Here is a 56,324-nt window from a genome sequence, read left to right as displayed (position 1 = left end):
GGCGACATCCCGACCAGTTCGGTGAAGCGCGTGCTGAACGTTCCCAGCGACGAGCAGCCGACGGCGAAGCACACCTCGGTGACGCTCAGATCGCCGCGTCGCAGCAGAGCCATGGCCCGCTCGATGCGCCTCGTCATCAGATACGCATAGGGCGATTCTCCGTAGGCGGCCTTGAAGCGGCGGCTGAGATGGCCGGCCGACATGTTGACGCCTCGGGCGAGGCTTTCGACGTCGAGTGGTTGCGCGTACTCGCGATCCATCCTGTCGCGCACACGTCGGAGCAGCCTCAGCTCGGCGAGATGTCCTGCGTCCGCGGCCTCGGTGCTCACTCTGCCCAGCCTGCCACCGTGTCCCTAGGACGGCATAGCGTCACGAAGCAATTCCAGCACTGCCTGCCACGCTCGTCGCGACTGCACGGCGTGGTAGCCCACCCCGGGAACGGTCGCCATCGGACCGCCGGCGTCACCGTCGGGTGAGGCCTCGACGGCCCAAAAGGCGTGCTGGGCACCGCCGAGGACGGTGACGCGCCAATCCACTCCGGCGCCCTGCAGAGCGGTACCGAAGGTGAGCAGCTGCGCGGGTGTGCACAGGGGATCCTCGGAGCCGGTGCACAACAACACTGCTCCCCCGACTTCTTTCCAGTCCTCGGGGTGAGCAGCCCCCGGCAGACCGGGGTGAATCGCCGCGAGCGCGATGAAAGGCGCTCCGTCACGGGCGAGTTCGAGGACGATCCGGCCACCTGCGCCGAATCCGAGTGCAGCGAGCCGCTTGTGGTCGACGCCGGGTTCCGCCGAGAGCACATCGAGCGCCTTGTTCCCGATCGCGAGCATGCGCGCCGTATCGTCCAACAACGGCATGACTCGGGCCAGCATCGCCTTCGGCCGCCCGAAGTACGTCTGCCCACCGTGATAGTCCATGGCGAAGGCGACGTACCCGTGCTCGGCGAGGACGTCGGCGCGCGAACGCTGATACCCGTCGAGACCGACCCCGTCGTGACCGATCAGCACGGCGGGCCACGGACCCGCGCCATCGGGCCGGGCCAGGTAACCGACCATCGTCATCCCGTCGACCACGTACGTGACATCTCCTGCGGCGGTCATGAACTCACCCTAGGAACCGGCCGCTGCGTCCTGCATCGACTTTCGCCCTGGGCACAAACTGCGGTTCACGACCGGGGTGGCTCTAGCATTCGCATGTGATCGCATCCACGGGTGCTGTCAGCGGGTCTGTGGCACGAACGACGGGCCCGTGGTCGTTCTCGACGGGATAGCCTTCTCGGGCCCAGTACTCGAACCCGCCGATCATCTCTCTGACGTGATATCCCAGCCTCGCGAATTCCAGCGCGGCACGCGTGGCGCCGTTGCAGCCGGGCCCCCAGCAGTACGTCACAACCGGCACCTCCACGGGAATCTCGCGTGGTGCGCGGGCCGCGATCTCTCCTATCGGCATGTGAACAGCCCCGACGGCCCGACCCTGGACCCACGCGCGCTCACCGCGGGAATCCACCAGGACGACACCGACGCAGCGCATCTGGTCGGCGAACACATCCGAGGCATCAGTCTCGAATGCGAGCTTGCCGGCGAAATGAGCGATGCGGAGGTCTGTCGAGGCATCAGTAGTTGTCATGGACCAAAGGCTATTGGCGGCCCCGGGGCTACGAACAGGCCGATTTCACTGCATCTCGGCCGCTTCGGCGCCATTTCTGTGGCAGTCTCGCTGTGTGGCCGCGATTATCCCTTTCGAACCCGACAGGGTCGATACGGCCATTCTGGAAGCGTTGCAGGCCAACGGAAGACAGAGCATCGCGGAGCTGGCCAGGCACATCAACATGAGCCACAGCGCCGCCGCCGAACGCGTCCGCCGACTGGAAGAATCCGGTGTGATCAGCGGATACGGGGCCCACGTCGATCCCGAACGACTCGGATTCACGATCCTGGCCTTTCTTCGACTGCGCTACCCCAGCAGCAGCTACGGGCCGCTGCATCGACTCCTCGCCGACCTGCCCGAGGTCACTGAGGCGCACCACGTCACCGGAGACGACTGCTTCATCATGAAGGTCGTCGCCACCAACATGAAACACCTCGAGCAGATCAGTGGTCGGATCGGCGCCCTCGGCAGCGTCACGACCAGCGTGGTCTATTCCTCGCCACTCCCGCCCAGACCGTTGTTGCCACCGAACTGACCATTCGCCCTTGACCTCAATGGCGGTTGAGTTTCTAGCGTGTGGGCATGAGACCAGAGATGCAGCCCGCCGCGCAACAACCATTGGGATTCTGGACGGTACGCGCAGGAGAGGCCATAGGTGCACGCACTCGCGGGAGATTGGCAGAACTCGGTGTGACTCAACCAGAGTGGTGGGTGTTACATCAGCTGTCGATGCACCCGAGCGGTAGGGAAGAGAACGAGATCATCGCCATCGTCGGCCCGAACGAGTCCGACGAGAGCATCGTCGCCGCGATCAACTCTGGCGTCGACAGAGGGTGGATCGATCGGGCGGGCAGCCGAGTTCGCTTGACGGACGATGGCGCGGACCGCTTTCACGCCGCTGCCGAGGTCCAGCGGCAGCTGAACGACGAACGGCGTCAGGGGATCTCCGACCGCGAGTACGCCACCACGATCGAGGTGTTGCAGCGGACCATCACCAACGTCGGAGGCAACGCGTGGCACTGGTGATGGGTGATCGATGCCGGACTACGCCAGTGGTGTGCCCCCCTTGGCAACGACTGTCGATCGTCAAATCAATCGACCGATGGCAGCCTGCCGTGCTCCCATGACCTGATGGATGAGTCGATTTGGCCGCTTGCCGGGCTGGCAGTGAGGACCCCACGGCTGCGGCTGCGCTATGTGACCGACGAGTTGGCTGCCGGGCTCGCGCAGCTCGCCGCTCGCGGAGTTCATGACCCTGCGACCATGCCCTTCACCACGCCCTGGACCGACGTCGCGTCACCAGAGCTCGAACAGAACACACTGCGATACTTCTGGCGGAATCGGTCGGAGACAAGCGCGGAACACTGGGACCTGAACTTGGCTGCCGATGTCGACGGGACACTCGTGGGAGTCTGCTCGATATCAACCGACGGGTTCGGCCAGCACCGCAGTGCCGAGACCGGGTCATGGATCGGAATCCGTTACCAGCGTTCCGGTCTAGGGCGCGAGATGCGGCACGCAGCTCTGCACCTCATCTTCGACGGGTTCGGCGCCGAGCAGGCCACAACCAAGGCGTGGCACGACAACGCCGCATCGCTCGCGCTCACCCATTCACTTCCCTACGTGCAGAACGGCTCGTCCCAACACACCCGAAGAGACCGCACTGACCTGCTCCTTCATTTCGCGATGAGCCGCCGGCGCTGGCAGGCTGTTCGGCGAGATGACATCAGCCTCCATGGCATTGGGGCGGTCCGGACACTACTTGGTCTGCCCTAGTCCCCGGGATCGCTCACATCAGAGGTAGATGTCGGCCTCGATCTCTCGACGCACGGTGGTCAGTGCACCCGGGAGGGTGTCCAGACTGGTGGAACCCAAGGCCAGGCGCAACGCCTGCGGCGTATCGGTTGTCGTGCTGAAGGGTTCCGCGGTACTGACGGAAATACCGGCGTCTTCCAGGGCGGTGGCGATCCGGTCGGCCCGAGCACCGGGCGGTAGCGGTATCCAGGTGAAATACGATGAGGGATGGGCGATGTGGTGGAGGGGCGCAAGGGCTTTCCTGGCAAGTGACTGTCTGGCGGCAGCGTCGCGTCGCTTCTGCGTTTCGAGCCGCGTGACAGTGCCGTCCCGCAGCCACTGCGAGGCGATCGCGGTGGTGATCGCCGGCGTGTTCCACGTCGTCGCGCGGATGGTCCGTTCGATGGCGGTCATTCGCGAGACAGATGCGACGACGAAGCCGACGCGAATTCCGGTGGCGACGTTCTTGGACAACCCGGAGACGTACACCGTGACGTCTGGGGCAAGGGCTGCCAGCGGTGGCGGCGGGTTCTCGGCGAGGTAGGCATAAGAGGCGTCTTCGATCACCAGCAGCCCATGTCGCCGCGCGATCGCGATCAGGTGACGTCGGGCACGACGGTCCATGACCCAGCCGAGAGGATTGTGCAGTGTCGACATGCAGTAGATCGCGCGCACGGGCCGGCGGCTGCACAGCGTTGCCAGTGCATCGAGATCTGGGCCGGTCGATGTGGTTGGAAGAGGGTGCAATTCGAGGCGCAACGCTTCGGCCAGCACCTTGAAGCCGGGATAGATCAATGCGTCGACGGCGACAACATCCCCTGGTCCTAGCAGCGCCATCGCGGTGACGGTGAGGCCGTGTTGGGCGCCGTTGACCAGTGCCACGCAATCGGGAGTGACGTCGAGACCCCGATCCAACAGATGGGTGGCGACCGCGGCTCTGTCGCGTTCCCGGCCACCATGGGGCTGGTAACGCAAGAGCGAATCCAGATCTCCGGCCCCGGCCAGTTCACGCAACGCGTGGCGCAGCAAGTCGGCCTGCCCCGGCAGTGCCGGGTAGTTGAAGTTGAGGTCGACGGCGTCAGGGGCGACGGCCCGCTGATCGACACCGTGACCGGGAGGAAGGGCGACATCGCGCACGAATGTGCCCCGGCCCCGTTCACTGCTGACCAGACCCATGGCCTCGAGCTCGGCGTACACACGAGAGGCGGTGACCACCGCGATGCCACTGTCGGCTGCGAGCTGGCGGTGGGTGGGCAGTCGTGTTCCCGCGCAGAGCTTTCCGGATCGGATGTCGGCGGCGAAGACGTCGACGACGGACTTGTACCGGGCGGTGGGCACCACGACAGTGTATGCAGGACAATTTCTTGGTCGTCATATACCGCGGTTCTACCTTTACATCACCACACGCGGAAAGGACCCCCGGTATGCACATCGCCATCCTGACGTTCGAGGGCTACAACGAGCTGGACTCACTGATCGCCCTGGGCCTGCTCAACCGGATCGCCGACGACGACTGGCGGGTCACCATCGCCACCCCGACACCGAGGGTGAGGTCGATGAACGGGGTCGTCATCGAACAGATGTCGAGCCTGCACGAGGCAGTCGGGGCCGACGCCGTCATCGTCGGTAGCGGTATCGCGACCCGGGAGGTGGTCGAGGATCCCGCCATCATGGGTGTGCTGAAAGAGCTCGACCCTCAGCGCCAACTCATCGCTGCGCAGTGTTCGGGTGCGCTCGTGCTGGCCAAGCTCGGCCTACTGAGCGACGTGCCGGCATGCACCGATCTGACGACGAAGCCGTGGGTCATCGCAGCGGGCGTCGACGTACTGAATCAGCCGTTCTACGCCAGCGGAAACATCGCCACCGCCGGGGGCTGTCTTGCCTCGCAATATCTCGCGGCCTGGGTCATCGCGAGGCTGCGCGGAAAGGATGCGGCTGTCGCGGCATTGCACTACGTTGCTCCGGTCGGCGAGAAGCAGGAGTACGTCGAGCGGGCGTGGCGCAACATTTCGGCGTACCTCCCCGCTGCGGTGCCGGCGCTCCGCTAGTGACGCGGTCTCCTCCAGAAGACCGCCGGGGGCTGTCTTGCCTCGCAATATCTCGCGGCCTGGGTCATCGCGAGGCTGCGCGGAAAGGATGCGGCTGTCGCGGCATTGCACTACGTTGCTCCGGTCGGCGAGAAGCAGGAGTACGTCGAGCGGGCGTGGCGCAACATTTCGGCGTACCTCCCCGCTGCGGTGCCGGCGCTCCGCTAGTGACGCGGTCTCCTCCAGAAGACCGCCGGCGTCAGGTTCGATCCCATCGTGTCGCGCAGCGTCTCCTGGTCGGTATGAGGAGCACAGTGCTGCGGGGAATTCGGTGATTGCCACAGCCTGTCGCTCGCGAGTGTCTGGTTTACCAGAGGTCGCCGGGTCGCCAGTCGCAGATGAGAGCGGTATCTCCGGTGAGTGGTGGGCCTTGCGTCTCGGCGCTGAGCAGATAAATCCGGTCAGCCTCGTCGTAGGTGTCAATAGTGCCGGTGGGCCCGGCGGCTTGGGTATGCCCGGTCCAACGCTGCCAGCCGCGTGCCTCGTAGAAGGCCGCCGCGGACTCAACCGCGTTAAGGGCTCCAAGCTGATGGCGCGTGCTGACGATGTGTTCGGCGTGGTCCATGACCGCGCGACCCAGTCCGAGTCCCTGTTGGTCGGCTCGAACCGCAACGCCCTCGATGTAGCCGGTGTCGAAGGATACGTCGTTGTGGTGCAGGGTCCTTGATATAACGGCAGCGAACCCGATCAAGGACTGCTCGGAGTCACTGATGACGATGTGCACGCCGTCAACGGCATGCAGCCAATCGTGTGACCGGAACGCGGATCCGAATGCGGAGCGCACCAGCTCCTCCGCGGCGAGAAGCTGCGCTGCACTGAGCTCCCCCGGCTCGGAGATCACTACCTCCACCATGAGGGCAGCGTGGCATGGACGCGTCCGCTTCATCGTGTACGCCACGCCAGTGTCTCGATTCGAGAGGCTGCGGACGGCTCACATCGCGTCTCAGCTATTTGGGGGTGGAGGCTGCTGGTGTGCTGGCTAGCGTGACGGCGGTGGCCGTTGCGCAGAGCAGAGCCCCGATCAGCATCGGTGCCGTGGTCGACACCTTGTCGATCGCGAGCGCACCGGCGAGCGCTCCCGCGGCGATGGACGTGTTGAACGCCAGCACATACAGCGATGTCGCGCTCTCACGTGCTTGCGGCGTGACGCTGTGGAAGACATTTGTTTGCAGGATCACCGGCAGCGCCGAGTATGTCAGCCCCCACAAGGCAATCCACGTCCCCGCGAGCCACGTCTCGAAGCCTTTTGGAAGCGTCAGCGCTACAAGGGCCGTCGTCAGCGCAGCGGTGGCGCCGAGCAGCACTCTGCGCGGAGACTTTGCACGTGAAAGCACCACGCCGGCAACGACGTTGCCCAGGACACCGGCCACACCGTAGATGAGCAGGTAACCACCGATCTCGGCGGTCGCGATCGCGAGGCGGTCGATCAGGAATGGCGCGATGTAGGTGTAGGCGGCGTAGTTGGCGATCACCACGAGTGCAGTGACCGCCAAGGTCGCGCGCAAACTAGGGGTCAGCAGTGCACGCCACCGCTGCTGGTGCGCAGGATTGTGTTGAGGCAGTTCGGGAAGGGCGAGGACAACTGCGATCCAGGCGACCACGGTGAGCGCGGCCAACGTGAGGAAGCTGGCTCGCCACCCCAGCCATGCCCCCAGGTAGGTGCCGGCCGGAACGCCCAGAACGAGCGCCAAGGATATTCCCGAGAACGTCGCTGCCGTGGCTACTGCCGGGGACGTGGGGGCCACCCGGACAGCGACAGAGGCGACGATCGCCCACATCAACCCGTGAGCAAGTCCCATCGCCAACCGGACGGTGAGTAGCTGGGGATAGGTGGCCACCATCGCGGTCGCAAGGTTGCCTGCAACGAACACGGCCAAGATCGAAAGCACCAGGATCCGTCGGTCTATACGGTATGTCCAGGCGGTGAGCTTGGGGGCGGCCAGGCCAGCCAGAAGGCCATACATCGTGACGCTCAACCCGACAGCGCCGTGGGAAACTTTCAGTTCACGCCCGATCGGAATCAGCAGACCGATCGGCATCATCTCCGCCACGGTCACCGTGAACACTGCTAACGCCAAGGCCGCCACGGCACCCCCCGTGCGCCACGACGTCGACACCTCGGCCTGGGGGTCCGGCTGCGCTGGTGAAGCAGGCATCGATCGGGCTCCTGACACGGTTTTGATCTGGACCGCAATCAGGTTGACGGCGTAGGGCACTATTGAGAAGTAGGTACCTTAAAGTGCCCTATTCCGGCGTATTTCATGGAAGCGGACGATGGCTATTCACGACGACGACACACACGCTCGTGCGGCGGCAGACCACGACGCGTTCCTCGTCACCTGCACCAGTCGCCAGCTGCTGTCGCGGTTGGCCAACAAGTGGGTGACCCTCGTGCTGTGCGCACTCATGGAAGGCCCCACACGGCACTCCGCGCTATCGCGGCGGATCACCGGTGTCAGTCAGAAGATGCTCACCCAGACGCTGCGCAACCTCGAACGCGACGGCTTACTCACGCGCACCGTGACCCCGAGCGTCCCGCTGACCGTCACCTATGAGCTGACCGACCTGGGCCGCTCACTGGTCGGAGTGTTCCTGCAACTCAAACACTGGGCCGACCACAACATGGACGAAGTAGCCCGAGCTCGAACCAATTACGACGCACGGTCCGCTTCACGCGAACCCTCAAGACCGCTCGCCAATGCGCAGGGGCCGTCTAAAATCTAGAGAATCTGGACGGCTCGTTTCTCGTCTCGGGTTGGTGGCCTGCATTTTGCTCCCCGGCGGGCCGTTGGGCCCCGCCGGGCCCGGGGCGGGTCAATTGCCGCGGCGGCAGCGACGCAATTTAGCCCTCGTGGACGGTGAGGAGTTGACCATGGACCAGGACTGGCTCGGCAACGGGCGATTTGGCGCTGGGCGGCGTTTGGGGTCTCAGGGCGTTTACATCGTTCCCGTCGACGCTTGGTGCTGGCTGTACGCAACGACTGCGCCGGGGATAGCCGTGGCATTGATGTGGTTGGGCGTCGGCACCACCAAAGGCGGCGGCGATTTTTGCGATCCCGTGTACAGCGGTGTCGCAGAACGGGACGCGGACTATCGCACCGCAAGCCTAATCATCGCGGCCGGCAGCACGCTGATGCTCGCCTGGGGCATCCTGCTGCTGGCCGTCCTGTTACGCCGCAGACAGTCACTGGCGAAGTATCCCCGCGTGCGGCTGACGCTCGCTGTCGTGGTCGTGTGTGTCGCGATAGCCGGCTACGCCCTCATCCTGGTAGTGGGTTCAGACTTCTCCTCGGACTGCGGCGGAACCCGCCTCTGAACCCCCGAAGTCGTCAGATGGGGCTTACACGACCTACCGTGCGTTGGCGCCGACGAGCTATCGGCGACTCTGGCCGACCACGACCCCGACATCGGAGCACTGATCTTCGATGCGATCGAGGGTGAGGGCGAGCCGGTCATTCACTTGACCAAACTTTCGACGCGCTGGCCTCCATCCTCGCCGGCCCCCACGGTGCCCCCTACGACGTCGATGACCCGTTGTCGCGGCCGTGCGCGGGCACCGGGAGATCAGTCCGGATTCGCCGACCTACAACGACGAAGAATGGGTCCAGACAATTGCCCATGCCCTCGCGGTGTTCGACGCTGACCACATCGCAGCACAATTCGATCCTGCGGCCATGAAACAACTCAGTCTCGAGCACCCGTCGCGTCAATCGCGGCGCGGCAGCGATTTTCGCCAGTTTGGCCCTCTGGCTGGCGACCACGTCGTAAACCGTTCAGCCGGTGCGATTTCGGCGATGCCGCTGCCGAACCTGAATGCTAGTGGACGACTATACGTTGACGTTGAAGCCGAGGTCGACGTCGCAGGCTGCCTGCCCGCGACGGACGCCCCAATTCTCGACGGCGCTTTCACGCAAGACGATGGTCACGTGATCGGCTGGGATGCCTAGAGCGCCCAGCCTGTCCACGGTCTCCCGATACAGGTTCCGTTTCGCTTCCACCGAGCGTCCTGCGAAACAGTCGACGGCTACGAACGTGTACAACTCCGGCTGGGCCAATCCCGGAGAGTGTGAGAATCGATGCGGTTCATGGCTGACGAGCCGGACGTGCTTGTCAGCGGCCGGTATCTCGAACGCGGCGACCAGTGCATCGTGAACGGCATCGATGATCGCGATCTCCTCATCAACGCGATAACGCCGACGAACTTCAATGACAGTGCTGGGCATGGCAGCATCTTCACACAATGACCCGTTGACGATCACCCTGATTTCATGCGCCATCTCGGCTGCAGACGCGCACTCGCAATGCGATAGGCGACCCAAATTTGTGGGACTTCAACAAGGCGCCAGTCCGTCTCGCATGTAGAGACGGCTCGCATCCTGTCTCCCGCGACTGGTGTCTTCCGGCGAGATCGGCAGGTAGTGGACGGGCCTTAGTCAGAGTTGGGGGCGGGGCCTTGGTCGCCTGGATGGTGTAGCTCAGAGGAAGCCGATCGGCACACCGGCCGCGTTTGCGGTCAAGAAACGCGGCCGGCCTAACATCCGCCCCGGCACTCCCACCGTCGAGGACCTCTACTCCGCGCTCGACACCGCGAACATTCTCGAATCACTCGACCGCGTCAAGATCCAGCTCTACCGCGATCCAGACGGCGAAAGCCCAATCAGCCCGGACATCCCGCTACGCAAATGGATCGCATTCGAAGCAGACCTTGACGGGCATAAGCATTTCCTGCACGACGGGTTCTGGTACCGAATCGACAACGCTTACGCCGTCCAGCTCAAGCAGCGCCTCCAGGCTATCTTCGACCGACCCTGTGACCTGAAACTTCCGGCCTGGCCCGCAACACCCGACGATAAGCTCATTCCCGAAAAGGATTACAACGAACTCGCTGCGCGCGCATGCGGAGGTATGCTTCTCGACCGAAAGCTCATACATACCAACCAGAACCCGCGCGGCTTTGAGACGTGTGACATCCTTACTGCTGACGGTACTCTCGTCCACGTCAAGAACCTTGGTGCCTCCGCACCAGCGAGCCACCTATTCGCCCAGGGCGCGAACTCAAGTGACACACTCAGCTTCGATGAGGAAGCACGCGAAAAGTTCCGAAGCCGCGTCATCGAAGCCGACGGGGATCCACAACTGGTACAGGACAAGCCCCCAGCCATCGTGTTCGGCATCGCACGCAACTCCGACAAGGCCTTCGCCGCTGAATCCCTCTACAGCTTCAGCCAAGTGACGCTTGTACGCACGTACCTAAATCTGGAAGCCAGGGGAATCCCCGTCCATGTCGTGCCTGTCGGCCGCGCAGTTTGAACCTTTAGCCCCAAGATGCCGATGGACCCAACGTCTGCCCAGAGCCCCTGCCGCGCCAACTGCGACTAACGTGATAACCGAGGCCTCGAGCTTGCCGACTGTCATCTCGACTGTGCCAGTCGCTACCTGTGCGAGACCAAAGGCTATTGCTAGAAACAGGATTGAATCCACTACTGCTGATATTAGGTTGCTGCCGACGACAGCTGAGGTGTATCCGCGCGACCGTAGCCGGCTGTAGACCGCCAAGTCAGCGGTCTCTGCGGCGAGGAACGTGGTAATTGGGGCGACCGCCAATGCCGGGGATGCAACTAAAACGGTCAGCGGGGCGCTGAGTCCGATAACGCCGAGTGTCCTGCTGGTTCCGAGCCGCTCGTGGATGAGGTCGCGCAGGGTGAGTTGGGCGCCGGCGAAGAGCACTCCAGATGGCGCGGCTAGCCCGAATCCAATAGGTATCGTCCGCGGTACGCCAGGTCCGTGGTTCGCGCCGAGGTGCAGGATCGCCCAGTTGGCGCCAACGATGCAGCCGATGAACGCGAATACCCATGCTGCACTGACTATGTGGAGACGCCATGTAAGGGATGCCGTATAGCTGGACGAACTCATTGCAGTCGGCCGGCCTCGTGGAGCGCCTCGATGTGTTTGAGGCAGCCCGGACAGTTGGCGCACGGTAGGTTCGCGCGATGGCATGAGTGGGTCCATCCGAGCACCGCATCGGAAATCCCTGATTCAGCAATTAGTTCGGCTGCGCTCAGGTGAGAGGCGGGGGCGTGCAGACGCATACCGCCTTCCTGCAGCGCCAGGAGCGCATCCATGTGCGCGCGGAACTCGGCGCCGCCGTCGGCGTGGCGGGCGCCGTCGGCGGCGACCGTGCCGATGAGCACCGCGTCGAACCCGCGGCGTAACCCCCAGGCGGCGGCGATCGTGATCAAGAGCTGGTTGCGGTAGGGCCACCATTCCGGTGACACGTCGGGAAGGCTTGTCCCGTCGGCACCCTCGGCCATCAGGCCCGCACCGATCGCGGCGGCCGGTACCACCACCTCATCGAGCGGTAAGCCGAGGTCGATTGCGATCTGTCGGGCGGCGCGCGCTTCGGCGACGGCAGGCCGCTGCCCGTAGTTGATGTGCAGGCACTGCTCGGGCCGTATCCAGGCAGCCAGGGCAGCGCTGTCGATCCCGCCGGACAGCAACAACACTCGCCTCATGAGCTACCGCAGGCGTCGATGGCCGACCAGATACTGTTGTACAGGGCCGTGGACAGGTCGTTGACCACCACCGTGCCGGTGCCGCGGGCCATCGTCCAGGTGTGTTCGTCGGGGTGCTCTGCGAATCCGACGACGGGGATCCCGGCACGAGTGGCCCACCCAACTTCGAACAGTGTGCCGGCGTCAGCGCCGTCGAGCACCGCGAACACGCTGTGGCAGCCGCGCAGCCCTTCCAGGTCCTTCTCGGCGACTTCATCGCCGCCGCAGCCGATTTCGTCTAGCGGTGAGAATACGTCGGCACCAAGGTGTATCAAAGAGCTACGGGCGGTGCGGATGAGTTGGCGTTGCGCCAAGTTGAAGAATGGCCCGGCCAGATAGACCCGTGGCCGCACCCGCTGTGGATAGGGTAGCGGTGATCCGACTTCCTGCAGTAGTTCGGGCGGCACCTGCGCGGAATCTGTCAGAGAGTGTGCGGCGGCCACGCGGGAACCGCTGTGGGCGGCTGTGATCGGGTCGGCGCCGTCGGCCCAGGCGTGGGCGTAGCCGGCGGAGAACGCGTCTCCTGAACCGAGCGGATGCACGGCGGTGGTGGGGATTGCCCCGAATGGGGTGAGTGTGCCCTGGTGGGCCACGATGCCGCCGAGGGCACCACGCTTGATGACGGCTGCTTCCACATCCTGCGATAGCGCGAGCGCGGCTTGTTCGATATCGAGGAGCCCGGTCGTCGCTCGTGCTTCATGTTCGTTGACTACCAGGGTGATTCGCTGCGCCTGCACAGAATTGAGCAGGTCTGTCACTGGCGAGTGTTGTGGGTCAAGGATCAGGGTGCTGGCGCGCACCGTCCAAGAGGACTCGACCATGCCGAACGCCAGAATGCAGTCGGCGTCCACATGCAGGGCCTGAGCAGAGGCCTCTCCGCGGCGGGTCGTGCGTGAAATCGGGGTGTCGTAGGTGAACACGATGGGCCCCGTTCGGGTGCTCGCCTCCACGTCGACGTTCAATCCGGCACAGACAGCACCGAATTCGGCGGTGTCGTCGTCGTTGATTACGGTGTGGAAGCGAACGGTATCGCCCAGGCTACGTAACAGCCCGGCCGCGCGAAGTCCGGACCCCAGCAGCCGATCGATCGCCGGCTCCACGCAGTATTCGCGGTAGGTGCCCCCCACGACGCTGATCTGCATCACCGATCACGCCTGCAAGAGCGTGACATCAGCCCGGGTGCCGTCTGGGCTGACCGCATCCACCCGCGCCGTGCGCACATGGCCGCGGTCAATCAACCGCGGCACCGCGACAGGCTCGGCTGGAATGCGGCCCACGATGCTTCGATCAAAGCCCAGAGCCACGACGTGGCCGTCGACGAGGTCGAGTTCGATCTCGTCGCCCTCTGTTGGTGCGGTCAGATTAGGGACAATGCCCACCAAGACGGCAGTGAAAGGCAACGGCAGCCGATAATCTTGACGCGGCTGAACGCGGACCCGCACCACCGGGTACAGAGAGATGATCACCGCCTCGTAGAAGAAGCCCTCGCTGATACAGCGGGTCATGTCATTCCAGCGGTCGGTGATTGCGCCCAAGACAGCCCCGGTTTCGCGCACATACACTACTAGCCGCCGTGGGTTTCCCTCCATGATGATCTCGCACATCGTGTCCACGGCCACCTGGGCGACGACCTGCGGGTCTGGTGACATCACTGTCGTCTCGAAAGTCAATGTGCTGCAGGAAGGTCCGTCATCGTTTCGTCCGCTGACTCCGCCCAGCGAGTTGCGGTAATCAGACCCTCCGCTGCCGGCCATGGCGTTTCCCCCTCATGTCCAATACAGGCTCGAAGAGTCAATGTAACGCCGTCGGCGGGGGCAGGTCCGCGAATTACTGCAGCTAGTCAAGGTCGGTGAGGTTGTCCACCCCGAACAGCAACCGGGCGGCACGCCCCATCGAGGCCAGCGACGACCAGATGCAGGCGTCCAGGTCGGCGGTGCCTACCCCACCCAGATACGCCCACGCGACGAACGCTTCCTCGAAAAGTTGGTAGTCGCGGGGCAGTTTCCATGCCGGGTCGAACACGCCCGCAGCCACTCCCGCGCGCCGGATATGGATATCGATGACGGCGATGGCGTCGCTGCGCGTGAGATTTCGTACCACCCACGAGGCTGTCTTGGGACCGACTCCCGGAACCTCGGTCAGCCAATCACGAAGCTCGCGTGGTCGATCCGGCGGCGGGGGTGTGCCGGCGTCGAGATGGACGATAGCTGCTGCCAGTCTTTTGGCTTTGAGTAGCGGAAACCGGTACCGGGCTGGGCGAGAACGCCCGGCCACCACCATCGGCGCGGCCAGCACGGTGTGAATCGTTTTCTCGCTGAATAGCTCACCAGTGAGCAGGCCCGCATCCTGGCAGCGCGAGAACGCGGCGAAGGCCATCTGCTCGGTGATCCCGTATCCGCCCAGCACGCACAACGCAACCTCCTCAAGTAGGGTCGAGCCGATCCGGTAGGTCGTCGGCCGGGGACGCTGGCGGGTCTGCTCAAGCCAAAACGCCGGAGTGCCTAAATAACTTGGGTCATACCAGCGCACGGTGCGCTGCCACGTCGCCCCGGTCAGCACCGCCTGCCCACCAACCGGCTCTGCCACCCGCGGCACCCGATCCCCGCACAACCCGATCGTTGCGGTGTCCATCACCGTCATCTGCGTCGCCTCTTCCTGGGCATTGCCTTGTCGGCCAATTGATTCAGAGGCATGTCCAGTTCCCGGGCCAGCCGAGCAACCAGGAAGAACCCCGGCGACGGCGTGCCGCCCTGCTCCAACTTGCGCAACGTATCCAGCGGCACTCCCGCCGCGCTGGCCACGTCGGCCGCCGTCCTCACACCACGCAGCCGCCGCAATTCGGCACCAAGCCGCTTCCCAAGCTGACGATCGTTGTCCGACAACGGAGGCCGCGGCATACCGTTAATTATACCAGGATAGTTATACGCATAGGCTCGCACATATATGCCGCGTCCGGGACGGGATGAACCCGTCGGAGGATTACTAAATCCATGGGGATGAAAGTATTTGGTGAGCAAATAGCTGGCCACGACCTCGTTGACCCGTTGGGTTCGCTATTCCCCGGCGCATATCCAAATGGACAGCAATCGTCTCGCCTGGGCGGTCGCACCTACGCCGGTCGGTGTACTAGCGGGCTTGGCGCGTCGTTCTTCTCGCGGTGAAGCTTTATCACTCGCGCTCGTCAACGGTTGCATGGCAATAGCAATGCCCCCAAACATTTCCGGGCCCAGGCGGATCGCGAATTGTGTAGTCGTCGCCGGCCGACTTGGCAACCGTTGCGCACTTGGAACGGCGCAGGCGCCCGTCTTGGTACGGTCGGGTCGGGTCGGGTCAATCGAGACAGGTGCCGCTCCCCGGGACCGCACAGCACTGCCGTCGGGACCATCTCGGTCCCGCCGCGGCGCACCACGGCGGGGCGCCGAGGGGCAAGGCCTGAGCCGCGATGAGCCATTGCTCTAGCGTTTCATCGAGTTCGGCGGCCCCGATGCACGGTACTGGCCACTTGATAGGCATCCAGGTTGCCGCGGAGCTCGGCAGAATGTCGTTTAACCGACCGGTGTAGTTGAGATCGGCCTGATCATGCAAGGTCTGCATCACCGAACGCATCGAGCACCGTTCACATACAGGCTGTCGATTACGTTCACGGCCAGTGGCCGCCGGACAGCCCGCGATTACCGCACCAGTTGTAGCGTCGGCCGTTGAGAAGTACCGGCCGGAACCGGATGGTTCGCAGCAGAAGCTCCCGACGACGAGGCTCGGCCCCGCCAGTTGGCGTCCCGGGCGCTCAACGCCTTCCATCTGGGTGCCCCGGCCACGCGTGCCGCCAAGCGCTACTTCCATCACCGCAGAGACCCCTTCCCCAGTCCGACTCCTTGGCGCTACGGGAACGGATCGATTGCCGGACTCCTTGGGCGGAAATCGGCCCGCGGGTCATCCACGACGAACTCCGGCCCGTCTGCAACGAAGCAATTCGTCTCGCCGAGCGCGGGGATATACGTGACGAGGTCCCGCGACGCTCAGTCCAACCTCGCCAAGTCAGCGACCCCAATAAACACAAAGGTCACGCCCTCTTTCGAGTTCGTGACCTCATGCGTCGCAGTTCAGAAGAACCGCTCAAGTGTGGGCGAAGGGGGACTTGAACCCCCACGTCCCGAAGGACACTGGCACCTGAAGCCAGCGCGTCTGCCATTCCGCCACTCGCCCGAAACAACCGGGGGAGCCTATCACGCAGGCAACCCCGGGTTCCAACCGTACGTCGGCGGGTACCGGAACTCCAAAACGGCTGCTCGCGGCGCTGTGACCAGTGTGGATGCAATTCTCAGAGTTCTGAGAGTCACGACGGGGTACAGGTGGCCGATAGCATGCATGCAAGCATCGCTGCCAGCCGACACGCTGGCGGTTTTTCACTGACGAGGGAGGCGAGCGGAAACATGGGTCTGGTCGATCGATTCGAGCGCAAGCTCGAGGATTCGGTCGGCAATGCCTTTGCCCGGGTCTTCGGTGGGTCCGTGGTGCCCGCCGAGGTCGAGTCGCTTCTGCGCCGTGAAGCCGAGACCGGGGCCCGTGAAGTGCACGGCGGCCGCGTTTTGGCGCCGAACGACTACGTCATTACCCTCAGTGTGCCTGACTATCAGAAGGTGAGTGCCGACCCGGACATCACCCCGACTACGTTCGCCAAGCACCTGGAGGGCTTCATCCATGAGCAGGGATGGCAAACGTATGGTGATGTGGTTGTCCGATTCGAACAATCGCCCAGCCTGCACACCGGACAGTTTCGCGCGCGCGGTGCGGTCAATCCCGACTCGACCTCGGATGCACCGGCCCCACCACCTCGAGATCACTCGTCCCACGCAGAACCAGGAGTACGACCGATGAGCGACAATCCGACCTATCGCGGCGGCCAGGGGCCGGGGCGGCCCGGGGATGACTACTACCCCCGTCCTGATGAGGACCGCTACCCCCGCCAGGACGATCGTGGCGGCTACCCGCCCGCCGATCAGGGCGGGTACCCCGCCGGCGAGCACGGTGGTTACCCGCCGGCCGATCAGGGCGGCTACCCGCCCCACGGCGACCAGGGCTACCCCCAGCGTGGCGGCTACCCCGACCAGGGCGGCTACCCGGACCAGGGCGGCTATCCGGCCTCGTCGTACGACCAGCGCCCGCCCGCCGGTTACGGCCCGCCGCAGGGCGGCTACCCCGACCAGGGTTACCGGCAGGGACCCGGCGGTTACGGACCGCCGCAGGGCGGCCAGCAGGGTTACGGAGCCCCGGGACCTCAGGGTGGCGCTCCGGCCGGAGACTACGACTACGGGCGTCGCCCGTCCTACCCCGATCAGGGTGGCTACCCGGACCAGGGCGGCTACGGCGGCGGATACGGCCGTCAGGAATACGGTCAGCCCGACTACGGCCGCTACGGCGAAGCCCCGGCCGGTTATGCCGATCAGGGCTACGGCGACCAGGGCGGCTACGGCGGCGAGCAGGGCGGATACGGAGCCGGTGGGTACGGCGGCGGCTACGGCGCGACCCAGGGCGAGTACCCGTCGGCCGGATCGACGGTCACCCTGCAGCTCGACGACGGCAGCGGACGCACCTACCAGCTGCGTGAAGGCGCCAACGTCATCGGCCGCGGTCAGGACGCCCAGTTCCGGCTTCCCGACACAGGTGTGTCACGTCGCCATCTCGAGATCCGCTGGGACGGCCAAGTGGCGCTATTGTCAGACCTCAACTCCACCAACGGCACCACGGTGAACAACGCGCCGGTCCAGGAGTGGCAGCTGGCCGACGGTGACGTCATCCGGCTGGGACACTCTGAGATCATCGTTCGCGTTCACTGAGGATCGTCGCGCAAGGACGGCGGTGACGTGGCCATCACGTCCACCGCCGTCTGCGCATGGAGGCGGCGCCGAACAGTCGGCAACGGAGAGGACGTCAGATGCAGGGGCTGATACTGCAGCTGACGCGCGTCGGTTTCCTGCTGCTGCTGTGGCTCTTCATCTGGTCGGTGCTGCGCATCCTGCGCACCGACATCTATGCGCCCACTGGCGCGGTGATGATGCGCCGCGGCCTCGCGCTGCGCGGAACACTGCTGCCGACCAAGGATCGCAGTGTTCCTCGCCAGTTGGTCGTCACCGAAGGCGCGCTCGCCGGCACCCGGATCCCGTTGGGCACCCAGCCGGTGCTGATCGGGCGCGCCGATGATTCCACGCTGGTGCTGACCGACGACTACGCCTCGACGCGCCATGCCAGACTCTCGCCACGAGGTCCGGAATGGTACGTAGAGGACCTAGGATCGACCAACGGCACATACCTCGACAGGGCGAAGGTGACAACGGCAGTACGAGTTCCGATGGGCACACCGGTGCGAATCGGCAAGACGGTGATCGAGCTGCGCCCGTGACCCTTGTCCTTCGATACGCCGCCCGCAGCGACCGGGGATTGGTGCGCGCCAACAACGAGGACTCCGTCTACGCGGGGGCCCGCTTGCTGGCGCTCGCCGACGGAATGGGCGGCCACGCCGCCGGTGAGGTCGCCTCACAGCTGGTGATCGCCGCGCTCGCGCATCTCGACGACGACGAGCCGGGCGGCGACCTGCTCAGCAAGCTCGATGGTGCGGTGCGCGAAGGCAACTCGGCGATCGCCGCGCACGTCGAAGCCGATCCCGAGCTCGACGGCATGGGCACCACGCTGACGGCAATCCTGTTCGCCGGCAACCGGCTTGGCATGGTGCACATCGGGGACTCCCGCGGTTACCTGATGCGCGACGGCGAACTCACCCAGATCACCAAAGACGACACCTTCGTCCAGACCCTCGTCGACGAAGGCCGCATCACCGCCGAAGAGGCCCACAGTCATCCGCAGCGGTCGCTGATCATGCGCGCGCTCACCGGACACGAAGTGGAACCCACGCTGATCATGCGGGAGGCCCGGGCCGGTGACCGCTATCTGCTGTGCTCCGACGGGCTGTCCGATCCGGTCAGCCACGACACCATCGCCGAGGCGTTGCAGATCGCCGATGTGGCCGAGAGCGCGGACCGCCTGATCGAATTGGCGTTGCGCGGCGGCGGACCGGACAACGTCACCGTGGTGGTGGCCGACGTCGTCGACGTCACCAATCACGACTTCGGCCAGACCCAGCCGATCCTCGCCGGCGCAGTGTCCGGTATCGACGACCAGAGCGCACCGCCCAACACCGCAGCCGGTCGCGCCTCGGCGTTCAACCCGAAGCGCAACGCCGCCAAACCCGTTGTGCAGCAACCGGAAGAGCCACCGCCGCGCCCGCGCTCACGACGCCGCATCTACATGGCGGTGGCTGTGCTGGTCTTGGCGGTGCTCGCCGGTTTGGCGGTCGCACGGGAAATCGTCCGAAACAACTACTACGTCAGCGAACACGACGGCGTCGTCTCGATCATGCGCGGTGTTCAAGGCTCCTTCCTCGGAATCTCCCTCCAGGAGCCGTATCTGCTGGGCTGTTTGAACGCCCGCAACGAATTGTCTCTCATCAGCGCCGATCAGCCGCAGGACAATCTCGGCTGCCGCCCGCTGGCCGTCGGCGACATGCGGCCATCCGAGCGTGCGCAAGTGGTCGCCGGCCTGCCGTCCGGCACGCTCGACGATGCCATCGGCCAGATCGAGGAACTGTCGCGCAGTTCGGTGCTCCCGGTGTGCGCGCCGCCGACCCCCGCAACGTCGAGCCGTCCCACGCCAACGCCCTCCCCGCGGCCCTCGACGACCGCTGCGCCGGGAGGTCCTGCACCGAGCGCGAATTCGAGCACGCCGACAGCGACACCCGCGCCGGAGACACCCCGCACCGTAACGTCGTCGCCCGCGCCGGCACCCACGCCGAGTCCGTCCCCGACACCGTCGCCCACCGTGACGGCGCTGCCTCCCCCGCCGCCTCAACCGGGAACGAATTGCCGGGAAGTGGCATGACGACCCAACCGCAGTCCCCGGTTGCGGTGACGCCGGCATTGCCGAACCGCCGCAACGCTGAACTCATCCTGCTCGGCTTCGCCGCGTTCATCACCACCGTGGCACTGCTCCTCGTGGAGGCCAACCAGGAACAGGGCCTGCGGTGGGACCTCGCGCAGTACACCGTCGCGTATCTGGCGCTGTTCGCCGGGGCGCATCTGGCAGTGCGGCGCTTCGCCCCCTACGCCGATCCGCTGCTGCTACCTGTCGCCGCGCTGCTGAATGGCCTGGGACTGGTGATGATTCACCGTCTCGACCTGGCCGCCGGTGAACCCACCGCGCGCGGGCTGGGCGGTACCGCCAACCAGCAGATGCTGTGGACCCTCGTCGGCGTCATCGGGTTCTCGCTCGTGGTGATCTTCCTCAGCGATCACCGGCTGCTGTCGCGCTACGGCTACGTGTGCGGTCTCGTCGGACTGGTCCTGCTGGTCATCCCCGCACTCCTGCCCAGCTCGATGTCCGAGCAGAACGGCGCCAAGATCTGGATTCGGCTGCCCGGCTTCTCGATTCAGCCCGCCGAGTTCTCCAAGATCCTCCTGCTGATCTTCTTCGCCTCAGTGCTGGTGTCCAAGCGCAATCTGTTCACCAGTGCGGGCAAGCACGTCCTGGGCATGGACCTGCCCCGGCCGCGTGATCTCGCCCCGCTGCTGGCCGCGTGGATCGCCTCGATCGGTGTGATGGTCTTCGAAAAGGACCTCGGCACTTCACTTCTGCTCTACGCGTCGTTCCTGGTGCTGGTCTACATCGCCACCGAAAGGTTCAGCTGGGTGGTGCTGGGGCTGTCCCTGTTCGCCGCCGGAAGTGTGGTCGCGTACTACGTCTTCGACCACGTCCGCGTGCGGGTGCAGACGTGGCAGGACCCGTTCGCCGATCCCGACGGCGCGGGCTATCAGATGGTGCAGTCGCTGTTCAGCTTCGCCACGGGCGGCATCTTCGGAACGGGCCTGGGCAACGGACAGCCCGGCACCGTTCCCGCCGCCTCCACCGACTTCATCATCGCCGCCGTCGGTGAGGAACTCGGGCTGGTCGGCCTGGCAGCGGTGCTGATGCTCTACACCATCCTCGTGATCCGCGGCATGCGCACCGCGATCGCGGTGCGCGACAGCTTCGGCAAGCTGCTCGCCGCCGGTCTGGCCGCCACCCTCGGCATTCAGCTGTTCATCGTCGTCGGGGGCGTCACCAAGCTGATCCCGCTGACCGGCCTCACCACCCCGTGGATGTCCTACGGCGGCTCCTCGCTGGTGGCGAACTATCTGCTGCTCGCCATCCTGGTCCGCATCTCGCACAGCGCGCGCCGCCCGTTGGACGGCCGCGGCACTCCCCCGGGACCGATCGCCGCGGCGAGCACCGAGGTGATCCAGAAGGTATGAACACCTCACTGCGCCGGATCTCCGTCATGATCATGGGTCTCGTTGTGCTGCTGCTCGCCAACGTGACCCTGACCCAGGTGTTCACCGCGGACGGCTTGCGCTCGGACCCCCGCAACCAGCGGGTGCTGCTCGACGAGTACGCCCGCCAGCGCGGCCAGATATCCGCCGGTGGCCAGCTGCTGGCCTACTCGGTCTCCACCGAGGGCCGGTACCGCTTCCTGCGCACGTACCCCAACCCGCTCGCCTACGCGCCGGTGACCGGTTTCTACTCGCTGAGCTATTCGAGCACCGGGCTCGAGCGCGCCGAGGACACCGTGCTCAACGGCTCGGACCAGCGGCTCTTCGGACGCCGCCTGGCCGATTTCTTCACCGGCCGCGATCCCCGCGGCGGCAACGTCGCGACGACGATCCGGCCCGAGGTGCAGCAGGCCGCCTGGGACGCGATGGACAAGGGCTGCAACGGGCCGTGCAAGGGCGCCGTCGTCGCTTTGGAGCCCTCGACGGGAAAGATCCTCGCGATGGTCTCGGCACCGTCGTACGACCCGAACCTGTTGGCCACCCATGACGTGGACGAGCAGGCGCAGGCCTGGCAGCGCCTGCGCGACGACCCGAACTCGCCGCTGCTGAACCGCGCAATCTCCGAGACCTACCCGCCGGGGTCGACGTTCAAGGTGATCACCACCGCCGCGGCACTGCAGAACCGCGCCACGCCCGACACCCAGGTGACCGCCGCACCGCAGATCGCGCTGCCAGACAGCACGGCGACGCTGGAGAACTTCGCCGGCTCCCCGTGCGGCGGCGCACCGACGACGACGCTGCAGTACGCGTTCGCGCACTCCTGCAACACCGCGTTCGTCCAGCTCGGCATCGACACCGGCGCAGACGCGCTGCGCGACACCGCACAGAACTTCGGGCTGGACGCCCCGCCGGCGCCGATTCCGCTGCAGGTCGCCGAGTCCACGCTGGGGCCCGTTCCGGATGCCGCCGCACTGGGGATGTCGAGCATCGGCCAGAAGGACGTCGCGCTGACTCCGCTGCAGAACGCGATGGTGGCCGCGACCGTCGCGAACAAGGGGGTCACGATGCAGCCGTACCTGGTCGACAGCCTCAAGGGCCCCGACCTGTCGAACATCGCCACCACGGCGCCCACCGAAGTGCGGCGAGCGGTACCCGAACCGGTCGCAGATACACTTACGAACTTGATGGTCGCCGCCGAGCAGGTGACTCAGCAGAAGGGAGCCATCGCCGGCGTGCAGATCGCATCCAAAACCGGCACTGCGGAGCATGGCACTGACCCGCGCAACACGCCCCCGCATGCCTGGTACATCGCCTTTGCGCCTGCTCAGGCACCCAAAGTGGCGGTGGCGGTACTCGTCGAGAACGGCGGTGACCGCCTCGATGCCACCGGCGGCGCCGTGGCAGCCCCGATCGGACGCGCGACGATCGCGGCGGCCCTGAGGCAGGCATCGTGACGAGTGTGAAGCGAGAAGCAATATGAGCCCCCGCGTCGGAGTGACGCTGTCGGGGCGGTATCGGCTGCAGCGGCTGATCGCCACCGGCGGCATGGGCCAGGTCTGGGAAGGTGTGGACTCCCGGCTGGGACGCCGTGTCGCGATCAAGGTGCTCAAAGCCGAGTACTCGACCGACGCCGAGTTCGTCGAACGGTTCCGTGCCGAAGCCCGCACGGTCGCGATGCTGAACCATCCGGGCATCGCCGGGGTGTACGACTACGGCGAGACCGACATCGACGGTGAGGGCCGCACCGCCTACCTGGTCATGGAGCTCGTCAACGGTGAACCGCTGAACTCGGTGCTCAAGCGCACGGGCCGGCTGTCGCTGCGGCACGCACTGGACATGCTCGAGCAGACCGGCCGCGCCCTCCAGGTCGCCCATACCGCCGGCCTGGTGCACCGCGACGTCAAACCCGGCAACATCCTGATCACCCCCACCGGCCAGGTGAAGCTGACCGACTTCGGCATCGCCAAGGCCGTCGACGCGGCCCCGGTGACGCAGACCGGCATGGTGATGGGCACCGCGCAGTACATCGCCCCCGAGCAGGCCCTCGGCCATGACGCCACCGCCGCCAGCGATGTCTATTCGCTGGGAGTCGTTGGCTACGAGGCAGTTTCGGGCAAGCGGCCGTTCACCGGCGACGGTGCGCTGACCGTGGCGATGAAGCACATCAAGGAGACTCCTCCCCCGCTGCCCGCCGACCTGCCGCCGAACGTGCGCGAACTCATCGAGATCACGCTCGTGAAGAACCCCGGCCAGCGCTATAAGTCCGGCGGACCGTTCGCCGACGCCGTCGCCGCGGTGCGCGCCGGCCGGCGCCCGCCCCGGCCCAACGCCGCACCGTCGATCGGACGCGCCGCGCCCGCCGCGGTCAAGCCGACCATCGCCCCCACGCCCGCCCAGCCGACCGGTCGTGCACCCGCGGCGACGTCACGCACCCGCACCACCGGCAGCCATCACCGCTCCGCCCCGCCGGCGCGCCGCACCTTCTCGTCGGGACAGCGGGCGCTGTTGTGGGCCGCCGGTGTGCTCGGCGCACTCGCGATCGTCATCGCGATCCTGATCGTGCTGAACGCCCAGGACCGCAAGGACCGCGCCCCCGCGCCGGCCACCGTGACCGAAACCCCGTCCGCGACCACCGAGACACCCGCTGCGTCGCCACCACTGACGTTCGACGACGACGGCGTCGTCCGAATGTGGGTAGCCCGTGCCGCTCAACCCGCGCTGCCCCCGGCCGCGCCGCACCACCGAGAACTGCGATGACGACGCCCCAGCACCTGTCCGACCGCTACGAAGTCGGTGAGATCCTCGGCTTCGGCGGCATGTCCGAAGTCCACCTGGCGCGCGATCTGCGGCTGCACCGCGACGTCGCGATCAAAGTGTTGCGCGCTGACCTCGCCCGCGACCCGAGCTTCTACCTGCGCTTCCGCCGCGAAGCGCAGAACGCGGCAGCACTGAACCATCCCGCGATCGTCGCCGTCTACGACACCGGTGAGGCGGACACGCCGACCGGCCCGCTGCCCTACATCGTGATGGAGTACGTCGACGGCGTCACCCTGCGCGACATCGTGCACACCGAGGGCCCGATGCCGGCCCAGCGCGCGATCGAGGTGATCGCCGACGCCTGCCAGGCGCTGAACTTCAGCCACCAGCACGGCATCATCCACCGCGACGTCAAACCGGCCAACATCATGATCAGCAAGACCGGTGCGGTGAAGGTGATGGACTTCGGCATCGCCCGCGCGATCGCCGACGCCGGCAACCCCGTCACGCAGACGGCGGCGGTGATCGGCACAGCGCAGTATCTCTCTCCCGAGCAGGCGCGTGGCGTGAAGGTCGACGCCCGCTCGGATGTGTACTCGCTCGGCTGCGTACTCTACGAAATGCTCACGGGTGAGCCACCTTTCGTTGGTGATTCGCCGGTCGCGGTGGCCTATCAGCACGTCCGCGAGGACCCGGTGCCGCCGTCGGCTCGCCACGCCGACATCTCCCCCGACCTCGACGCCGTCGTCCTGAAGGCACTGTCCAAGAATCCGGACAACCGCTACCAGACTGCCGCCGAGATGCGCGCCGATCTGGTCAAGGTGCACAGCGGGGAGCGACCCGAGGCCCCGAAGATCTTCACCGACGCCGAGCGCACCTCGCTGCTGTCGGCGACGCCGTCACGTACCGGCCCGGTGTCTCACCAGCCGCGCTATCAGCCGAAGGAACGTTCCGGATCGGTCGCCCGCTGGTTGGTGGCGGTGGCCGTGCTCGCCGTGCTGACCGTCGTCGTCACGATCGCGATCAACGCGTTCGGCGGGGAGACCCGCGACGTGCAGGTGCCCGACGTGCGGGGTCAAACCTCCGACGACGCCATCGCCGCGCTCCAGAATCTCGGGTTTAAGACCACCGTGGCGAAGAACCCGGATTCCGAGGTGCCGCCCGAACACGTCATCAACACCGACCCGGCCGCGAACGCATCGGTGGCCGCCGGTTCCGAGATCACGGTGAACGTGTCGTATGGCCCGCAACAGGCGGAGGTGCCTGACGTGTCGGGCCTGAGCTACGGCGACGCCGTCAAGAAGCTCACCGACGCCGGATTCAGCCGATTCCGGCAGACCACCTCCGCGTCGCTGCCCGAGCAGAAGGACCGGGTTCTCTCGACGGTGCCGCCGGCCAACCAGACGTCGGCGATCACCAACGAGATCACCATCGTGCTGGGCAAGGGCCCGGCGACGGCGGTGGTGCCCGATTGCACCGGCCAGACTGTCGAGGTCTGTCAGCAGGTGATGACGGCGTCCGGCTTCACCAAGAGCGTTCCTGTCCAGGTCGACAGCACGGTCCCCGCGGGTCAGGTCGTGGGCAGCGAGCCGGCCACGGGCCAGACCGTTCCGCAGGACACCGTGATCCAGATCCAGGTGTCGCGCGGCAACCAGTTCGTGATGCCCGACCTGACGGGCCAGTTCTGGACCGATGCCGAACCGCGGCTGCGCGCGCTGGGCTGGACCGGCGTGCTGGACAAGGGCGCCGACGTGCAGAACAGCGGACAACGCACCAACGCCGTCGTGTCGCAGACCCCGCCCGCGGGCTCCGCGGTGAACTACAGCGCCAGGATCACGCTGAACTTCGCGTCGTAGCGGCCGCCACGGCCGTCGCGACCTCGTTCTCGAGGCGGGCCACCAGAGCCTCGTCCGGCGCCGCACCACACTCGGCGAGCCAGTTGGCCAGCATGCGGTGGCCGCCCTGGGTGAGGATCGACTCCGGGTGGAATTGCACGCCGTGGATCGGCAGGTCGACGTGGCGCACGCCCATCACCACACCGCCCTCGGTCCGTGCAGTGACCTCGAGGTCGGCCGGCATCGTCTCGGGCAGGATCGTCAGCGAGTGGTAGCGCGTCGCCACGAACGGATCCGGGAGGCCCCGGAGAACCCCGCGGTCGGTGTGGAAGACCATGCTGGTCTTGCCGTGCAGCAGTTCCGGCGCCCGGTCCACGGTCCCGCCGAACGCCACCCCGATGGCCTGGTGGCCGAGGCACACGCCGAGCAGGGGAGTGGCGACCGCCGCGCAGGCATGGACCAGGGGGATGGAAGCTCCGGCCCGCTCTGGGGTGCCGGGGCCGGGGCTCAACAGCACACCGTCGAATTCGTCGGCCACCGCGGCGACCGCCGCGTCGGAGGAGAGGCGTTCGTCGTCGTTGCGCCAGACCTGCGCGTCCACCCCGAGCTGACCCAGGTACTGGACGAGGTTGAACACGAAGCTGTCGTAGTTGTCGACGACGAGAACCTGCATGCACCCAGGATACGGCCGAACGTCAGTAGCCCAGAGGTCCGATCGGTTGGGCGTACTTCATCGTGATCGGCGCGGTGTAGCCGACCAACTCCACCTCGCGCGCCTCTTCCTGGTAGCCGAGGCCGAATCGGACCGCGTACTGCTTGTACAGCGTCACCAGGGGCGCCTCGGAGAGCGCGCGCTGCATTGCCGCCGCATCGCCGATCGCGGTGACCACATACGGCGGGCTGTAGGTGCGGCCGTTGAGCAACAGGGTGTTGCCGACGCAGCGAGGCGCGGACGTCGCGATCAACCGCTGGTCCTGCATCTGGATGCCCTCCGCGCCGGCACTCCAGAGCGCATTGAGAACAGCCTGGATGTCTTGCTGGTGGACCACGAGGTCGTCGGGCGACGCATCGCGCGGAAATCGGCCCTGGGCGTCACGCTGGGCGTCGTTGAGGGTGACGACGAGGCCGGGGCCGCGCATCGGGGTCAGACCGGCGTCGGGGGCCAATGCGTCGGCGCGGCCGGAGATGGCGGTCAGCGCCGCCGCCGCGCTGGGGGAGCCGCCGTGATGGTTCTCGATCTGCGGGGACAACGCGTCGCGCTCGGCGGTCAGCCGATCCACCGACTGCTGCGTCTCACGGACCAGGTCGACCAACCGCGGCGCATCGCTGCGCCGGATCTCGTCGCCACCGGACACGCTGTAGGTCGCGCCGAGGAGGAGACCGGCAGCGGCGCAGACCACGGGAACACCCACACGCCAGCCAGAACGCGAACGAACAGTTCGGTCACGGGCGTCCATCGGTTGCGTCTCTCCAGGAGTCGAGGCTGATCGCGGCTGCGTTAGGCTCTGTCGTACATATCGTCGTCGTACACATCGTCCCTGCTTATCGTCGCACCGAATCGTCCGAAGGTACCCATGCCCAAGTCCAAGGTCCGCAAGAAGAACGACTTCACCATCAATCCGGTGAGCCGGACGCCGGTCAAGGTCAAGGCCGGTCCGTCGAGCGTGTGGTTCGTGGTGCTGTTCTGCGGCCTCATGCTGATCGGTCTGGCGTGGCTGATCGTGTTCCAGTTGGCCGGCAGCGGGCCGGATGTGCCGAGCTTCCTGCAGTGGATGAGCAACCTGAACGTGTGGAACTACGCCATCGCGTTCGGCTTCATGATCACCGGTTTGCTGCTCACGATGCGCTGGCGGTGACGAGGTCCCGGACCCGCCGTCGTGTGTCCGCGGTTGCCGGCCGTTCGACCGCCCGCAACCTGCACGTAACCAGATCACATCGATGTTATTCATCCCCATTGGGGATAGCACTTGTGGATAACGGAGTAATCCCCGGTAGGAGGGTGTGACTTGTCCACCCAGCAAACATCGTGGGGTCCACCGACGGCAGGCATCATCGGAGCCGCCGCAGTGGGTGTCCTGCTCGCTGTAGGTGTTGTGACGCTGGTCACAGACGTGCCGGGGCGCATTCTGATCGGCATTGCCGCGATCGGTTTGCTCGCGTTTGCCGCCCTGTCGTGGCGCGCTCGTCCAAAACTGGCAATCGACTCCGACGCTCTGATCTACCGCGGTTGGGTCACCACACGGCGGCTCACCCGCCCCGATATCAGCCTGATCCGCATCACGGAGTTCCGCCGGATCGGGCGCACGGTGCGGCTGCTGGAGATCGACACGACCGACGACCGGCTGCTGGTACTGAGCCGGTGGGACGTGGGAACGGACCCGCTACGGGTCCTCGACGCGCTGACCGACGCCGGCTTCGCGCGCGGCGCCGGTCGCTAGCCGTCTACGAGATCGTCACCGACTCGATGACGACCGGATCGGTGGGGCGATCGCTGCGGTCGGTCGCCGTGGTGGCGATGGCGTCGACGACCTTCTGGGACTCGGGATCGACGACCTCACCGAAGATGGTGTGGCGACGGTTCAGGTGCGGTGTCTTGCCGACGGTGATGAAGAACTGCGAACCGTTGGTGCCCGGCCCGGCATTGGCCATCGCCAGCAGGTAGGGCTTGTCGAACTGCAGTTCGGGGTGGAACTCGTCGGCGAACTGGTAGCCCGGGCCGCCGCGACCGGTGCCGGTCGGGTCGCCGCCCTGGATCATGAATCCGTCGATGACGCGGTGGAACACGGCGCCGTCGTAGAACGGTCCCGACGAGCCGCCCGACGCATTCTCGGTGCTGTAATCCTTGGTGCCCTGGGACAGGCCGACGAAGTTGGCCACGGTCTTGGGGGCGTGGTTACCGAACAGCGCGATCTTGATGTCGCCGCGGTTGGTGTGCAGGGTCGCGGTCGCGGTCTGAATAGGACTCGTCACGGAAAGCCAGTGTGCCACGCGGCTCTGAAGGCCAACCCGGCAGCGTGGGGTTGGCGGAGATGGCAGGCTGAAGCTCGTTGTCATCCGGTGCCGAGAAAGGTGGGCCATGAGCTCCAAGACCCGAGTCCGATTGACCCCGAGCCAGCGGCTCAGCCGAGGCCTGAAGTACTCGACGGTCGGGCCCGTGGACGTCACCCGCGGTGCTGTCGGCATCGGCGTGAACTCCGTGCGCTCGTCGGCGTCGTGGGTCGGCCAGAAGTACCGCAGCAGCCAGGTCGCCCAGCAGCTGAAGGACGAGCTCGTCGCCGCTCAGGAGGCGGTGGCCAACCTGCCCGAGACGCTCGAGAAAGTGCGCGCGCCGAAGCGCCGCCGCCGGCCCCGCCTGCTGGTGATCGCCGTCGGGGCGGCCGTCCTCGCCGGGGGAGCAGCCGCATTCTCGATCGCCCGCCGCTCGACGCAGCCGGAACCCTCGCCGCTGCCCCCGAGCGTCGAGGTCACCCCCAAGCCGTAGGCCGAGGGAGCGCGCCGTGACCATCTCGGTGTTCGACCTGTTCTCGATCGGCATCGGGCCGTCGAGCTCACACACGGTGGGCCCGATGCGCGCAGCACGCCTGTTCGCCGAACGGGTGCACGGATCGCTGGCCGACGTCACCCATGTGCGGGTCGAGTTGTTCGGGTCGCTCGGCGCGACCGGAACCGGGCACGGGACTCCCGGTGCGGTGGTCCTCGGGCTGGAGGGTGCTGAGCCCGAGACGGTCGATCCCGATCTCGCGCGGGTGCGGGCGGAGGAGATCCAGCGAGACGGCCGGTTGCGTATGGCGGGAGAGCACCCGGTCACCGTCGAGATCGTGATGTCGTTGCAGGCCATGGCTTTTCACAGCAATGGCATGGTGTTCACCGCCTTGGCGGGCGATGGCGCCCCGGTGGATTCTCACGTGTACTACTCGGTCGGGGGCGGCTTCATCGTCGACGAGGACGACACGGGGGCGTCAGCCGACGACGTCTCCGTGCCGTTCCCGTTCCGAACCGCTGCCGAGCTCGTCGCGCTGTGTGACGAACAACGCTGTCGCATCAGTGATCTCGTCATCGCCAACGAGCAAGCCCTCGGCGACGGTGGTCAGCTCCGGGACGGGCTGCTGCGCATCTGGTCGACGATGCAGGAGTGCGTGGCGCACGGCTTGAGCGCCACGGGGACGCTGCCGGGCGGGTTGCGTGTACGCCGGCGCGCGGCCGCCTTGGCCGCGGCCCTGGAGGCCGATCCGTCCGACCCGCTGTACGCGATGGATTGGGTGACGGTGTACGCGCTGGCGGTCAACGAGGAGAACGCGGGCGGCGGCCGAGTCGTCACAGCGCCGACGAACGGCGCCGCCGGGATCATTCCTGCGGTGCTGCACTACTACTGGCGCTTCGTGCCCGGAGCAGACGACGACGGCGTCGTGGAGTTCCTGTTGACGGCGGCCGCGATCGGACAGCTCTTCAAGACGAACGCGTCGATCTCGGGCGCGGAGGTGGGGTGTCAGGGCGAGGTCGGCTCGGCGTGCTCGATGGCCGCAGCGGGACTTGCGGCGGTGATGGGCGGTTCACCCGCGCAGGTGGAGAACGCCGCCGAGATCGGGATCGAGCACAACCTCGGCCTGACGTGTGATCCGGTCGGGGGACTGGTGCAGATCCCGTGCATCGAACGCAACGCCGTCGCGTCGGTCAAGGCGATCACCGCCGCGAGAATGGCGCTGTTCGGTGACGGCACGCATCACGTCAGCTTGGACACCGCGATCAAAACCATGCGGGACACCGGCGCCGACATGGCCGACAAATACAAGGAAACGTCACGCGGGGGACTGGCCCTCAACGTCGTGGAGTGTTGAATTGTGGAGCCTAGGAGATTCGAACTCCTGACATCTGCCTTGCAAAGGCAGCGCTCTACCAACTGAGCTAAGGCCCCTCGTCAGGAAGGTGCATCGGGAGGGTGTGCCAGATTTCGGGGCTGTGCTGGGTCCGCCACACCACCAGGGCGGCGGCCGCGGCAATGCCGGCCGCGAGGATCAGCATCACCTTCATCGATGTAGACCTTTCCGTGGGGCTAGGAGGACTCGAACCTCCGACCTCTTCGTTATCAGCGAAGCGCTCTAACCGCCTGAGCTATAGCCCCGTTGCACCGCAATCAATCGCACGGCCGAGCAGCGAGATTACCTCACCGACAAGCCGACTCCCAAACCAGCTCAGTCGCGGTCGGCGAGCGTGACCTCCACACCGCCGACGAGGTCGGTGGTCAGGTTGTAGATGAACGCCCCGATCGTCGCGGCCGCGGCCAGCAGCACGATGTTGACCAGGCCGATCAGCGCCGCGCCGCCGAAGATCGTGCTCGCCGACACCAGCTCGCCACCGGAGCTGCCACTCGCGCTGGTGAGCAGGTCACCGACGTTGCTGTTCAGCTTGCTCCACACGCCCATGCCGCCCAGCACGAGATACAGGAACGCCACCGCGATCATCCACACGAAGAACAGCGCCACCGACAGCACCAGCGACACCTTCAGTGCACTCCACGGATCCACGCGTCGGATCTGCATGCTGGCCCGCACCGGACCGCTGTGCGGCCGCGGACCCACCTGCACAGCCCTGCTCCCCGGGGCCTTCTGCGGAGGCTTCGCCGTCGACTCGGTCGGCCGCTCGACAGGCTTACGCTGCTGCGCGGACCGGGGCGGTCCGGACAGATCGGGAAGCTCGCTCGCATAAGCGCGCCCACCCTGAGCGTCGGTGCGGGTCGGCGGTTCCGGGCGATGGACGTCGGTGGCCGGCGCCTCGGTGCGGTTGCCCTCCGATCGCGACCCCGCCCGCTGCGGCTCAGGACGGTCGCCGTCCTGACGACCCTCGGGACGGTCCCCTCGCGGCGCCTGGTCGCTGTCGGGGCCACCGGCGATGAAGCGGTTCAGGCGCGCGTCCAGCCCGCCCTGCGCGTCGGGCGCCTGCTGCTGACGGGCCCGCGCCTGCGGGCCCCTCTGCCACGGCGGCACATCGCTGTGCTCGGCGGATCGAGTCGGTGCCTGCGGCGGCGGACCGCTGTGGCTCGGTGCCGGCGCGCCTGGCGCCGACCCGTTGCCGGTCCCGCCGGACGCCTCACCCGCACGCGGGTACCCCGGCTCGTTCGGTGAGCTCACTGACCGCTCCTCACTGCTCCGTCGTCGGCTCGTCGCCGATGTCGGTGTTGACCTCGTCGGTACCGTCGCCCTCTTCGGCGTTGCGGGCGATGGCGATCAGGGTGTCGCCGTCACCGAGATTCATCAACCGGACGCCCTTGGTCTGGCGGCCGGCCTTGCGAACCTGTCGCGCGGCGGTCCGGATGACGCCGCCACCTGAGGTGATGGCGTACAACTCGGTCTCGTCGTCGACGATCAACGCGCCCACAAGAGTGCCACGACGCTTGTCGAACATGATGGTCAGCACCCCCTTGCCACCGCGGCCCTGGACGGGGTACTCGTCGATCGCAGTGCGCTTGGCGTAGCCACCCGATGTCGCGACCAGCAGGTACGTATCCGGCTGGACCACGTTCAGCGACAGCAGCAAGTCGTCGCCGTTGAACCGCATGCCCTGCACGCCCGAGGTGGCGCGACCCATCGGCCGCAGCGCTTCATCGGTCGCGGAGAACCGAATCGACTGGCCGTTGGCCGAGACGAGCAGCAGATCGTCCTCGCTGGAGCAGAGCACCGCACCGACCAGTTCGTCACCGTCGCGCAGGTTGACCGCGACGATGCCGCCGGACCGGTTGGAGTCGAAGTCGACCAGTCGCGACTTCTTCACCAGCCCGTTGCGGGTCGCGAGCACCAGGTACGGCGCGTCTTCGTAGGTCTTCAGCTGGATGACCTGGGCGATGCGCTCCTCGGGCTGGAATGCCAGCAGGTTGGCGACGTGCTGACCGCGCGCCGTGCGGGACGCCTCGGGCAGCTCGTACGCCTTTGCCCGGTACACCCGGCCCTGCGTCGTGAAGAACAGGATCCAGTCGTGGGTGGAGCAGACGAAGAAGTGGTTGACGATGTCGTCCTGCTTGAGGCCGGCACCCTGGACGCCCTTGCCGCCGCGCTTCTGGCTGCGATAGAGGTCGGTCTTCGTGCGCTTGGCGTAGCCGGTCTCGGTGATCGTGACCACCACGTCCTCGCGCGCGATCAGATCCTCGTCGGCCACCTCACCGTCGGCGGCGATGATCCGGGTGCGCCGGTCGTCGCCGTACTTGTCGACGATCTCCTTGAGCTCGTCGTGCACGATGGCGCGCTGCCGCTCCGGCTTGGCCAGGATGTCCTCGAGGTCGGCGATCTCCGCCTCGATCTTCGCGAGGTCGTCGATGATGCGCTGGCGTTCCAGAGCTGCCAGGCGCCGCAGCTGCATGTCGAGGATCGCCTGGGCCTGGATCTCGTCGACGTCGAGCAGCTCGATCAGGCCTTGGCGGGCGACGTCGACGTTGGCCGACGCACGGATCAACGCGATCACCTCGTCGAGGGCGTCGAGCGCCTTGACCAGACCACGCAGAATGTGGGCCCGCTCGTTGGCCTTGCGCAACCGGTACCGCGTGCGCCGGACGATGACGTCCAACTGGTGGTTGACGTAGTGGCGGATCAACTGGTCCAAGCGCAGGGTGCGCGGCACCCCGTCCACGATGGAGAGCATGTTGGCGCCGAAGCTGGTCTGCAGCTGGGTGTGCTTGTAGAGGTTGTTCAGCACCACCTTGGCCACGGCGTCACGCTTGACCTCGACGACGATCCGTAGACCCACGCGGTCGCTGGACTGATCCTCGATGTTCGAGATGCCGGTGAGCCTGCCATCACGGACCTGCTCGGCGATGGAGGTGATGAAGTTGTCGTGGTTGACCTGATACGGCAATTCGGTGATGACCAGCGAGGTCCGCCCGCGCGAATCCTCTTCGACCTCGACCACACCGCGCATCCGGATCGAACCGCGGCCCGTGTGATAGGTGTCCGAAATCCCTTGCGATCCAACGATCAAGCCGTGGGTCGGGAAATCGGGCCCCTTGACGCGCTCGCACACCGCGGTGAGCGTGGCTTCCTCGTCGGCCTCGTGGTTGTCCAGGCACCAGTAGACGGCCTCGGCGAGCTCACGCAGGTTGTGCGGCGGCATGTTGGTGGCCATACCGACCGCGATGCCGCCGGAACCGTTGGCGAGCAGGTTCGGGAACCGGCTCGGCAGAACGGTCGGCTCCTGCACCCGGCCGTCGTAGTTCGGAATGAAATCGACTGTCTCCTCGTCGATTTCACGCAGCATCTCCATCGCCAGAGGAGTCAGCCGCGCTTCGGTGTTGTGGCTGACGAAACCGTTGGTGATGAAGGAATGGTCGTCGGTATCGACGCGCAGGCTGTACACAGGCTGCACCCCGGTGTCAGTGACCGATGCCACCCGCGCGTAATAGAAGCGGCCGTCGGTGAGGTCTGTCGCGACGTTCCTGACGTCCGCATCCGCAATGTGACTCAGAATCTCATCGCCGTCTCGCCGCCACCTGGAGATGCGATCCACGGCGTGCTTCCGGAGCCACTCCTTGTCAGTCCAGCGACTTCCGCATTCCCTACGTATGAACGATGCGAGGCCAGGGACCTGGTCCCCGTCGAGGCCAGCAGCCCGCTCAGGTAGCGCTGCCAGCAAGCCGATCAATTTCCGCTGCTTGGCACCACCGAATCCGACTCGAGCACTGAAATCTTCGGCATGTGCTCGATTGGTGATCGCAACCTTGTGCTCGCCCGTTGCGTGCAGATAGCGACGCGAAATCACGCCGAACTCGAGCAGCATCTGCTGCACGTCCTTCGCCAGCTGCCCGCTGCGCGTGGAGTACGACACCTGGATGGTGTTGCGCGGCAGCGCTGAACAGGAACCGTCGCCCTCGAACAGCGCTTGTAAGAACGCCCTCTTCACGGCTGCTGGCGAGTTCCACAACCATTCGGGTACGGCTTTCGCAGCAGAACGCTGACCGACAAGCTCAGCAAGGCGGCTTCGCCGCAGCGACGAGAGGTTGTGGACGTCCAATTCGAGCAAGTGAGATCCGGACGCGATCTGCCGTTCATAGACGTATCGGGCTCCGCCTACCACCGAGTCATAGGCGGCAACAACCATATTGAAGTAGTCACGATCGAGATTGTTGAAGCCGGCGCGAGTGTCACTGACGAAGCCCTCGCTGATGAACGCGCCGAGGAGCAGCGCTTCCATGACGTCGTGCCATTCGCCAGGACCGAACTCCACCGGGGGAGTCCTCTGCAAGACCACGCGATCGTTCGGAGCGATCTCCTCGATGAGCTTCCACAACAGCGTCGGTACGCCACCCACGTCGACAAGACACAACAGCGGGTGGTTCGCCGTACCGGTGACCTCGTAGCCTTCCGCGGTTCTGACGGTGAACGTCTGGTGTTCGCCTGAGTGGAAGAGCTTGTCGGCCAGCACAGGATTACCGTGCCGATCCAGAACCTTCATCTCGACGTCATTGTCAGAATTCGGTCGTGCACCGGGAACTACATCACCGATCCGCACTGTCTGACCGAACGGCAGGCGCACCTGCGCGTCTGCGGTGACGCAGTAGCGCATCGCGGCCGGGGGATCGTTACCCGGAGACCCGAAGTTGCCCTGCCCGTCGACCAGGGGGTACCGCAGCGACCACGGCTGCGCCATCCGGACCAGGGTGTCGTAGATCGATGAATCACCGTGCGGGTGATAGTTACCCATCGTCTCGGCGACAGACCGGGCGGACTTCGCGTGGCCGCGGTCTGGCCGGAAGCCCGAGTCGAACATGGCGTACAGCACGCGGCGGTGCACCGGCTTGAGGCCGTCGCGGACCTCGGGCAGTGCGCGGCCGACGATCACGCTCATCGCGTAGTCGATGTAGCTGCGCTGCATTTCCTGCTGGATGTCGACCGGTTCGATCCGGTCGCCGGCTTCGTCGCCGGGCGGCAGGGTGGTGTCAGTCATGGAGTTTCCTCAGCTGTGAGAGTTAAACGTCAAGGAAGCGAACGTCTTTGGCGTTGCGGGTGATGAAGCTGCGTCGAGCTTCGACGTCCTCGCCCATCAGAATGGAGAACAGCTCGTCGGCCGCGGCCGCGTCGTCGAGCGTCACCTGCCGCAGCACTCGCACCGACGGATCCATCGTGGTCTCCCACAGCTCCTTGGCGTCCATCTCGCCCAGACCCTTGTAACGCTGGATGCCGTCCTCGGCGTTGATCCGCTTACCAGCGGCGCGGCCCGCCTCGAGCAGCCCGTCACGTTCGCGGTCCGAATAGGCGAATTCGGGCTCGCTACGCTGCCACTTCAGCTTGTACAGCGGCGGCTGCGCCAAGAAGATGTGCCCGTTCTCCACCAGCGGCTTCATGAAGCGGAACAGCAGCGTCAGGAGCAGCGTGGAGATGTGCTGACCGTCGACGTCGGCGTCGGCCATCAAGACGATCTTGTGGTAGCGCAACTTGGTGAGGTCGAACTCGTCGTGGATGCCGGTGCCCAGCGCGGTGATGATGGCCTGGACTTCGGTGTTCTTCAGGACGCGGTCGATACGGGCCTTCTCGACGTTGATGATCTTGCCGCGCAGCGGCAGGATCGCCTGGAACATCGAGTCGCGACCGCTCTTGGCCGAGCCGCCGGCCGAATCACCCTCCACCACATACAGTTCCGACTTGGTGGGATCCGTCGAGCGGCAATCGGCGAGCTTGCCGGGCAGGCCGCCGATGTCGGTGGCGCTCTTGCGCCGCACCAACTCGCGCGCCTTGCGCGCCGCCATCCGCGCCTGCGCGGACGAGACCGCCTTGTTGACTACGGTTTTCGCCTCAGCCGGGTTCGCCTCGAACCAGTGTGTGAGCTGTTCGTTGCAGATCTTCTGGACGAACGACTTCACCTCGGTGTTGCCCAGCTTGGTCTTTGTCTGACCTTCGAACTGCGGCTGCGACACCTTCACCGAGATGACGGCAGCCAAGCCCTCGCGGATGTCGTCTCCGGTCAGGTTCGGGTCTTTCTCCTTGAGCAGCTTCTTGTCTTTGGCGTACTTGTTCACGACCGTGGTGAGCGCGGCCCGGAAGCCCTCTTCGTGGGTACCGCCCTCGTGGGTGTTGATCGTGTTCGCGAAGGTGTGGACAGACTCGGAGTAGCCGGCGTTCCACTGCATCGCGATCTCGACCTCGTGTCCGGGACCCTTGCCGTCGAAGTCGATGACGCTGGGCTGGATCGCGGTCTTGGTCCGGTTGATGTGCTTGACGAAGTCGACCAGGCCGCCGGGGTAGTGGAACACCCGGTGCTTGACCTTCTGCGGAGCGGCTTTCTCGGCGGCTTTCTCCTCAGCGGATTTCGGCGCTTCGGCGTGATCGCTGACGATGTCGTCGACGACCTCTTCCGGGGCGACCCGCTCGTCGGTCAGCTCGATGGTCAGCCCCTTGTTCAGGAATGCCATCTCCTGGAGGCGACGCGCGATCGTCTCGAAGTCATAGGTGGTGGTCTCGAAGATGTCCGGATCGGCCCAGAACCGGATCGTGGATCCGGTCTTCTTGGACGGCTCGCCCTTGCGCAACGTGCCGGGCACCGACTTGTCATAAGTCTGGTGCCATTCGAACCCGTCCTTGTGGATGTCGGCTTCGAGACGGGTCGACAGCGCGTTGACCACCGAGACGCCCACGCCGTGGAGACCACCGGAGACCTGGTAGGCGCCCTCTTCGAACTTCCCGCCGGCGTGCAGGACGGTCATGACGACGTCGATGGTCGGGATGCCGGTCGCGTGCATGGCCACGGGGATCCCGCGGCCGTCGTCGGTGACCTGGACACCGCCGTCTTCCAGGATGCGTACGTCGACCTTGGTGGCGAAGCCCGCCATGGCCTCGTCAACCGCGTTGTCGACGACCTCCCAGATCAGGTGGTGGAGTCCACGCTCACCGGTGGAGCCGATGTACATACCTGGCCGCTTGCGGACCGCTTCCAGACCCTCGAGAACTTTGATCGAATCGGCGCCGTACTCGGTGGGACCATTGTTCTTCTGGGCAGCCACGTTGAGCGGGTCTCCTTGGGTCTTGGGCAGGCAGAAGCCTGCACGGGGAATCTGACGACCCCCTCGCGGATCACCTGGATAGTCTACCGAAACATGGCGTCAGGGCTGACACTGGAACTGCGTTTTGACACACCTAATCGCGCCGTGCGTCGATTTTTCCGACTCCAGATAGGTCCAGACGCTTCGCGCGGCCGCCGATCACGTTCTCGCGGCTCTCAGCCATAGGTGTCACGCGGGCCCCGCCCCTGCACCCGGTAGGGGCCTTTCCGCCACGACGGACCCACCGGACCCACGATCTTGAGAGCCGTGACGACACCGTCCCCGACCGCCGCGGCGATCTTGGCCAGCAGTTGCGCCTGCACCATCCGCAACTGCGTGGCCCAGGCCGTCGACTCCGCGGTCACCGTGAGCACGCCTTCGGTCAGCGACGCCGGCACTGCGTGGTCCGCGATCTGCGCACCGACCACTTCATGCCACCTCCCGAACACCGCGCCCTCGGCGACTCGGCCGTTCCAACCGCGGCTGCGCGCCACATCACTGGTCGCCGCACCGAGGGTCTGAGGATCCCGCACATCGGGGCCGGGACCGGACCACCGGCGCCGGCTCGACGCGCCCGTGCGCCGAGGCGCGGGTGCCTGACGCCCGCGACCGACGTTCTTCCCCTGCTCTCGCGCGGCTCCGCGGGCCTCCTCGAGAGCACGCCGGACCAGGTCCATTCCCTTGAGATGGGCCAGATGCGCCGGCGGCTCGATGGAATCCTCTGCGTCGGTCATGACATCACCTCCGATACCCGGCCCTCGTCACCGTCGCGCATCGTGATCTCGATGCGTCGCGCATCCCACTCGCGCGGAATGTCTTCGGGCACTGCCGCCGTCACCAACACCTGCTCGGCGGTGGCTGCGACCCGCGCGAGAGCGTCCCGACGTGCGGTGTCGAGCTCGGCGAACACATCGTCGAGGAGAAGCACGGGGTCTCCTCCTTCTCTGCGAAGCAATTCGTACGCTGCGAGCCGCAGCGCCAACGCCATGGACCAGCTCTCGCCGTGACTGGCGAAACCCTTCGCCGGCTGATCGCCCAACCTCAGGTCCAGATCATCCCGGTGGGGTCCGACAAGACACACGCCCCGCTCCAGTTCGGCATCGCGGCGCCTGCTCAACGCGTCCAGTAATGCCGCCTCGAACACCTCGATGTCCGTATTACCCACCGCAGCTTCGGCTTCCACCACATCCACACCGCTGCGATATCGCACAGCTGCGGGCCTCGAGGCCGGCGCCAGCAACTGGTACGCCTTCTCCACTTCGGGCGCCAGCTCGTTGACCAGCTCCACCCGCGCGGCGATCAGCGCAGCCCCGTGGGCGGCGAGGTGACCGTCCCACACGTCGAGCGTCTCCAACGCCGAGCGGTCACCTCGGAACCGAGCACCGGAGGCCGTTTTGAGCAGTGCCGTGCGCTGCCGCACCACTTTGTCGTAGTCCGCGCGTACGCCGGCGATGCGGGGTCGACGGATCGTGGCGAGGTCGTCGAGGTAACGCCGGCGCTCGCCGGGATCCCCTCGGACGAGCGCCAGGTCCTCCGGGGCGAACAGCACAGCACGCAGCACACCGAGGATCTCGCGGGCCGACCGGACGGGGGAGCGGTTCAGGCGGGCCTTGTTGGCCCGGCCGGACGTGATGTCCAGGTCGACGGCGAGTTCTCGTCCGTCACTGACGACGATGGTGGAGATCACGGCACGATCGGCGCCCGCGCGGATCAGCGGCGCGTCAGTCGCAACGCGGTGCGAACCGAGTGTCGACGAATACCACAGCGCTTCAACGAGATTCGTCTTACCGAAGCCGTTCGATCCGACGAAGACGGTACGACCGGGGTCGAGCTCGATCTCCACCCGCGGCCAGGACCGGAAATCCGTCAGTGCGAGGCGACGTACGTACACCGGTTCGCCTCGCTCACCCGGACTCGCTCACCCTCTTCACCGCGTGCCCGCCGAATTGGTTGCGCAGCGCTGCCACAGCCTTCATGGTCGGCGAGTCGTCCTGACGCGACAGGAACCGCGCGAACAGTGACGCCGCGATACCCGGAACCGGTACCCGCAGTCGGATGGCCTCTTCGACCGTCCACCGACCCTCACCGGAATCCTCTGTGTAGCCGCTGATCTCGTTGAGATTCGGATCCTCTTTCAGCGCCTTGGCGAGCAGCTGCTGCAACCACGACCGGACCACGGTGCCATTCGTCCAGGCCTGATACACGGCCTGGGGATCCTTCACCAGATCCTCGGCGGCCAACATCTCATAGCCCTCGGCGTACGCCGTCATCAGTGCATATTCGACACCGTTGTGCACCATCTTGGCGAAGTGTCCCGCCCCGACGGGGCCGACGTGCACGAAACCGTCTTCGACCGGTCCCGGCGGCCGCAACGTGTCGAAGATCGGCATGGCCCGCGCGACATCGTCGTCGCTGCCGCCCACCATCAGCCCGTAGCCTTCGGTCAACCCCCAGATACCACCCGAGACGCCGGCATCGATGAACGCAATACCCTTCTGCGCCAACAACTCTGCGTGCGGCTTGTCTTCGGTGTAGCGCGAGTTGCCGCCATCGATGACGAGATCGCCCTCGGAAAGCACACCGGCCAACTCCGTGATGGTCTGATCGGTGATCGGCCCGGACGGCACCATCACCCAGACCACCCGCGGAGCCTGCAGCGCCGACGCCAGGTCCTCCAGCGAGGCGACATCGGAGACCTCGGGGCGTGGGTCGAACCCGACCACCTCGTGCCCGCCGTCACGCAGGCGCGACCTCATGTTGTAACCCATCTTGCCCAGGCCGATGAGACCCAGCTGCATGTCCGCGCCCTTCTGTCGTCAGTGCGTGCGATCAGCCGGGGAGACGAACCGGCATCAGCAGATAGACGTAGTCCGTCTGTGCCGCCGGATAGGGTCCCGCCCCGTCGCTACTCGAATCATCCTGGCCTGCCGGGCGAAGAACCGCAGGGCGGCTGGGAGTGGTGAAACCGAAAGTGACTCGCTCGGCGTGCAGCGAGCCCAGCCCGTCGGTCAGATACGTCGGATTGAATGCGATGGTCAGCGGCTCGCCGGAGAACTCGACCGGCAGATCTTCCTCCGCCCGGCCGACATCGTCGGCGCCGGCCGAGAGCCGCAGTACGTCATCTGCGAATTCCATCCGCACCTGCGCGCCACGATCGGCCACCAGGGCGACACGCTTGATCGCCTCGGTCAGCTCGGCGACACCGATGGTGGCCACCGCGGTGTGCTCGGTCGGCAGCAGCTGGCGAAACTTCGGGAATTCGGCGTCCAGCAATCGGGTGGTGCTGCGCTTGCCCTTGCTGCGAATTCCGAGCAGGCCCTCTTTACCCACGGTCGGGCCGCTCCCCAGCGACAAGTGGACCTCGTTGCCGTCGGTTCCGGCCTTGGCAGCCTCTGCAAGTGTTTTCGCAGGGACCAGGACAGCCGCCTCCACGCCGGGGGTCGCCGTCGACCATGTCAGTTCCCGCACCGCGAGCCGGAACCGGTCGGTGGCGGCCAACACGACCTTCTCCCCGGAGATCTCCACACGGATCCCGGTCAGCATCGGCAGCGTGTCATCCCGACCGGCAGCCACGGCGACCTGGCCGATGGCCTCGGCGAACAGATCTGCCGAGACCACACCGGTCTCGTCGGGAAGCGTGGGCAGCGTCGGGTAGTCCTCGACGGCCATGGTCGGCAGCGAGAACCGGGCACTGCCGCAGGTCAGCGCGACGCGGGTGCCTTCCACACTCACATCGACCGGCTTGGCGGGCAGCGCACGCACGATGTCGGAGAGCAACCGGCCCGACACCAAAACGCTTCCAGGAGAGGCGATTTCGGCGGCAATCTGCACTTCGGCCGAGACCTCGTAGTCGAATCCGGAGATCGTCAGACCCTCGTCGGATCCGGTCAGCAGCACACCGGCGAGGACGGGCACCGTCGGCCGGGACGGAAGGTTACGGGCCACCCAGGCGACCGCGTCGGCGAACTCCTCGCGGCTGAGCCGGAACTTCAAGTCCGTCAGACCTACCGTTGACGTCGACACGTTGGTTGCGTCCCTTCGATGTACACCCCGATGAAGCCATGATCAGCGATTTCTCCGACGGGCACACCGCGCCGCTACGACACGCTGCGACGACCGGAACGGCTGTCGATGAACCACCGTAGAGCTTTCCGCTCCAAGTTGAAAGCTAAACGATCGGGCTGACAACGCGCCGCGAACAGGCGCTACGGAGCCGTCCACCGTGTGCTTTCCCCAGGACCCTTCTTCTGAGAAGAATTGATAGAGAGAAATGAGCAGTAGTACTAGGTGCTGTGCAAACTGGGGATACGGGCGGCTTCCCGCAGGCCAGTGCCAGTGCGCGGTTGTGGGGGAGCTGTGCATGGTCGGTGTGGTCCCGAGGGCGGGCTGGGGATGAACGGCGATCTGGGGAGAAACCCCCCGATCCGCGGCCGTGTTGGCAACAGGTTGTGCACAGGTGCTCCCCAGGGCGCTGCTGTGACTGGAGGTGCCAATGAGGGCAAAGTTTTTTGGCGCTGAGGGCATGACAACGGAGCCGCGCGGGCGCGGCGACAGGGCAACCAGAGGTGTGTGACGATCAGCGCTTGGCGCGCTGCCGAATCCGTGTCGTCAGTTCTTTCACGTGATCGAAGACCTCACGCCGCTCGGCCATCTCGCCGCGAATCTTCTTCTCCGCGTACATGACCGTGGTGTGGTCGCGACCGAATGCCTGACCGATCTTGGGGAGCGAGAGATCGGTGAGTTCACGGCAGAGGTACATCGCGATCTGCCTGGACTGAGCGAGCGCCCGCGTCTTACCGGGGCCGCGCAATTCGTCGATGCTGGTCTCGAAGTATTCCGCGGTCGCTGCCATGATCGCGGCGGTGCTGATCTGCATCGTCGACGAATCGGAGATCAGATCACGGAGCACGATCTCGGCGAGTGACTTGTCGATCGAGGTCTTGTTCAGCGAGGCGAAAGCCGTGACGCGGATGAGTGCGCCTTCGAGCTCGCGGATGTTGCGTTCGATGCGGCTGGCGATCAGCTCGAGCACGTCGTCAGGAACGTCGAGCCGATCCATCTGCGCCTTCTTGCGAAGAATTGCGATACGGGTCTCGAGCTCCGGTGGCTGCACATCGGTGATCAGGCCCCACTCGAAGCGAGTGCGTAGCCGGTCCTCCAGGGTTGCGAGCTGTTTGGGCGGCCGATCGGAGGAGATGACGATCTGCTTGTTCGCGTTGTGCAGGGTGTTGAACGTGTGGAAGAACTCTTCCTGGATGCCGTCCTTGCCCTCGATGAACTGGATGTCGTCGACCAGCAGGACGTCGATGTCGCGGTAGGTGCGCTTGAACGACGCACGGCGATCATCGCGCAGCGAGTTGATGAAGTCGTTGGTGAATTCCTCGGTGGAGACGTACTTGACCCGCATCCCGGGGAACAGCCGTTGGGCGTAGTTACCGGCGGCGTGCAGCAGATGCGTTTTGCCCAAACCGGATTCGCCCCAGATGAACAGCGGGTTGTAGGCGCGGGCCGGCGCTTCGGCGATGGCGAGCGACGCGGCGTGGGCGAACCTGTTGGAGGCGCCGATCACGAACGTGTCGAAGGTGTAGCGACGATTGAGGTTGATCGCGGTGGCATCGTCGGTGCTCGCGTTGGCTCCCCGGTTGGCGAAGAAGCTGGGCCAGTTCTCCTCGGCGCTCGCCCTCGCGGCGAGGTCGTCATCGACGAGGTCGTCGTCACTGTCGGCAACTGCGACAGGGGCCAGGGCCGGAGTGGCCTCGGGTTCGGGATCGGCGATGCGGACCCCCAACTCGACTCGCTGGCCGAGCTGCCGGCTCAGGGCGGCGATGATCGGTTCGCGAAGATGACGCTCGATCTCGTTCTGCACGAACGGGGTGGGCACCGACAACAGTGCGAACCCCTCAGTGATGACGAGTGGCTGGACGAGTTTGAGCCAGGCTCGCTGCTGAGGGGTGAGGGTTCCATTCACAGAACCGCGTTCACCGTTCAGTTCGGTGACGACGTTGTTCCAGATGGAGACGAATGGTGGGTCGGGGTCGGCTGACAAGAACACCCACCCCCTACCGGCCGACGCGACGTCGGCTACACCACAAGGACGAACTGTCCACAAAGTTATCCACAGGTTGTGGAAATGCAGGAATCCGTCGTTGTCCGCTGTCTACCAGCGAGGCTGCCAAAGGTCGGAGCTCATCACTACGTGGTGACACGTGGTGGGCTCTCGACCGAGTGAACGATCCTCGCTTCGTTGTCTTGCGCCGTTCCGGCATGGAATCGGCCTTGCCAGAAGCTAACAGTTTTCTCTCTGAGTGCCAACAGTTCTGCAACATTGCGGGGAAGGGTAATTCCGAGTGGCTCAATCGTTCCAGATGCCCGTGACTGTTGAGGTGAATGTGATGCTGCTGACGTGCGGTTGCGGCGAATGAACACCGGCCGGATGGGGGAGCGCTGCACCAGTCTGGCGCAAGTTTGACCCGGCGAATTCTCGTCAGTACCCTCGAACAGTCGCCCGCACGTGGCGATACGGCTGCGATCCGGCTCACCCCGGGGGCCGCGCCGGTACAGCAAGACCGCCGAGCTTACCAACGGCCGACAGCGTGATGCCCGTCAGGAATGGCGGGACGAGCGTGGGGGCCAGACCAACAAGGAGTGACTGCCGTGGCCAAGGGCAAGCGGACCTTCCAGCCCAACAACCGGCGCCGCGCACGCGTGCACGGGTTCCGGCTGCGGATGCGCACCCGCGCGGGGCGTGCCATCGTGTCCGGCCGGCGCCGCAAAGGCCGTCAGTCACTGACTGCGTGACGCGACCCCAGGTCTGACGCGGTGCTTCCGGCACAGAACCGGATGACCAGGTCGACCGAGTTCGGTGACACAGTCAGTCGAGGGACGCGGGCCGCGCAGCCCGATCTCGTCGTCTACTGCCTGCGTTCTGATCAGACCGAGGAAGCCGGACCACGGGTCGGCTTGGTCGTCTCCAAAGCGGTGGGCAACGCCGTCCAACGCCATCAGGTGTCGCGGCGTCTCCGTCATGTCGCACGCACCGTTCTCCCCGAATTGGACGTCACCGACCGGGTGGTGATTCGCGCCCTCCCGGGTAGTCGGCACGCCGTGTCGCCTCGCCTCGAGCAGCAGCTGCGGACCGCGTTGCGGCGCATCAGGAATCGGGCACACACATCGAAGGACGCCCCCTCGTGAGTGCACGTGCGGTCCGTGCCCTGGTGTGGATGATCCAGCTGTACCGCAGCACGGTGTCCCCACTGCGGCTCCCGACGTGTCGCTTCACCCCCACCTGCAGCCAGTACGCGGTCGAGGCCTTGACCGAGTTCGGGTTGGTGCGGGGGAGCTGGCTGGCACTCGTTCGCCTGCTCAAATGCGGACCATGGCATAACGGAGGGTGGGATCCGATACCGGATCGCACCGACCGTCAACGTCACAGTGACGCCACCCCCGTGAGTATCGGTGGCCTCTGTAGCGACTCAGTAGACCGAGAAGACCAACCGGATCAGCAAGGGAAGAGTCTGCCGCGTGTTTAACTTCTTCAGCCTCGACATCATCTATTACCCGGTGTCGGCGATCATGTGGGTCTGGTACAAGGCGTTCGCGTTCTTGCTGGGTCCGTCGAACTTCTTCGCCTGGGCGCTGTCGGTGATGTTCCTGGTGTTCACGCTGCGCGCGATTCTCTACAAGCCGTTCGTGCGGCAGATCCGCACCACCCGCCAGATGCAGGAGCTGCAGCCACAGATCAAGGCTCTGCAGAAGAAGTACGGCAAGGACCGTCAGCGCATGGCGCTGGAAATGCAGAAGCTGCAGAAGGAGCACGGGTTCAACCCGATCCTCGGATGCTTGCCGATGCTCGCGCAGGTTCCCGTGTTCCTGGGGCTCTACCACGTGCTGATGTCGTTCAACCGGACGCAGACCGGCATCGGCCGGCTGGGTCTGTCCGTCGAGGAGAACCGCAGCCTCGGCAACTACTTCTTCAGCGCCACCGACGTCGGCCACTTCCTGGACGCCAACCTCTTCGGTGCACCGCTCGGCGCGACCATGATCCAGAAGCACGGTTTGGAGGCGTTCACCGAATTCCACCGCCCGGCCGTTGTCGCCGTCGGTGTGCCGATCATGATCCTGGCGGGCGTCGCGACCTACTTCAACAGCCGCGCCTCAGTGGCTCGCCAGTCACCGGAAGCGGCAGCCAACCCGCAGACCGCGATGATGAACAAGCTCGCGCTCTACGTCTTCCCGCTCGGCGTCGTCGTCGGCGGTCCGTTCCTCCCGTTGGCCATCCTGCTGTACTGGTTCTCCAACAACATCTGGACCTTCGGTCAGCAGCACTACGTCTTCGGCAAGATCGAGAAGGAAGAGGAAGCCAAGAAGCAGGAGGCGCTCGAGCGGCGGGCGGCGAACGCACCCGCGCCGGGAGCGAAGCCGAGCCGTAAGAAGGGCCCGCGCCTCGAAGGTGAATCGGTGGATGGGACCGACGGTGTCGAGATCACCGAAGCAACTGGCTCCGAACAAGGCTCGGGCAGCCCGAATGGAACTTCGGGCGCCAGCACCAGTAATGGCGCCAGCACGAACAGCAGCGGTGCCGCCACGCGGAACGGGACAGCGAGTCGTACTCCCAAACCGGGCGCACGCCCTAAGAAGCGGAAACGTTGACGCGCGGGCGACCGCGAACGAGGAAGAGGTAAACCATGACGAATTCAGAGACGACAACCACAGAAGAGCTCGAGCAGGTGGACTCCACCGTGACCGTGGACGAGGCGGCGAACGAAGCCGGTTCAGGTACGACTGACCTCGAGGAGCGACTGGTCGCCGAAGGCGAGATCGCCGGCGATTATCTCGAGGAGCTGCTGGACCTGTTGGACTTCGACGGGGACATCGATCTCGACGTCGAGGGCGACCGTGCAGTGGTGAGCATCGATGGCGGGGGAGACCTGACCAAGCTCGTGGGGCGCAAGGGCGAGGTGCTCGACGCTCTGCAGGAGCTGACCCGGTTGGCTGTTCATCAGAAGACCGGCGAGCGGAGCCGGCTCATGCTCGATATCGCGCAGTGGCGTAAGCGGCGACGTGACGAGCTGGCGGCTCTGGGCAGCAAGGTGGCACACCGCGTGCTGGAGACCGGTGAGCGTGAAGAGCTGTCGCCGATGACGCCGTTCGAGCGCAAGATCGTGCACGACGCCGTGGCTGACGTTGACGGGGTGCACAGCGAGAGCGAGGGTGTGGAGCCCTCACGTCGCGTGGTCGTCCTCGTCGACTGACAGCGCGGAGTTACACCGATGTAGTTCGGTGAGCGTGCCATGGTCAGGTCTCGAGGCGGAGGATGTTTCACGTGAAACATGCGGAGGTGCCAGCGCCGCCCGCGGCGGTCGCGGCAGTCTTCGGTGACGCCGCCGATGCCGCATGTCGATATGCCGAGATCCTGGCCGGCGCGGGTGTCGAACGAGGTCTCCTCGGACCCCGCGAGGTGGAGCGACTCTGGGATCGACACATCCTCAACAGCGTCGCAATAGCTGACGTGGTGGCCGATGGTGAGTCGATCGCGGACATCGGGAGCGGATCTGGGCTCCCCGGGATACCGTTGGCGCTGGCGCGGCCAGACGTGAAGGTGACGCTGATCGAGCCGCTGCTTCGCCGCAGCGATTTCCTTCGGGAAGCCATCACAGAGCTGGGCCTGAATTCCGTCGTGGTGCGCGGGCGTGCGGAAGACAGAGCCGTTCGAGATGTCGTGGGGGAGCAGGATGCGGTTGTGTCGCGCGCGGTGGCTTCGCTGGACAAGCTCGCCAGGTGGAGCGTTCCCCTGTTGCGTCCCGGTGGTCGAATGCTCGCAATGAAAGGCGAGCGGGCGGCGGATGAGGTGCAGGAGCACCGCAGATCTCTGGCTGCGCTCGGCCTCATCAACATTGAGGTGAAGACGTGTGGCGCGGATTTCGTGGACCCGCCCGCGACAGTAGTCGTTGGGTTTCTGGAAGAGGAGCGGCGCCGTCGGACTCCGGCGGGAAGGAGACAGCGGTGACGTCAACGGCCGAGGAGCCGGGCGCGGATGTTCCACGTGAAACGTGGGGCACTCATGACGCCGACACCCCCATTGGGGCGGAGGCGGAGCGCGCTGTCCGGTTGATGCACGCGGCGTCAGAGGGACTTCTGCCGAAGCCAGCACGCCAGCGAATCTTCACAGTTGCCAATCAGAAGGGCGGCGTCGGCAAGACCACGACAGCGGTCAACATCGCTGCGGCGTTGGCACTGCAGGGCGCGCGCACCCTCGTCATCGACCTGGACCCGCAGGGCAACGCGAGCACCGCGCTCGGTATCGAGCACCGGCCGGGGACACCGTCGTCCTACGAGGTGCTCATCGGGGAGATCCCCGTGGAGAGCGCGCTGCAGCAGAGTCCGCACAACGAGCTCCTGTACTGCGTGCCCGCGACCATAGACCTCGCCGGTGCGGAGATCGAGCTCGTCAGCATGGTGGCCCGCGAGGGACGACTGCGCACCGCACTCTCCGAGCTCAAGCACCACGACTTCGACTACGTGTTCATCGACTGCCCACCGTCGCTGGGCCTGCTGACCATCAATGCACTCGTGGCTGCGCCCGAGGTTCTGATCCCGATCCAGTGCGAGTACTACGCGCTCGAGGGCGTGGGTCAGCTGCTTCGCAACATCGAGATGGTCAAGTCGCACCTGAACCCCGAACTCAACGTGACGACCGTGGTGCTGACCATGTACGACGGGCGCACCAAGCTGGCGGACCAGGTCGCCGTCGACGTTCGAGCGCACTTCGGCGACAAGGTGCTGCGGACCGTGATCCCGCGCAGCGTCAAAGTCTCGGAAGCGCCCGGCTACGGCATGACGATCATCGACTACGACCCGGGGTCGCGGGGAGCGATGAGCTACCTCGACGCGAGCCGCGAACTCGCGCAGCGTGGCGCGCCCGCAGCACGGCAGTGATCCCGAGTCTGATCTCCCGAACCTCTAGCGGTGCGACGAACGAAGGACATGGATGAACAACCCGGCACGTAAGCGCAGTGGTCTCGGGCGCGGCTTGGCTTCGCTGATCCCGACGGGCCCGGCCGAGGGTGATGAGCCGGCCACCACCGGGCCCCGGATGGGTGCTGCTGCCGCCGACGCCGTGTTCGGTGCACCGCCCTCGGAAGCTCCGCCGGCAGCCGGTGACGTCGGCGCGGTGTACCGGGAGATCGCCCCGTCGCAGATCGATCCCAATCCGCGTCAGCCCCGACAGGTGTTCGACGAGGAAGCGCTGAGCGAACTCGTCCACTCCATCCGCGAGTTCGGCTTGATGCAGCCGATCGTCGTGCGCGCTGTCCCCGCCACCGGGGATGCGCCGGTGCGCTACCAGCTGGTCATGGGGGAGCGCCGCTGGCGTGCAGCGCAGAAGGCAGGCGTCGCGACGATCCCCGCGATTGTGCGGGAGACCGCCGACGACAGCATGCTGCGTGACGCCCTCCTGGAGAACATCCATCGCGTGCAGCTGAACCCGTTGGAAGAGGCGGCCGCCTACCAGCAGCTGCTCGACGAGTTCGCCGTGACCCACGATGAACTGGCCGCGCGCATCGGCCGCTCGCGTCCGGTGATCACCAACATGATCCGCCTGCTTCGCCTGCCGATCGCGGTGCAGCGCCGCGTGGCCGCGGGTGTGCTGTCTGCGGGCCATGCGCGGGCTCTGCTCGCCCTCGAGGGCGGGCCCGAGCAGCAGGAGGAACTCGCCGCGCGCATCGTCGCCGAAGGTCTGTCGGTGCGAGCCACCGAAGAAGCCGTCACGTTGGCGAACCGGGAAGGTGCGGGCGCCCCGCCGGCGCCGCGTCGCAAGCCGATCCAGATGCCAGGGCTGCAGGACGTGGCCGAGCAGCTCTCGTCGGCGTTCGACACCCGTGTGACGGTCAGCCTGGGCAAGCGCAAGGGCAAGATCGTCGTCGAATTCGGATCCGTCGACGATTTGCAACGAATTGTGGACCTCATGAACTCGACAGCCCGGTGACCAACCACACGCGGCCGTTACGTCACTGTGACAGTCGGCCACCGCGGCCCGGGCCCGCTCGCGGCGCCGCCGGGAAAGGCGCTGAGCGCCAATCTGTTTCGGCGGCAACCGCTCAGCAGGAGGTCGGACGGCGCAGGATCCGGCCGGCTGGGTCCGCGCCTTCTATTCTGGAGGGGCAGCCGCGCACCCCTTCGCGGCGGAGACCTCCGGGAGCGTAGTGACTGCACGAATCACGCCTCTGCGGCTCGAAGCGTTCGAGCAGCTGCCCAAGCACGCGCGTCGGTGCGTGTACTGGGAGGTCGATCCGCTCACTGTCGGGGACGACCGGAACCTCTCGGATCCCGAATTCGAGAAGGAAGCCTGGCTGTCGATGGTGATGCTCGAGTGGGGGTCGTGCGGGCAGCTCGCCGTCGAGTACTCGACACCGGTGCCCGATGACGAGACGGGTGACGAGCCGTGCCTCGGGTACGCCTTCTATGCGCCGCCGCGCAGTGTGCCGCGGGCGAGTCGCTTCCCGACCGGACCGGTCAGCGCCGACGCAGTTCTTCTAACGTCGCTGGGCGTGGAGACGGGCCCCGGTCATGAGGATCTGTCGCGAGCATTGATCACGGGAGTCGTCGGCGATCTCGTGCGACGGGGTGTGCGCGCGCTGGAAGCGTTCGGCCGCTCGTCTGTCGCTGACGAATTGACGGACATGGCCGAGGTGCCGCCGGATGTGCAACCTGTGCTGGAGACCCTCGGTGACTGCGCGATGGGCACCTGTGTGATGCCGCTCGATCTCCTCCTCGATGCGGGTTTCGTCGTCGTGTCCCACCACACCTACTTCCCGCGGCTCCGGCTGGAACTGGAGCAGGGTCTCGGGTGGAAAGCCGGTGTCGAAGCCGCCTTGGAGCGCCTGCTGCAAAGTGCGCAGCTGCAGCAACCGGTCGGTGCCGGCGCGGCGGCGAACTGCTAGCCGTCTTCCGCTAGCTGCGGCGTGACTGTTCGACGGCCAATTCGTGGGCGAGTAGTTCGGCGAACGTGAATGTGCCTGTGGGACGGTCGTTCTTACCGAGAAGGTAGAGCCGCTTCACGGCCGCGAGGATGCCCTCGGCCAGAGAATCGCGGGCCGCGGGGGAGACGAGGGTGGCCCGGTCACCGGGATTGGTGATGTAGCCGACGTCCACCTGCACGGTGGGCATGCGCGTCAGGCGCAGCAGATCCCACGTCCGGCCGTGCACGCGGCAATCACGTAACCCGGTGCGTGCCACGACCTCTCGCTGGATGAAGTCGGCGAGGTTGCGCCCGATGGTGGACACCGAGCCGTGCGAGTTGCCGAAGTGGAACGACGCGACGCCGTTGGCCGCCGGACTCGCCTGCGCTTCGCACCGCAGGCTGATCATCAGATCGGCGCCGACGGAGTTGGCGGTAGCGGCACGTTCCGCGTCAGTGGGGGAGGCACCCGCAGACCGAGACAGGAAGGTCTCCATGCCGATGGCCGTCATCCGGCCTTCGAGCCGACTGGCCAAGTCCCACAGGATGTCTGCCTCGCTGAGCGGTCCCGACGGTCCGTTCATGATGAGACCGTGATCAGCACCGCCGCGCCCCGGATCGATGATGATCCTCTTGCCCGAGAGGCGAGGTCCGGAGCTACGCACCAGCTCCTCCTCACGGATTGCATGCGGCGAGCCGCCGGTCACGCGGGATCCCAGGTTGTACAGCGAGCGCAGCGTTTCCGGCCCGCAGATACCGTCGGGGAAGAGTCCGTACTCGCGTTGGTAGGACATCAGCGCGTTGTGGGTCTGCAACCCGAAGTGGCCGTCTACCAATCCGGTGTAGAACCCCAGATCCTGCAGGCGCGCCTGCAGGGTGGCGACATCGTCGCCGTACATGGGGGCACCGAACTGGTGGTTCAGGGTTCGCGCGCCCAGGCGGTAGGAGGCCTCTTTGATCGCGCGATAGGTCGCCTCGCCGACGATCCCGTCGACGAGGAGACCACGATGCTGTTGAAAAGCGCGGACCGCGTGGTCGAGCTCGCCGTCGAACACATCGGCGGCGACTCTGCGCCCAGTGGCCAGGTCGTCGTCGGGATCGTCGAGCATGCCCAGGGCGGCCAACGCGATCCGGATCTCGGTGACCGCTGCAGAACGGTCACCGCGACGCAGACTCGACATAGGCAGCATTCTCTCAGAAGGGGAGAGGATTCCGGAAAACCCCAGGGAAGTGTCCCGGGGCCGTATGCGTCCGCTAGAGCACGTCAGCGAGCTCGCGCAGCAGCGCAGCCTTGCCCTTCGCACCCACGATCCGCTTCACCGGCTGACCGTCCTTGAACAAGATCATGGTCGGGATCGACACGACCGAGAAGTCCCGCGCCGTCGCCGGGTTCTCGTCGACGTCGAGCTTGGCCACCGTCAGGGCGCCGGCCTTCTCGGATGCGATCTCCTCGAGTACCGGCGCCACCATCTTGCACGGCCCGCACCAGGTCGCCCAGAAATCGACGAGCACCGGGGTGCCGCTGGACAGCACGTCCTGCGAGAAGGAATCGTCGGTGACGGCTACGGTCGCCGAGGTGGACTCGCTCATTGCTGCGCTCCAATCAGATCGGTGTCTTCGGTTGTGGTGGAGGTTCGTTCGCCCGGCTCAGCGTGGTCGGCCAACCACCGTTCGGCGTCGATGGCTGCAGCACAACCACTTCCGGCAGCGGTGATGGCCTGCCGGTAGGTGTGGTCCACCAGATCGCCTGCGGCGAAGACTCCGTCGACCGAGGTGTAGGTGGTGCGACCGACGACCTGGACGTAACCCTCGTCGTCGAGATCGACCTGCCCGCGCACCAGATCCGACCGCGGATCGTGACCGATCGCCACGAACACACCGGTGACCGCCAGCGCGGACTCTTCCCCGGTCACGGTGTTGCGGAGCTTGATGCCGGTCACCTTCGGGTCGCCCTCGATGGACTCCACGGCGGTGTTGGTCAGGAAGGTGATCTTCTCGTTCTGCTCGGCACGCTCCAGCATGATCTTGGAGGCGCGGAACTCCTCGCGGCGGTGGATCAGCGTCACACTGCGCGCGAACCGGGTGAGGAAGGTGGCCTCCTCCATCGCCGAATCGCCACCGCCGACCACGGCGATGTCCTGATCGCGGAAGAAGAAGCCGTCGCAGGTGGCGCACGTGCTCACACCCATGCCCAGCAGCGCGTCTTCGCCGGGTACACCGAGGTGGCGGGCCGCGGCGCCCATCGCGAGGATGACGGCGCGGGCCTGGAACGTCTCGTCACCGACGGTGACCTTCTTGACCGGTCCGGTCAGGTCGACCGAGTCGACGTCCTCCATGCGCAGGTCGGCACCGAAGCGCAGCGCCTGCTCGCGCATCTGGTCCATCAGCTCGGGGCCGGTGATGCCATCCCGGAACCCGGGATAGTTCTCCACCTCGGTGGTGGTCATGAGAGCACCGCCGAACTGGGTGCCTTCGAACACGAGGGGCTTCAGCTGGGCCCGCGCCGTGTAGACGGCGGCGGTGTACCCGGCCGGGCCGGAACCGACGATGATCACGTCGTGGACGGTGGACGAGGAGGTCATGAGTGCCTTTCTGCCTGCAATCCTTGAACACCAGGGTAGGCCGGGGTGTTCCCGATGGCCGCCCGGGCGGGTCAGTGGCGTTTCGAGGGTGGTTCTGCCGCGCGTAACACGGCACCGATTCGGGCCGTGACCTCGGCGGGTACCTCCGGCGCTGAAGCCGGCTCGGCGCCGAGACGGCTCAGTTCGCGACGGACGGTGTCGAGCGCCGCCAGCATCTGCGCCGCCTCGGGATCGGTGCGTACCCGGCGGCGCACCGCGGCGGCGGTGTCGTCGTCGAGGAGGCCGGCCTGCAAATCTGCCAGGAGTTCCGGCGTGACGGGTTCGAGGTCGTCACCCATCGTCCACCCCCGCCGGTTGCGTTGTCCGCTGACCGTCTGAGGCTATCCGACCGGGTTCATTCGATGTGATCGCCGGCGAACACCGTCAGGGATGCCGCGAGCTTGGCCCGGGCCCGCGCGCACCGACTCTTGACCGTGCCTTCTGGGATACCGAGCAGCCGCGCGGTCTCGGCGACCGAAAAACCCTGCATGTCGACCGCCACCACCGCGGCGCGCTGCTCGATCGGCAGCGTCAGCAGCGCCCGTTCGATCACGATCGCTGTGTCGATGTGGCGGGTGGGGTCGGTGCCGCAGGCAAGTTGTTCGTCGAGTGCAGCGTGGTCGCGGAATTTGTTGCGGCGCAGTCGATCCAGGCAGGCGTTGACCACGATGCGGTGCAGCCAGCTGCTGACTGCGGAATCGTGCCGAAAGGCGCCGGCGGTGCGGTGCGCCGCCAGCAGGGCGTCCTGCAGCGCGTCGGCCGCGTCGTCGGGATCGGCGGTGGTCAGCGTCGCGAGACGGTAGAGCTGCCGGTGGTGGCGATAGAAGAGTTCCTCGAACGCGTAGCGGTCGCCCGCGACGTGCGCGGCCAGCAACTCGGAGTCGGTGCGCGGCCGCACCACGCCGTCGCTGTGCCCCGAGAAAATCCCCACAGCCGAACCCTAGGCGGACCGAGCGGGGGCCCTGCGCACCAGTTTTCGGTCAGCCGGCGGCTTTGAGCGTGATCTCCGAGACGTCGGTACGGCTCTGCCCGTTGACCTGTCCCAGCGTGGAGATCCACACGAGCACATAGGACGTCGGGGCGGCGTTCTCGACCGAAATGGTGTTGGTTCCGGGCTTGAGCGTCGTGGGCTGGGTGAGCGCGGTCGTGTCATCCAGCGAGGACGGTGACGCCGACGTCGCCGAACGGATCTGCACCGCAGTGCCGGTGCTGTTGACGTTGATGCCGACCGAACCCAGCGTGGTCGGCTGCGGCAGCTGCAGCATCAGGCCGACACCGTTCTTGAACCCGGGGAAGGGGGCCGCGTCGCTGTAGGTGTCGGTGGGCCACACCGTGCTCGGATCGCCGTCGATCGCCAAGCCGGCGAGATCCGGCGCATCGGCCTCGCCCTCGGGCGAGAACACCGTGGCGCGAACGGGTTTCACGACGGACCCGGCATCGGTGGAGCTGCTGCCCGGCTGCGACGACGTCGGGGCGTTGAGGCCGAGCTCGTCACCGCTGAGCCCGTTGCCCACGTCGCCGAAGATGTTGCTGAGCACGGTCGCCAGCAGGATCACCACGAGTACCACCGCGGCGGCGGCCACACTGACACCGATGATCAGGCGCTTGCGCCGCCGGGCCGCGTCGTCGGGATCGACCGGGGCGCCGGGGACACCCGGCGCCGGGGTCGCAGTCTCGTCGACCGGGGCGAGGTGATCGGTGCGGTCAGCGATCGCCGTGGCCTGCTGCAGCAGGTTCAGCATCGTCGAGGCGCTGCGGATCCCGCCGTTCTCCTGCGCAGCTCGGGCGGCGGCCGCGGAGATCTGGAACGGGATGTCCCGGTCGACGGTGCGGGGTTCGACGGGTTGGCCCGCGGTGTCCAGCTCGGCGGCGGCGAGCCCACTGGGTTGGCCGCTCTCGGGCAGCGGCCACCGGTTGATCAGCAGCGCATACAGCGCCGCGCCGATGCCGCGGATGTCGTCGTCCGGGGTAGCCGACGGGAGCGTCGCCGGGAAGGCAAGCGCCACATCACCTTCGATGCTGACGCGGATGCGGGCCGGATGGTCGATGGCCAGCGCGACGCCGCTGCGATGCGCCGCCTCCGCCGCCGCGGCCAACGACTGGATGGCGCGGGCACCCCCGATCGGGGAGGGGGAGGTGTCGGCGACTTCGGCGAGGGACCCGCCTCGGATCCATTCGGACACGACGAGGCCGCCGGTGCCGGTCGGCATCACGTCGAGAACCCGCGCCACCCCGGGCACGTCGATGCGACCCAGCCGTTGGGTGCGATCCAGGATCGCCTGCACCTCGCTCGCCGGCAGCGTTCCGTCCGGGTCGACGAACGTCAGGGCGACCTGCCGGTCCAGCGCCGTGTCGAGCGCCTGCCAGAACTGCAGGGTGGGCGGTCCGCCATGGGAGACGAGCAGGCGGTAACGGCCCTTGCCGACGGTGGCACCGGGAATGAGGTGCATGTCCTCCGCCGCGTTCGCCGCCTCGAGCGGTGGTTCGCGGGGCGGATCGAACGCCAGCGATTCGCGGGTGGGGTCATTGCTGTAGTCGGCGCGGGGGCGCGGCGTGCCGACGGCAGGCATCGCCTCGGTCGGCGAGGCGGCGGTGGCGGGGGGGGGGTCGGCCGGCTCGGCGGGGGCGGGCGCGGGCACCGCCGGGACGACGGGGGGGCGGTCGCTGCCACGCGCGCGATGTGTTGGCCCGGGCGTTCAGGGGCTGCA

At 66.1% G+C, this 56,324-nt stretch carries 57 protein-coding genes, 3 tRNA genes and 2 pseudogenes (1 of these 62 running past the window's edge); 28 read left to right on the top strand and 34 right to left on the bottom strand.

Annotated features, from left to right (window positions below):
- From DMB80_RS19400 to DMB80_RS19390, 3 genes are all read right to left on the bottom strand, one after another.
- Window positions 1-260: the 5' portion of a helix-turn-helix transcriptional regulator gene (locus tag DMB80_RS19400; RefSeq protein ID WP_111511357.1), read on the bottom strand. 121 nt of this gene lie to the left of the window's left edge; the window shows 260 of its 381 coding nt (coding positions 1-260); it begins with the start codon at window positions 258-260; its stop codon lies off the left edge, out of view.
- A gap of 93 nt (window positions 261-353) precedes the next feature.
- Window positions 354-1,100, bottom strand: coding sequence for a dienelactone hydrolase family protein (locus DMB80_RS19395; protein WP_111511342.1), 747 nt, complete (start codon window positions 1,098-1,100; stop codon window positions 354-356).
- An 82-nt stretch (window positions 1,101-1,182) separates the two neighbouring features.
- Entirely contained in the window at window positions 1,183-1,626 is a 444-nt protein-coding gene (locus DMB80_RS19390; RefSeq protein WP_111511341.1) for a rhodanese-like domain-containing protein, read from the bottom strand.
- A 94-nt stretch (window positions 1,627-1,720) separates the two neighbouring features.
- On the opposite strand from DMB80_RS19390, the gene DMB80_RS19385 reads away from it, so the two are divergent.
- The 3 genes from DMB80_RS19385 (at window position 1,721) to DMB80_RS19375 (ending at window position 3,423) form a co-directional block, all read left to right on the top strand.
- Window positions 1,721-2,182, top strand: a complete 462-nt coding sequence (locus tag DMB80_RS19385) for an Lrp/AsnC family transcriptional regulator (RefSeq protein ID WP_240431277.1) — start codon at window positions 1,721-1,723, stop codon at window positions 2,180-2,182.
- 155 nt (window positions 2,183-2,337) lie between these two features.
- The gene (locus DMB80_RS19380) at window positions 2,338-2,673 is read left to right on the top strand and encodes a MarR family winged helix-turn-helix transcriptional regulator (protein WP_240431276.1); all 336 of its coding nucleotides are present in this window, start codon (window positions 2,338-2,340) and stop codon (window positions 2,671-2,673) included.
- Between the two features lie 3 nt (window positions 2,674-2,676).
- Complete coding sequence (locus tag DMB80_RS19375; RefSeq protein ID WP_240431275.1) at window positions 2,677-3,423, top strand: GNAT family N-acetyltransferase; 747 nt, start codon at window positions 2,677-2,679, stop codon at window positions 3,421-3,423.
- Window positions 3,424-3,441: 18 nt separating this feature from the next.
- Here DMB80_RS19375 and DMB80_RS19370 read toward each other — a convergent pair whose 3' ends face one another.
- Window positions 3,442-4,779 (bottom strand): aminotransferase-like domain-containing protein, encoded by a 1,338-nt coding sequence (locus DMB80_RS19370; protein ID WP_111511356.1) that lies wholly within the window; start codon window positions 4,777-4,779, stop codon window positions 3,442-3,444.
- Window positions 4,780-4,865: 86 nt separating this feature from the next.
- Here DMB80_RS19370 and DMB80_RS19365 point away from each other — a divergent pair, with 86 nt between their 5' ends.
- Complete coding sequence (locus DMB80_RS19365; RefSeq protein WP_111511337.1) at window positions 4,866-5,489, top strand: DJ-1/PfpI family protein; 624 nt, start codon at window positions 4,866-4,868, stop codon at window positions 5,487-5,489.
- A gap of 346 nt (window positions 5,490-5,835) precedes the next feature.
- On the opposite strand, the gene DMB80_RS19355 is transcribed toward DMB80_RS19365, so the two are convergent.
- Together DMB80_RS19355 and DMB80_RS19350 are read right to left on the bottom strand one after the other, a co-directional pair.
- Entirely contained in the window at window positions 5,836-6,369 is a 534-nt protein-coding gene (locus DMB80_RS19355) for a GNAT family N-acetyltransferase (protein ID WP_162938619.1), read from the bottom strand.
- A 106-nt stretch (window positions 6,370-6,475) separates the two neighbouring features.
- Window positions 6,476-7,684: an MFS transporter gene (locus DMB80_RS19350; RefSeq protein ID WP_162938618.1), complete on the bottom strand. Its 1,209-nt coding sequence runs from the start codon at window positions 7,682-7,684 to the stop codon at window positions 6,476-6,478.
- A gap of 118 nt (window positions 7,685-7,802) precedes the next feature.
- Here DMB80_RS19350 and DMB80_RS19345 point away from each other — a divergent pair, with 118 nt between their 5' ends.
- From DMB80_RS19345 to DMB80_RS28190, 3 genes are all read left to right on the top strand, one after another.
- On the top strand, window positions 7,803-8,252 hold the full coding sequence (locus DMB80_RS19345) for a winged helix-turn-helix transcriptional regulator (RefSeq protein ID WP_111511334.1): 450 nt from the start codon (window positions 7,803-7,805) through the stop codon (window positions 8,250-8,252).
- Between the two features lie 148 nt (window positions 8,253-8,400).
- Entirely contained in the window at window positions 8,401-8,844 is a 444-nt protein-coding gene (locus DMB80_RS19340) for a hypothetical protein (protein ID WP_162938617.1), read from the top strand.
- Window positions 8,845-9,073: 229 nt separating this feature from the next.
- Window positions 9,074-9,475, top strand: coding sequence for a hypothetical protein (locus tag DMB80_RS28190; RefSeq protein WP_162938615.1), 402 nt, complete (start codon window positions 9,074-9,076; stop codon window positions 9,473-9,475).
- On the opposite strand, the gene DMB80_RS19335 is transcribed toward DMB80_RS28190, so the two are convergent.
- A complete protein-coding gene (locus tag DMB80_RS19335) occupies window positions 9,356-9,751 on the bottom strand; it encodes a tautomerase family protein (protein ID WP_111511332.1) in 396 nt (131 codons plus the stop codon). The two genes, DMB80_RS28190 and DMB80_RS19335, sit on opposite strands and share 120 nt — an antisense overlap.
- A 238-nt stretch (window positions 9,752-9,989) precedes the next feature.
- Between DMB80_RS19335 and DMB80_RS28945 the strand changes: the two genes are divergently transcribed.
- On the top strand, window positions 9,990-10,838 hold the full coding sequence (locus DMB80_RS28945) for a DUF6119 family protein (RefSeq protein WP_111511331.1): 849 nt from the start codon (window positions 9,990-9,992) through the stop codon (window positions 10,836-10,838).
- Here DMB80_RS28945 and DMB80_RS19325 read toward each other — a convergent pair.
- From DMB80_RS19325 to DMB80_RS19295, 7 genes are all read right to left on the bottom strand, one after another.
- Entirely contained in the window at window positions 10,779-11,441 is a 663-nt protein-coding gene (locus DMB80_RS19325; protein ID WP_240431273.1) for a VUT family protein, read from the bottom strand. The two genes, DMB80_RS28945 and DMB80_RS19325, sit on opposite strands and share 60 nt — an antisense overlap.
- Complete coding sequence (locus DMB80_RS19320; protein WP_111511330.1) at window positions 11,438-12,040, bottom strand: 7-cyano-7-deazaguanine synthase; 603 nt, start codon at window positions 12,038-12,040, stop codon at window positions 11,438-11,440. Before DMB80_RS19320 ends, DMB80_RS19325 begins: the two co-directional genes overlap by 4 nt.
- The gene (locus DMB80_RS19315) at window positions 12,037-13,221 is read right to left on the bottom strand and encodes a PfkB family carbohydrate kinase (RefSeq protein ID WP_111511329.1); all 1,185 of its coding nucleotides are present in this window, start codon (window positions 13,219-13,221) and stop codon (window positions 12,037-12,039) included. Before DMB80_RS19315 ends, DMB80_RS19320 begins: the two co-directional genes overlap by 4 nt.
- A 6-nt stretch (window positions 13,222-13,227) precedes the next feature.
- Window positions 13,228-13,833 carry a hypothetical protein gene (locus DMB80_RS19310; RefSeq protein WP_162938616.1) on the bottom strand — a complete coding sequence of 202 codons (606 nt, stop codon included), beginning with the start codon at window positions 13,831-13,833 and terminating at the stop codon, window positions 13,228-13,230.
- An 82-nt stretch (window positions 13,834-13,915) separates the two neighbouring features.
- Window positions 13,916-14,719, bottom strand: coding sequence for an 8-oxoguanine DNA glycosylase (locus DMB80_RS19305; protein ID WP_240431272.1), 804 nt, complete (start codon window positions 14,717-14,719; stop codon window positions 13,916-13,918).
- Window positions 14,716-14,976 carry a helix-turn-helix domain-containing protein gene (locus DMB80_RS19300; protein ID WP_111511327.1) on the bottom strand — a complete coding sequence of 87 codons (261 nt, stop codon included), beginning with the start codon at window positions 14,974-14,976 and terminating at the stop codon, window positions 14,716-14,718. Before DMB80_RS19300 ends, DMB80_RS19305 begins: the two co-directional genes overlap by 4 nt.
- A gap of 1,223 nt (window positions 14,977-16,199) precedes the next feature.
- A tRNA-Leu gene (locus tag DMB80_RS19295) sits at window positions 16,200-16,282 on the bottom strand.
- Window positions 16,283-16,509: 227 nt separating this feature from the next.
- Here DMB80_RS19295 and DMB80_RS19290 point away from each other — a divergent pair.
- The 7 genes from DMB80_RS19290 (at window position 16,510) to pknB (ending at window position 26,048) form a co-directional block, all read left to right on the top strand.
- Window positions 16,510-17,913, top strand: a complete 1,404-nt coding sequence (locus tag DMB80_RS19290) for a DUF3662 and FHA domain-containing protein (RefSeq protein ID WP_111511326.1) — start codon at window positions 16,510-16,512, stop codon at window positions 17,911-17,913.
- A 98-nt stretch (window positions 17,914-18,011) separates the two neighbouring features.
- Entirely contained in the window at window positions 18,012-18,476 is a 465-nt protein-coding gene (locus DMB80_RS19285) for an FHA domain-containing protein FhaB/FipA (RefSeq protein ID WP_046366399.1), read from the top strand.
- Window positions 18,473-20,008, top strand: coding sequence for a PP2C family protein-serine/threonine phosphatase (locus DMB80_RS19280; protein WP_111511325.1), 1,536 nt, complete (start codon window positions 18,473-18,475; stop codon window positions 20,006-20,008). Before DMB80_RS19285 ends, DMB80_RS19280 begins: the two co-directional genes overlap by 4 nt.
- On the top strand, window positions 20,005-21,417 hold the full coding sequence (locus DMB80_RS19275; RefSeq protein WP_046366397.1) for an FtsW/RodA/SpoVE family cell cycle protein: 1,413 nt from the start codon (window positions 20,005-20,007) through the stop codon (window positions 21,415-21,417). Before DMB80_RS19280 ends, DMB80_RS19275 begins: the two co-directional genes overlap by 4 nt.
- On the top strand, window positions 21,414-22,889 hold the full coding sequence (gene pbpA, locus DMB80_RS19270) for a D,D-transpeptidase PbpA (protein ID WP_111511324.1): 1,476 nt from the start codon (window positions 21,414-21,416) through the stop codon (window positions 22,887-22,889). The genes DMB80_RS19275 and pbpA overlap by 4 nt, the downstream gene beginning before the upstream one ends.
- Before the next feature lie 22 nt (window positions 22,890-22,911).
- Entirely contained in the window at window positions 22,912-24,192 is a 1,281-nt protein-coding gene (locus DMB80_RS19265; protein WP_111511323.1) for a protein kinase domain-containing protein, read from the top strand.
- Window positions 24,189-26,048, top strand: coding sequence for a Stk1 family PASTA domain-containing Ser/Thr kinase (gene pknB, locus DMB80_RS19260; RefSeq protein ID WP_111511322.1), 1,860 nt, complete (start codon window positions 24,189-24,191; stop codon window positions 26,046-26,048). The genes DMB80_RS19265 and pknB overlap by 4 nt, the downstream gene beginning before the upstream one ends.
- On the opposite strand, the gene DMB80_RS19255 is transcribed toward pknB, so the two are convergent.
- Both DMB80_RS19255 and DMB80_RS19250 read right to left on the bottom strand, forming a co-directional pair.
- Window positions 26,026-26,700 (bottom strand): aminodeoxychorismate/anthranilate synthase component II, encoded by a 675-nt coding sequence (locus DMB80_RS19255; protein WP_111511321.1) that lies wholly within the window; start codon window positions 26,698-26,700, stop codon window positions 26,026-26,028. The two genes, pknB and DMB80_RS19255, sit on opposite strands and share 23 nt — an antisense overlap.
- A gap of 22 nt (window positions 26,701-26,722) precedes the next feature.
- Entirely contained in the window at window positions 26,723-27,484 is a 762-nt protein-coding gene (locus DMB80_RS19250) for a DUF881 domain-containing protein (protein ID WP_111511320.1), read from the bottom strand.
- 117 nt (window positions 27,485-27,601) lie between these two features.
- Here DMB80_RS19250 and crgA point away from each other — a divergent pair, with 117 nt between their 5' ends.
- Window positions 27,602-27,883, top strand: coding sequence for a cell division protein CrgA (crgA, locus tag DMB80_RS19245; RefSeq protein ID WP_046365546.1), 282 nt, complete (start codon window positions 27,602-27,604; stop codon window positions 27,881-27,883).
- Window positions 27,884-28,093: 210 nt separating this feature from the next.
- Window positions 28,094-28,465, top strand: coding sequence for a PH domain-containing protein (locus tag DMB80_RS19240; protein WP_240431271.1), 372 nt, complete (start codon window positions 28,094-28,096; stop codon window positions 28,463-28,465).
- 4 nt (window positions 28,466-28,469) lie between these two features.
- Here DMB80_RS19240 and DMB80_RS19235 read toward each other — a convergent pair whose 3' ends face one another.
- Window positions 28,470-29,015 (bottom strand): peptidylprolyl isomerase, encoded by a 546-nt coding sequence (locus tag DMB80_RS19235; RefSeq protein ID WP_172835723.1) that lies wholly within the window; start codon window positions 29,013-29,015, stop codon window positions 28,470-28,472.
- A gap of 88 nt (window positions 29,016-29,103) precedes the next feature.
- Between DMB80_RS19235 and cwsA the strand changes: the two genes are divergently transcribed.
- Together cwsA and DMB80_RS19225 are read left to right on the top strand one after the other, a co-directional pair.
- Window positions 29,104-29,508 carry a cell wall synthesis protein CwsA gene (gene cwsA / locus DMB80_RS19230; protein ID WP_111511318.1) on the top strand — a complete coding sequence of 135 codons (405 nt, stop codon included), beginning with the start codon at window positions 29,104-29,106 and terminating at the stop codon, window positions 29,506-29,508.
- A gap of 16 nt (window positions 29,509-29,524) precedes the next feature.
- Entirely contained in the window at window positions 29,525-30,862 is a 1,338-nt protein-coding gene (locus DMB80_RS19225; protein WP_111511317.1) for an L-serine ammonia-lyase, read from the top strand.
- A gap of 4 nt (window positions 30,863-30,866) precedes the next feature.
- Here DMB80_RS19225 and DMB80_RS19220 read toward each other — a convergent pair.
- The 11 genes from DMB80_RS19220 to dnaA all read right to left on the bottom strand — a co-directional run bounded on the left by DMB80_RS19220 (window position 30,867) and on the right by dnaA (window position 44,086).
- Window positions 30,867-30,939, bottom strand: a tRNA-Ala gene (locus DMB80_RS19220).
- Window positions 30,930-31,055: a hypothetical protein gene (locus DMB80_RS28845; protein WP_276131558.1), complete on the bottom strand. Its 126-nt coding sequence runs from the start codon at window positions 31,053-31,055 to the stop codon at window positions 30,930-30,932. Before DMB80_RS28845 ends, DMB80_RS19220 begins: the two co-directional genes overlap by 10 nt.
- A 17-nt stretch (window positions 31,056-31,072) precedes the next feature.
- Window positions 31,073-31,146 (bottom strand) — tRNA-Ile (locus DMB80_RS19215).
- 70 nt (window positions 31,147-31,216) lie between these two features.
- The gene (locus tag DMB80_RS19210) at window positions 31,217-32,152 is read right to left on the bottom strand and encodes a DUF3566 domain-containing protein (protein ID WP_111511316.1); all 936 of its coding nucleotides are present in this window, start codon (window positions 32,150-32,152) and stop codon (window positions 31,217-31,219) included.
- Window positions 32,153-32,162: 10 nt separating this feature from the next.
- Window positions 32,163-35,951 (bottom strand): intein-containing DNA gyrase subunit A, encoded by a 3,789-nt coding sequence (gene gyrA, locus DMB80_RS19205; RefSeq protein WP_111511315.1) that lies wholly within the window; start codon window positions 35,949-35,951, stop codon window positions 32,163-32,165.
- A gap of 22 nt (window positions 35,952-35,973) precedes the next feature.
- Complete coding sequence (gyrB, locus tag DMB80_RS19200; RefSeq protein WP_111511314.1) at window positions 35,974-38,001, bottom strand: DNA topoisomerase (ATP-hydrolyzing) subunit B; 2,028 nt, start codon at window positions 37,999-38,001, stop codon at window positions 35,974-35,976.
- A 215-nt stretch (window positions 38,002-38,216) separates the two neighbouring features.
- Window positions 38,217-38,774, bottom strand: coding sequence for a DUF721 family protein (locus tag DMB80_RS19195; protein WP_111511313.1), 558 nt, complete (start codon window positions 38,772-38,774; stop codon window positions 38,217-38,219).
- The gene (gene recF / locus DMB80_RS19190) at window positions 38,771-39,931 is read right to left on the bottom strand and encodes a DNA replication/repair protein RecF (protein ID WP_046365063.1); all 1,161 of its coding nucleotides are present in this window, start codon (window positions 39,929-39,931) and stop codon (window positions 38,771-38,773) included. Before recF ends, DMB80_RS19195 begins: the two co-directional genes overlap by 4 nt.
- Window positions 39,932-39,944: 13 nt before the next feature.
- Window positions 39,945-40,838 carry a phosphogluconate dehydrogenase (NAD(+)-dependent, decarboxylating) gene (gene gnd, locus DMB80_RS19185; protein ID WP_111511312.1) on the bottom strand — a complete coding sequence of 298 codons (894 nt, stop codon included), beginning with the start codon at window positions 40,836-40,838 and terminating at the stop codon, window positions 39,945-39,947.
- 31 nt (window positions 40,839-40,869) lie between these two features.
- A complete protein-coding gene (gene dnaN / locus DMB80_RS19180) occupies window positions 40,870-42,063 on the bottom strand; it encodes a DNA polymerase III subunit beta (RefSeq protein ID WP_073683224.1) in 1,194 nt (397 codons plus the stop codon).
- A gap of 553 nt (window positions 42,064-42,616) precedes the next feature.
- Window positions 42,617-44,086 carry a chromosomal replication initiator protein DnaA gene (gene dnaA, locus DMB80_RS19175; protein WP_111511353.1) on the bottom strand — a complete coding sequence of 490 codons (1,470 nt, stop codon included), beginning with the start codon at window positions 44,084-44,086 and terminating at the stop codon, window positions 42,617-42,619.
- A 608-nt stretch (window positions 44,087-44,694) separates the two neighbouring features.
- Between dnaA and rpmH the strand changes: the two genes are divergently transcribed.
- The 9 genes from rpmH to DMB80_RS19130 all read left to right on the top strand — a co-directional run bounded on the left by rpmH (window position 44,695) and on the right by DMB80_RS19130 (window position 50,978).
- On the top strand, window positions 44,695-44,838 hold the full coding sequence (gene rpmH, locus DMB80_RS19170; protein WP_046365060.1) for a 50S ribosomal protein L34: 144 nt from the start codon (window positions 44,695-44,697) through the stop codon (window positions 44,836-44,838).
- Between the two features lie 21 nt (window positions 44,839-44,859).
- Complete coding sequence (gene rnpA, locus DMB80_RS19165; protein WP_111511311.1) at window positions 44,860-45,231, top strand: ribonuclease P protein component; 372 nt, start codon at window positions 44,860-44,862, stop codon at window positions 45,229-45,231.
- Window positions 45,232-45,260: 29 nt separating this feature from the next.
- Entirely contained in the window at window positions 45,261-45,569 is a 309-nt protein-coding gene (yidD, locus tag DMB80_RS19160) for a membrane protein insertion efficiency factor YidD (RefSeq protein ID WP_205538787.1), read from the top strand.
- Between the two features lie 43 nt (window positions 45,570-45,612).
- Window positions 45,613-46,689 carry a membrane protein insertase YidC gene (gene yidC / locus DMB80_RS19155; RefSeq protein WP_240431279.1) on the top strand — a complete coding sequence of 359 codons (1,077 nt, stop codon included), beginning with the start codon at window positions 45,613-45,615 and terminating at the stop codon, window positions 46,687-46,689.
- A gap of 35 nt (window positions 46,690-46,724) precedes the next feature.
- Complete coding sequence (locus DMB80_RS19150) at window positions 46,725-47,291, top strand: Jag family protein (RefSeq protein WP_111511308.1); 567 nt, start codon at window positions 46,725-46,727, stop codon at window positions 47,289-47,291.
- A gap of 71 nt (window positions 47,292-47,362) precedes the next feature.
- On the top strand, window positions 47,363-48,046 hold the full coding sequence (gene rsmG / locus DMB80_RS19145; RefSeq protein WP_111511352.1) for a 16S rRNA (guanine(527)-N(7))-methyltransferase RsmG: 684 nt from the start codon (window positions 47,363-47,365) through the stop codon (window positions 48,044-48,046).
- Complete coding sequence (locus DMB80_RS19140) at window positions 48,043-48,975, top strand: ParA family protein (protein ID WP_111511307.1); 933 nt, start codon at window positions 48,043-48,045, stop codon at window positions 48,973-48,975. The genes rsmG and DMB80_RS19140 overlap by 4 nt, the downstream gene beginning before the upstream one ends.
- A gap of 52 nt (window positions 48,976-49,027) precedes the next feature.
- Window positions 49,028-50,023, top strand: a complete 996-nt coding sequence (locus DMB80_RS19135; RefSeq protein ID WP_111511306.1) for a ParB/RepB/Spo0J family partition protein — start codon at window positions 49,028-49,030, stop codon at window positions 50,021-50,023.
- A 217-nt stretch (window positions 50,024-50,240) separates the two neighbouring features.
- Window positions 50,241-50,978, top strand: a complete 738-nt coding sequence (locus DMB80_RS19130; protein ID WP_111511305.1) for an acetyltransferase — start codon at window positions 50,241-50,243, stop codon at window positions 50,976-50,978.
- 10 nt (window positions 50,979-50,988) lie between these two features.
- Here DMB80_RS19130 and DMB80_RS19125 read toward each other — a convergent pair whose 3' ends face one another.
- The 6 genes and pseudogenes from DMB80_RS19125 to DMB80_RS19100 form a co-directional block, all read right to left on the bottom strand.
- Window positions 50,989-52,176 carry an N-acetylmuramoyl-L-alanine amidase gene (locus DMB80_RS19125; protein ID WP_111511304.1) on the bottom strand — a complete coding sequence of 396 codons (1,188 nt, stop codon included), beginning with the start codon at window positions 52,174-52,176 and terminating at the stop codon, window positions 50,989-50,991.
- Window positions 52,177-52,249: 73 nt separating this feature from the next.
- Complete coding sequence (gene trxA, locus DMB80_RS19120) at window positions 52,250-52,585, bottom strand: thioredoxin (RefSeq protein ID WP_046365053.1); 336 nt, start codon at window positions 52,583-52,585, stop codon at window positions 52,250-52,252.
- A complete protein-coding gene (trxB, locus tag DMB80_RS19115) occupies window positions 52,582-53,577 on the bottom strand; it encodes a thioredoxin-disulfide reductase (protein WP_111511303.1) in 996 nt (331 codons plus the stop codon). The genes trxA and trxB overlap by 4 nt, the downstream gene beginning before the upstream one ends.
- A gap of 83 nt (window positions 53,578-53,660) precedes the next feature.
- Window positions 53,661-53,915 (bottom strand): annotated as a pseudogene (locus DMB80_RS19110) (hypothetical protein); the annotation flags it as partial.
- Window positions 53,916-53,971: 56 nt separating this feature from the next.
- Window positions 53,972-54,547, bottom strand: coding sequence for an RNA polymerase sigma factor SigM (gene sigM, locus DMB80_RS19105; protein ID WP_111511302.1), 576 nt, complete (start codon window positions 54,545-54,547; stop codon window positions 53,972-53,974).
- Between the two features lie 49 nt (window positions 54,548-54,596).
- A pseudogene (locus tag DMB80_RS19100) lies at window positions 54,597-56,300 on the bottom strand (protein kinase family protein); the annotation flags it as partial.
- Between the last annotated feature and the right edge of the window lie 24 nt (window positions 56,301-56,324).

The sequence above is a fragment of the Mycobacterium kyogaense genome, from assembly GCF_003254575.1.
In the GTDB taxonomy this organism is placed as follows: Bacteria; Actinomycetota; Actinomycetes; order Mycobacteriales; family Mycobacteriaceae; genus Mycobacterium; species Mycobacterium kyogaense.
The sequence above is the reverse complement of the archived record's forward strand: the minus strand, read 5'-3'. Positions and strand labels throughout refer to the sequence as shown.

Excerpts from the sequence above, each read along its gene's own strand:
- DMB80_RS19395 (WP_111511342.1), bottom strand. The coding sequence starts at position 1,100 with ATGACCGCCGCAGGAGATGTCACGTACGTGGTCGACGGGATGACGATG.
- DMB80_RS19390 (WP_111511341.1), bottom strand. The coding sequence starts at position 1,626 with ATGACAACTACTGATGCCTCGACAGACCTCCGCATCGCTCATTTCGCC.
- DMB80_RS19365 (WP_111511337.1), top strand. The coding sequence starts at position 4,866 with ATGCACATCGCCATCCTGACGTTCGAGGGCTACAACGAGCTGGACTCA.
- DMB80_RS19350 (WP_162938618.1), bottom strand. The coding sequence starts at position 7,684 with ATGCCTGCTTCACCAGCGCAGCCGGACCCCCAGGCCGAGGTGTCGACG.
- DMB80_RS19345 (WP_111511334.1), top strand. The coding sequence starts at position 7,803 with ATGGCTATTCACGACGACGACACACACGCTCGTGCGGCGGCAGACCAC.
- DMB80_RS19340 (WP_162938617.1), top strand. The coding sequence starts at position 8,401 with ATGGACCAGGACTGGCTCGGCAACGGGCGATTTGGCGCTGGGCGGCGT.
- DMB80_RS19335 (WP_111511332.1), bottom strand. The coding sequence starts at position 9,751 with ATGCCCAGCACTGTCATTGAAGTTCGTCGGCGTTATCGCGTTGATGAG.
- DMB80_RS19325 (WP_240431273.1), bottom strand. The coding sequence starts at position 11,441 with ATGAGTTCGTCCAGCTATACGGCATCCCTTACATGGCGTCTCCACATA.
- DMB80_RS19320 (WP_111511330.1), bottom strand. The coding sequence starts at position 12,040 with ATGAGGCGAGTGTTGTTGCTGTCCGGCGGGATCGACAGCGCTGCCCTG.
- DMB80_RS19315 (WP_111511329.1), bottom strand. The coding sequence starts at position 13,221 with ATGCAGATCAGCGTCGTGGGGGGCACCTACCGCGAATACTGCGTGGAG.
- DMB80_RS19310 (WP_162938616.1), bottom strand. The coding sequence starts at position 13,833 with ATGGCCGGCAGCGGAGGGTCTGATTACCGCAACTCGCTGGGCGGAGTC.
- DMB80_RS19305 (WP_240431272.1), bottom strand. The coding sequence starts at position 14,719 with ATGACGGTGATGGACACCGCAACGATCGGGTTGTGCGGGGATCGGGTG.
- DMB80_RS19300 (WP_111511327.1), bottom strand. The coding sequence starts at position 14,976 with ATGCCGCGGCCTCCGTTGTCGGACAACGATCGTCAGCTTGGGAAGCGG.
- DMB80_RS19290 (WP_111511326.1), top strand. The coding sequence starts at position 16,510 with ATGGGTCTGGTCGATCGATTCGAGCGCAAGCTCGAGGATTCGGTCGGC.
- DMB80_RS19285 (WP_046366399.1), top strand. The coding sequence starts at position 18,012 with ATGCAGGGGCTGATACTGCAGCTGACGCGCGTCGGTTTCCTGCTGCTG.
- DMB80_RS19275 (WP_046366397.1), top strand. The coding sequence starts at position 20,005 with ATGACGACCCAACCGCAGTCCCCGGTTGCGGTGACGCCGGCATTGCCG.
- pbpA (WP_111511324.1), top strand. The coding sequence starts at position 21,414 with ATGAACACCTCACTGCGCCGGATCTCCGTCATGATCATGGGTCTCGTT.
- DMB80_RS19265 (WP_111511323.1), top strand. The coding sequence starts at position 22,912 with ATGAGCCCCCGCGTCGGAGTGACGCTGTCGGGGCGGTATCGGCTGCAG.
- pknB (WP_111511322.1), top strand. The coding sequence starts at position 24,189 with ATGACGACGCCCCAGCACCTGTCCGACCGCTACGAAGTCGGTGAGATC.
- DMB80_RS19255 (WP_111511321.1), bottom strand. The coding sequence starts at position 26,700 with ATGCAGGTTCTCGTCGTCGACAACTACGACAGCTTCGTGTTCAACCTC.
- DMB80_RS19250 (WP_111511320.1), bottom strand. The coding sequence starts at position 27,484 with ATGGACGCCCGTGACCGAACTGTTCGTTCGCGTTCTGGCTGGCGTGTG.
- crgA (WP_046365546.1), top strand. The coding sequence starts at position 27,602 with ATGCCCAAGTCCAAGGTCCGCAAGAAGAACGACTTCACCATCAATCCG.
- cwsA (WP_111511318.1), top strand. The coding sequence starts at position 29,104 with ATGAGCTCCAAGACCCGAGTCCGATTGACCCCGAGCCAGCGGCTCAGC.
- DMB80_RS28845 (WP_276131558.1), bottom strand. The coding sequence starts at position 31,055 with ATGAAGGTGATGCTGATCCTCGCGGCCGGCATTGCCGCGGCCGCCGCC.
- gyrA (WP_111511315.1), bottom strand. The coding sequence starts at position 35,951 with ATGACTGACACCACCCTGCCGCCCGGCGACGAAGCCGGCGACCGGATC.
- DMB80_RS19195 (WP_111511313.1), bottom strand. The coding sequence starts at position 38,774 with ATGACCGACGCAGAGGATTCCATCGAGCCGCCGGCGCATCTGGCCCAT.
- gnd (WP_111511312.1), bottom strand. The coding sequence starts at position 40,838 with ATGCAGCTGGGTCTCATCGGCCTGGGCAAGATGGGTTACAACATGAGG.
- yidD (WP_205538787.1), top strand. The coding sequence starts at position 45,261 with ATGATCCAGCTGTACCGCAGCACGGTGTCCCCACTGCGGCTCCCGACG.
- yidC (WP_240431279.1), top strand. The coding sequence starts at position 45,613 with ATGTGGGTCTGGTACAAGGCGTTCGCGTTCTTGCTGGGTCCGTCGAAC.
- DMB80_RS19150 (WP_111511308.1), top strand. The coding sequence starts at position 46,725 with ATGACGAATTCAGAGACGACAACCACAGAAGAGCTCGAGCAGGTGGAC.
- DMB80_RS19135 (WP_111511306.1), top strand. The coding sequence starts at position 49,028 with ATGAACAACCCGGCACGTAAGCGCAGTGGTCTCGGGCGCGGCTTGGCT.
- DMB80_RS19125 (WP_111511304.1), bottom strand. The coding sequence starts at position 52,176 with ATGTCGAGTCTGCGTCGCGGTGACCGTTCTGCAGCGGTCACCGAGATC.
- trxA (WP_046365053.1), bottom strand. The coding sequence starts at position 52,585 with ATGAGCGAGTCCACCTCGGCGACCGTAGCCGTCACCGACGATTCCTTC.
- trxB (WP_111511303.1), bottom strand. The coding sequence starts at position 53,577 with ATGACCTCCTCGTCCACCGTCCACGACGTGATCATCGTCGGTTCCGGC.